At 70.9% G+C, this 56,059-nt stretch carries 52 protein-coding genes (2 of these 52 only partly in view); 19 read left to right on the top strand and 33 right to left on the bottom strand.

Annotated features, from left to right (window positions below; all coding sequences use genetic code 11):
• The 10 genes from AB0H86_RS36005 to AB0H86_RS35960 form a co-directional block, all read right to left on the bottom strand.
• Positions 1 to 769, bottom strand: partial view of an ABC transporter ATP-binding protein gene (locus tag AB0H86_RS36005; RefSeq protein WP_362448824.1) — the 5' portion only. The gene continues 47 nt to the left of window position 1, outside the view; the window shows 769 of its 816 coding nt (coding positions 1-769); its start codon is at positions 767 to 769; its stop codon lies beyond the left edge, outside the window.
• Between the two features lie 20 nt (positions 770 to 789).
• Positions 790 to 1,569 carry an ABC transporter permease gene (locus tag AB0H86_RS36000; protein WP_362448822.1) on the bottom strand — a complete coding sequence of 260 codons (780 nt, stop codon included), beginning with the start codon at positions 1,567 to 1,569 and terminating at the stop codon, positions 790 to 792.
• Positions 1,566 to 2,339 carry an ABC transporter permease gene (locus AB0H86_RS35995; RefSeq protein WP_362448820.1) on the bottom strand — a complete coding sequence of 258 codons (774 nt, stop codon included), beginning with the start codon at positions 2,337 to 2,339 and terminating at the stop codon, positions 1,566 to 1,568. The genes AB0H86_RS36000 and AB0H86_RS35995 overlap by 4 nt, the downstream gene beginning before the upstream one ends.
• Positions 2,336 to 3,307 carry an ABC transporter substrate-binding protein gene (locus AB0H86_RS35990; RefSeq protein WP_362448818.1) on the bottom strand — a complete coding sequence of 324 codons (972 nt, stop codon included), beginning with the start codon at positions 3,305 to 3,307 and terminating at the stop codon, positions 2,336 to 2,338. Before AB0H86_RS35990 ends, AB0H86_RS35995 begins: the two co-directional genes overlap by 4 nt.
• 166 nt (positions 3,308 to 3,473) lie before the next feature.
• Positions 3,474 to 4,409 carry a PDR/VanB family oxidoreductase gene (locus AB0H86_RS35985; protein WP_362448815.1) on the bottom strand — a complete coding sequence of 312 codons (936 nt, stop codon included), beginning with the start codon at positions 4,407 to 4,409 and terminating at the stop codon, positions 3,474 to 3,476.
• The gene (locus AB0H86_RS35980) at positions 4,406 to 4,576 is read right to left on the bottom strand and encodes a hypothetical protein (protein ID WP_362448813.1); all 171 of its coding nucleotides are present in this window, start codon (positions 4,574 to 4,576) and stop codon (positions 4,406 to 4,408) included. Before AB0H86_RS35980 ends, AB0H86_RS35985 begins: the two co-directional genes overlap by 4 nt.
• A complete protein-coding gene (locus AB0H86_RS35975; protein WP_362448810.1) occupies positions 4,573 to 5,640 on the bottom strand; it encodes an aromatic ring-hydroxylating dioxygenase subunit alpha in 1,068 nt (355 codons plus the stop codon). The genes AB0H86_RS35980 and AB0H86_RS35975 overlap by 4 nt, the downstream gene beginning before the upstream one ends.
• A gap of 167 nt (positions 5,641 to 5,807) precedes the next feature.
• The gene (gene dmpG, locus AB0H86_RS35970; protein WP_362448807.1) at positions 5,808 to 6,827 is read right to left on the bottom strand and encodes a 4-hydroxy-2-oxovalerate aldolase; all 1,020 of its coding nucleotides are present in this window, start codon (positions 6,825 to 6,827) and stop codon (positions 5,808 to 5,810) included.
• Complete coding sequence (locus tag AB0H86_RS35965) at positions 6,824 to 7,840, bottom strand: acetaldehyde dehydrogenase (acetylating) (protein WP_362448910.1); 1,017 nt, start codon at positions 7,838 to 7,840, stop codon at positions 6,824 to 6,826. Before AB0H86_RS35965 ends, dmpG begins: the two co-directional genes overlap by 4 nt.
• 38 nt (positions 7,841 to 7,878) lie before the next feature.
• Positions 7,879 to 8,721 (bottom strand): fumarylacetoacetate hydrolase family protein, encoded by an 843-nt coding sequence (locus tag AB0H86_RS35960; RefSeq protein WP_362448805.1) that lies wholly within the window; start codon positions 8,719 to 8,721, stop codon positions 7,879 to 7,881.
• A 106-nt stretch (positions 8,722 to 8,827) separates the two neighbouring features.
• Here AB0H86_RS35960 and AB0H86_RS35955 point away from each other — a divergent pair, with 106 nt between their 5' ends.
• Positions 8,828 to 9,550 (top strand): IclR family transcriptional regulator, encoded by a 723-nt coding sequence (locus AB0H86_RS35955; protein ID WP_362448908.1) that lies wholly within the window; start codon positions 8,828 to 8,830, stop codon positions 9,548 to 9,550.
• 116 nt (positions 9,551 to 9,666) lie between these two features.
• On the opposite strand, the gene AB0H86_RS35950 is transcribed toward AB0H86_RS35955, so the two are convergent.
• On the bottom strand, positions 9,667 to 10,362 hold the full coding sequence (locus AB0H86_RS35950; protein WP_362448802.1) for a TetR family transcriptional regulator: 696 nt from the start codon (positions 10,360 to 10,362) through the stop codon (positions 9,667 to 9,669).
• Between the two features lie 141 nt (positions 10,363 to 10,503).
• On the opposite strand from AB0H86_RS35950, the gene AB0H86_RS35945 reads away from it, so the two are divergent.
• Positions 10,504 to 11,628: an NAD(P)/FAD-dependent oxidoreductase gene (locus AB0H86_RS35945; RefSeq protein WP_362448799.1), complete on the top strand. Its 1,125-nt coding sequence runs from the start codon at positions 10,504 to 10,506 to the stop codon at positions 11,626 to 11,628.
• Between the two features lie 178 nt (positions 11,629 to 11,806).
• Here AB0H86_RS35945 and AB0H86_RS35940 read toward each other — a convergent pair whose 3' ends face one another.
• Complete coding sequence (locus AB0H86_RS35940; RefSeq protein WP_362448796.1) at positions 11,807 to 13,105, bottom strand: MFS transporter; 1,299 nt, start codon at positions 13,103 to 13,105, stop codon at positions 11,807 to 11,809.
• A 156-nt stretch (positions 13,106 to 13,261) separates the two neighbouring features.
• Here AB0H86_RS35940 and AB0H86_RS35935 point away from each other — a divergent pair, with 156 nt between their 5' ends.
• Both AB0H86_RS35935 and AB0H86_RS35930 read left to right on the top strand, forming a co-directional pair.
• A complete protein-coding gene (locus AB0H86_RS35935) occupies positions 13,262 to 15,313 on the top strand; it encodes a phosphocholine-specific phospholipase C (RefSeq protein ID WP_362448793.1) in 2,052 nt (683 codons plus the stop codon).
• Between the two features lie 64 nt (positions 15,314 to 15,377).
• Entirely contained in the window at positions 15,378 to 16,196 is an 819-nt protein-coding gene (locus AB0H86_RS35930) for a phospholipid scramblase-related protein (protein ID WP_362448790.1), read from the top strand.
• Positions 16,197 to 16,351: 155 nt separating this feature from the next.
• Here AB0H86_RS35930 and AB0H86_RS35925 read toward each other — a convergent pair whose 3' ends face one another.
• Positions 16,352 to 17,317 (bottom strand): hypothetical protein, encoded by a 966-nt coding sequence (locus AB0H86_RS35925; protein ID WP_362448787.1) that lies wholly within the window; start codon positions 17,315 to 17,317, stop codon positions 16,352 to 16,354.
• Positions 17,314 to 18,111, bottom strand: a complete 798-nt coding sequence (locus AB0H86_RS35920; RefSeq protein WP_362448784.1) for a phosphatase PAP2 family protein — start codon at positions 18,109 to 18,111, stop codon at positions 17,314 to 17,316. Before AB0H86_RS35920 ends, AB0H86_RS35925 begins: the two co-directional genes overlap by 4 nt.
• Before the next feature lie 240 nt (positions 18,112 to 18,351).
• Here AB0H86_RS35920 and AB0H86_RS35915 point away from each other — a divergent pair, with 240 nt between their 5' ends.
• On the top strand, positions 18,352 to 19,032 hold the full coding sequence (locus AB0H86_RS35915; RefSeq protein ID WP_362448780.1) for a TetR/AcrR family transcriptional regulator C-terminal ligand-binding domain-containing protein: 681 nt from the start codon (positions 18,352 to 18,354) through the stop codon (positions 19,030 to 19,032).
• Positions 19,033 to 19,228: 196 nt separating this feature from the next.
• Here AB0H86_RS35915 and AB0H86_RS35910 read toward each other — a convergent pair whose 3' ends face one another.
• Both AB0H86_RS35910 and AB0H86_RS35905 read right to left on the bottom strand, forming a co-directional pair.
• On the bottom strand, positions 19,229 to 20,233 hold the full coding sequence (locus AB0H86_RS35910) for a DUF2510 domain-containing protein (protein WP_362448777.1): 1,005 nt from the start codon (positions 20,231 to 20,233) through the stop codon (positions 19,229 to 19,231).
• Between the two features lie 215 nt (positions 20,234 to 20,448).
• A complete protein-coding gene (locus tag AB0H86_RS35905; protein WP_362448774.1) occupies positions 20,449 to 20,964 on the bottom strand; it encodes an NUDIX hydrolase in 516 nt (171 codons plus the stop codon).
• A gap of 628 nt (positions 20,965 to 21,592) precedes the next feature.
• Between AB0H86_RS35905 and AB0H86_RS35900 the strand changes: the two genes are divergently transcribed.
• Positions 21,593 to 24,277, top strand: coding sequence for an AAA family ATPase (locus AB0H86_RS35900; RefSeq protein ID WP_362448771.1), 2,685 nt, complete (start codon positions 21,593 to 21,595; stop codon positions 24,275 to 24,277).
• A 309-nt stretch (positions 24,278 to 24,586) separates the two neighbouring features.
• Here the strand turns inward: AB0H86_RS35900 and pcaD are convergent, their stop codons facing one another.
• The 7 genes from pcaD to AB0H86_RS35865 form a co-directional block, all read right to left on the bottom strand.
• Complete coding sequence (pcaD, locus tag AB0H86_RS35895) at positions 24,587 to 25,714, bottom strand: 3-oxoadipate enol-lactonase (RefSeq protein ID WP_362448768.1); 1,128 nt, start codon at positions 25,712 to 25,714, stop codon at positions 24,587 to 24,589.
• Positions 25,711 to 27,042: a 3-carboxy-cis,cis-muconate cycloisomerase gene (gene pcaB, locus AB0H86_RS35890; protein WP_362448765.1), complete on the bottom strand. Its 1,332-nt coding sequence runs from the start codon at positions 27,040 to 27,042 to the stop codon at positions 25,711 to 25,713. Before pcaB ends, pcaD begins: the two co-directional genes overlap by 4 nt.
• Positions 27,039 to 27,644 (bottom strand): protocatechuate 3,4-dioxygenase subunit alpha, encoded by a 606-nt coding sequence (gene pcaG, locus AB0H86_RS35885; protein ID WP_362448762.1) that lies wholly within the window; start codon positions 27,642 to 27,644, stop codon positions 27,039 to 27,041. The genes pcaB and pcaG overlap by 4 nt, the downstream gene beginning before the upstream one ends.
• Before the next feature lie 6 nt (positions 27,645 to 27,650).
• Entirely contained in the window at positions 27,651 to 28,424 is a 774-nt protein-coding gene (gene pcaH / locus AB0H86_RS35880; RefSeq protein ID WP_362448759.1) for a protocatechuate 3,4-dioxygenase subunit beta, read from the bottom strand.
• Between the two features lie 137 nt (positions 28,425 to 28,561).
• Positions 28,562 to 29,764: a thiolase family protein gene (locus AB0H86_RS35875; protein ID WP_362448906.1), complete on the bottom strand. Its 1,203-nt coding sequence runs from the start codon at positions 29,762 to 29,764 to the stop codon at positions 28,562 to 28,564.
• Between the two features lie 2 nt (positions 29,765 to 29,766).
• The gene (locus tag AB0H86_RS35870) at positions 29,767 to 30,414 is read right to left on the bottom strand and encodes a CoA transferase subunit B (RefSeq protein ID WP_362448756.1); all 648 of its coding nucleotides are present in this window, start codon (positions 30,412 to 30,414) and stop codon (positions 29,767 to 29,769) included.
• Complete coding sequence (locus AB0H86_RS35865; protein WP_362448753.1) at positions 30,414 to 31,196, bottom strand: CoA transferase subunit A; 783 nt, start codon at positions 31,194 to 31,196, stop codon at positions 30,414 to 30,416. Before AB0H86_RS35865 ends, AB0H86_RS35870 begins: the two co-directional genes overlap by 1 nt.
• A 239-nt stretch (positions 31,197 to 31,435) precedes the next feature.
• Here AB0H86_RS35865 and AB0H86_RS35860 point away from each other — a divergent pair, with 239 nt between their 5' ends.
• Positions 31,436 to 31,900 carry a MarR family transcriptional regulator gene (locus tag AB0H86_RS35860; RefSeq protein ID WP_362448750.1) on the top strand — a complete coding sequence of 155 codons (465 nt, stop codon included), beginning with the start codon at positions 31,436 to 31,438 and terminating at the stop codon, positions 31,898 to 31,900.
• 16 nt (positions 31,901 to 31,916) lie between these two features.
• Here the strand turns inward: AB0H86_RS35860 and AB0H86_RS35855 are convergent, their stop codons facing one another.
• Positions 31,917 to 32,909 carry a DUF3048 domain-containing protein gene (locus AB0H86_RS35855; protein WP_362448904.1) on the bottom strand — a complete coding sequence of 331 codons (993 nt, stop codon included), beginning with the start codon at positions 32,907 to 32,909 and terminating at the stop codon, positions 31,917 to 31,919.
• A 201-nt stretch (positions 32,910 to 33,110) separates the two neighbouring features.
• Here AB0H86_RS35855 and AB0H86_RS35850 point away from each other — a divergent pair, with 201 nt between their 5' ends.
• Positions 33,111 to 34,301, top strand: coding sequence for a zinc-dependent alcohol dehydrogenase (locus AB0H86_RS35850; protein ID WP_362448747.1), 1,191 nt, complete (start codon positions 33,111 to 33,113; stop codon positions 34,299 to 34,301).
• A gap of 70 nt (positions 34,302 to 34,371) precedes the next feature.
• Here AB0H86_RS35850 and AB0H86_RS35845 read toward each other — a convergent pair whose 3' ends face one another.
• Positions 34,372 to 35,439 (bottom strand): ATP-dependent DNA ligase, encoded by a 1,068-nt coding sequence (locus AB0H86_RS35845; RefSeq protein WP_362448744.1) that lies wholly within the window; start codon positions 35,437 to 35,439, stop codon positions 34,372 to 34,374.
• 74 nt (positions 35,440 to 35,513) lie between these two features.
• Between AB0H86_RS35845 and ligD the strand changes: the two genes are divergently transcribed.
• Positions 35,514 to 36,575, top strand: coding sequence for a non-homologous end-joining DNA ligase (gene ligD / locus AB0H86_RS35840; protein ID WP_362448741.1), 1,062 nt, complete (start codon positions 35,514 to 35,516; stop codon positions 36,573 to 36,575).
• Here ligD and AB0H86_RS35835 read toward each other — a convergent pair.
• Positions 36,562 to 38,715, bottom strand: a complete 2,154-nt coding sequence (locus AB0H86_RS35835; protein ID WP_362448902.1) for a family 16 glycoside hydrolase — start codon at positions 38,713 to 38,715, stop codon at positions 36,562 to 36,564. The two genes, ligD and AB0H86_RS35835, sit on opposite strands and share 14 nt — an antisense overlap.
• Before the next feature lie 56 nt (positions 38,716 to 38,771).
• Entirely contained in the window at positions 38,772 to 41,267 is a 2,496-nt protein-coding gene (locus tag AB0H86_RS35830) for a ThuA domain-containing protein (RefSeq protein WP_362448738.1), read from the bottom strand.
• A 189-nt stretch (positions 41,268 to 41,456) separates the two neighbouring features.
• On the opposite strand from AB0H86_RS35830, the gene AB0H86_RS35825 reads away from it, so the two are divergent.
• Together AB0H86_RS35825 and AB0H86_RS35820 are read left to right on the top strand one after the other, a co-directional pair.
• Positions 41,457 to 42,404 (top strand): multicopper oxidase domain-containing protein, encoded by a 948-nt coding sequence (locus AB0H86_RS35825; protein ID WP_362448735.1) that lies wholly within the window; start codon positions 41,457 to 41,459, stop codon positions 42,402 to 42,404.
• Between the two features lie 117 nt (positions 42,405 to 42,521).
• Entirely contained in the window at positions 42,522 to 43,565 is a 1,044-nt protein-coding gene (locus AB0H86_RS35820; protein ID WP_362448732.1) for a LacI family DNA-binding transcriptional regulator, read from the top strand.
• Positions 43,566 to 43,589: 24 nt separating this feature from the next.
• Here AB0H86_RS35820 and AB0H86_RS35815 read toward each other — a convergent pair whose 3' ends face one another.
• Positions 43,590 to 44,381, bottom strand: coding sequence for a VOC family protein (locus AB0H86_RS35815; protein ID WP_362448729.1), 792 nt, complete (start codon positions 44,379 to 44,381; stop codon positions 43,590 to 43,592).
• Between the two features lie 254 nt (positions 44,382 to 44,635).
• On the opposite strand from AB0H86_RS35815, the gene AB0H86_RS35810 reads away from it, so the two are divergent.
• Entirely contained in the window at positions 44,636 to 44,884 is a 249-nt protein-coding gene (locus AB0H86_RS35810; protein WP_362448726.1) for a WhiB family transcriptional regulator, read from the top strand.
• A 167-nt stretch (positions 44,885 to 45,051) separates the two neighbouring features.
• Here the strand turns inward: AB0H86_RS35810 and AB0H86_RS35805 are convergent, their stop codons facing one another.
• The 3 genes from AB0H86_RS35805 to AB0H86_RS35795 all read right to left on the bottom strand — a co-directional run bounded on the left by AB0H86_RS35805 (position 45,052) and on the right by AB0H86_RS35795 (position 48,884).
• The gene (locus AB0H86_RS35805; protein WP_362448723.1) at positions 45,052 to 46,029 is read right to left on the bottom strand and encodes an acyl-ACP desaturase; all 978 of its coding nucleotides are present in this window, start codon (positions 46,027 to 46,029) and stop codon (positions 45,052 to 45,054) included.
• 211 nt (positions 46,030 to 46,240) lie between these two features.
• Positions 46,241 to 47,017 (bottom strand): dimethylargininase, encoded by a 777-nt coding sequence (gene ddaH, locus AB0H86_RS35800; protein ID WP_362448720.1) that lies wholly within the window; start codon positions 47,015 to 47,017, stop codon positions 46,241 to 46,243.
• Between the two features lie 241 nt (positions 47,018 to 47,258).
• Positions 47,259 to 48,884, bottom strand: a complete 1,626-nt coding sequence (locus AB0H86_RS35795) for an ABC-F family ATP-binding cassette domain-containing protein (protein ID WP_362448717.1) — start codon at positions 48,882 to 48,884, stop codon at positions 47,259 to 47,261.
• 305 nt (positions 48,885 to 49,189) lie between these two features.
• Here AB0H86_RS35795 and AB0H86_RS35790 point away from each other — a divergent pair, with 305 nt between their 5' ends.
• Positions 49,190 to 49,828, top strand: coding sequence for a GPP34 family phosphoprotein (locus AB0H86_RS35790; protein ID WP_362448714.1), 639 nt, complete (start codon positions 49,190 to 49,192; stop codon positions 49,826 to 49,828).
• Between the two features lie 237 nt (positions 49,829 to 50,065).
• Here the strand turns inward: AB0H86_RS35790 and AB0H86_RS35785 are convergent, their stop codons facing one another.
• Positions 50,066 to 50,482, bottom strand: coding sequence for an SsgA family sporulation/cell division regulator (locus tag AB0H86_RS35785; protein WP_362448711.1), 417 nt, complete (start codon positions 50,480 to 50,482; stop codon positions 50,066 to 50,068).
• Between the two features lie 256 nt (positions 50,483 to 50,738).
• On the opposite strand from AB0H86_RS35785, the gene AB0H86_RS35780 reads away from it, so the two are divergent.
• From AB0H86_RS35780 to AB0H86_RS35765, 4 genes are all read left to right on the top strand, one after another.
• A complete protein-coding gene (locus tag AB0H86_RS35780) occupies positions 50,739 to 51,875 on the top strand; it encodes an oxidoreductase (protein WP_362448900.1) in 1,137 nt (378 codons plus the stop codon).
• Between the two features lie 69 nt (positions 51,876 to 51,944).
• Complete coding sequence (locus AB0H86_RS35775) at positions 51,945 to 52,274, top strand: plasmid stabilization protein (RefSeq protein ID WP_362448708.1); 330 nt, start codon at positions 51,945 to 51,947, stop codon at positions 52,272 to 52,274.
• A 63-nt stretch (positions 52,275 to 52,337) separates the two neighbouring features.
• Positions 52,338 to 53,042, top strand: a complete 705-nt coding sequence (locus AB0H86_RS35770) for an endonuclease V (RefSeq protein WP_362448705.1) — start codon at positions 52,338 to 52,340, stop codon at positions 53,040 to 53,042.
• An 84-nt stretch (positions 53,043 to 53,126) separates the two neighbouring features.
• On the top strand, positions 53,127 to 53,273 hold the full coding sequence (locus AB0H86_RS35765; protein WP_362448702.1) for a hypothetical protein: 147 nt from the start codon (positions 53,127 to 53,129) through the stop codon (positions 53,271 to 53,273).
• Positions 53,274 to 53,327: 54 nt separating this feature from the next.
• Here the strand turns inward: AB0H86_RS35765 and AB0H86_RS35760 are convergent, their stop codons facing one another.
• On the bottom strand, positions 53,328 to 54,506 hold the full coding sequence (locus AB0H86_RS35760; protein WP_362448699.1) for a saccharopine dehydrogenase NADP-binding domain-containing protein: 1,179 nt from the start codon (positions 54,504 to 54,506) through the stop codon (positions 53,328 to 53,330).
• A gap of 183 nt (positions 54,507 to 54,689) precedes the next feature.
• Between AB0H86_RS35760 and AB0H86_RS35755 the strand changes: the two genes are divergently transcribed.
• Together AB0H86_RS35755 and AB0H86_RS35750 are read left to right on the top strand one after the other, a co-directional pair.
• Complete coding sequence (locus AB0H86_RS35755; RefSeq protein WP_362448696.1) at positions 54,690 to 55,895, top strand: CaiB/BaiF CoA-transferase family protein; 1,206 nt, start codon at positions 54,690 to 54,692, stop codon at positions 55,893 to 55,895.
• On the top strand, positions 55,892 to 56,059 hold the 5' end (the start) of the coding sequence (locus tag AB0H86_RS35750; protein WP_362448693.1) for an acyl-CoA dehydrogenase family protein. It continues 972 nt past the right edge of the window; the window shows 168 of its 1,140 coding nt (coding positions 1-168); its start codon is at positions 55,892 to 55,894; its stop codon lies beyond the right edge, outside the window. The genes AB0H86_RS35755 and AB0H86_RS35750 overlap by 4 nt, the downstream gene beginning before the upstream one ends.

The raw sequence follows: 56,059 nt of genomic DNA, 5'->3' as shown, positions 1-56,059 counted from the left end.
GCGCCCCGCGCTTGGCCGCCTGGATCTGCTCGTACACATGGGTCCGCAGCTCGGCGAAGCGTGGGGCCACCCGGGTGTGCAACTGGTCGCGCTCGTCCGGCAGATCGACCTTGAGCTGTTCCCGTACGACCGTGGGCGAGGCGGACAGCACGACCACCCGCTCGCCCAAATAGACGGCCTCGTCGATGTCGTGGGTGACGAACAGGATCGTGATGCCGCGCTCCCGCCACAACCGCCGTACCAGATCCTCCAGATCGGCGCGGGTCTGGGCGTCCACCGCCGCGAACGGCTCGTCCATCAGCAGCACCCGGGGCTGGTACGCCAGCGCTCGGGCGATGGCGACCCGCTGCTGCATACCGCCCGAAAGCTGCCAGGGATATGCTCCGGCGGCGTCCGCGAGACCCACCGAGTGCAGTGCGTCCGCCACCAGTTCCCGACGGTCCGCCTTGCTGAAGTCCTTCTGTTTCAGGGGGAGTTCGACGTTCTGGCCGACCCGCATCCAGGGGAACAGGCTGCGGCCGTACTCCTGGAACACGAAGGCCATCCCGGGCGGCGGCCCGTTCACCTCGCGCCCTTCCAGGAGGACCTGGCCCGCCGTCGGCGCGAGCAGGCCGCCCATACACTTCAGCAGAGTCGTCTTGCCGCAGCCCGACGGGCCCACGAGACAGACGAGTTCGCCCGCTTCGACGGTGAAGGTGAGATCGCGCACCGCCTCCACCCGCCGCCCGGATCCCTCGTAGACCTTCTTCAGGCCGCGTACGTCGAGCATGCCCTGCCCTTTCGCAGACGTCACCGGGACCGCCGGGTGGAGTCGCGCAGACCGTGGTACCAGCCCAGCGCCCGCCGCTCGACCAGCTGGAACAGCACCGACAGAACAAAGCCCAGCAGACCCAGCACCAGGATCCCGGTCCACATGTCGGGGATCGCGAAACCGCGCTGGAACTGGACGACGGTGAAGCCGAGCCCGCTGCTGGCCGCGAACATCTCGCTGATGACCATGAGGATGATCCCGATGGACAGCGCCTGGCGCAGACCCGCGAAGATCTGCGGGCTCGCCGAGCGCAGCACCACGTGCCTGAGGCGCGCCGCGCCCGTGATGCCGTACGAGCGGGCCGTCTCCGCCATCACGGAGTCCACCGCCCGTACGCCCTCGACGGTGTTGAGCAGGACCGGCCACACACAGCCGCTCGCGATCACGACGACCTTCATGGTGTCGCCGATGCCCGCGAACAGCATGATGACCGGGATCAGCACGGGCGGCGGCACCGCCCGCAGGAACTCAAGGACCGGTTCGCACACCGCCCGCACCCGCCGGTAGGAGCCGATGACCGTGCCGAGGGTGACGCCGGCCACGGCCGCCGTCGCGTAACCCCCCGCCAGTCTGAGCACGCTGGGCAGTGCGTCCGTGCGCAGTCGCTCGGCCGTCCAGACGTCCGGGAAGGTCTTCAGGATCGTGCGCAGCGGCGGCCAGTACACGTCGGTGTTGCTGTCGGACGCCGCCCACCACACGGCGAGCAGGACGGCGGGCAGCGCGACCGTGAACGCCAGGCGCAGCAGGAACCGCCTCACACTGCCACCTCCCCGCGCACCGACTGGTGCCAGGCCAGGGCCCGCCGTTCCACGGACCGAGCGCCCACGTTGATCAACAGACCCAGCAGTCCGGTCACCACGATCAACGCGTACATGTCGGGCACCGCCTGGGAGTTCTGCGCGATCGCGATCCGGGCACCCAACCCCGGGGAACCGATGACGAGTTCGGCGGTGATGGTCAGGATCAGGGCGACGGCCGCCGCCAGCCTGAGGCCCGTCATGACGTAGGGAAGCGCCGTCGGCCAGAGCACGTACCGGATCCGCGCCCAGGTGCCCAGGCCGTACGACCGTGCCGTCTCGTCGGCGACCGGGTCGACGTCCTGGACGCCGTACATGGTCTGGATCAGCACCTGCCAGAACGAGGCGTACACCACCAGCAGGAGCACCGAGCGCAGTTCGTTCCCGTACAGCAGGACCGCCAGCGGGATCAGCGCGACCGACGGGATCGGGCGCAGGAACTCGATCGTCGAGGCGGTCGCCTCCCGCAGATACGGCACGACCGAGACGACGACCCCCACGACGATCCCCGCGCATGCCGCGACCGCCAGGCCCACCGCCCAGCCGGTGAGCGTGTCGCCGAGCGCCGTCCAGAAGGCGGCGTCGGCGATTTCGTCGCCGAGGGCCTCGGCGATACGGCTGGTGGGCGGGAAGTAGGCCTCCTTGACCAGGCCGAGCCGCGGCACGGCCTCGCCCAGGGCGAGGAAGACCGCGAGTCCGGCCGCACCGAGTGCGCTGTTCACACCCCTCACGGCAGCAGCTTGTCCAGGTCCGGCGCCGTCTTGAAGAGACCGTCCTCCTGGCCCAGCTTCGCCAGCGCCTCGATGGAGGGGCGGTTGGCCTCGGCCGGCCACTTCGGCAGCGTCACCCGCTCCAGTACCGCGGCCGGGATCTTCGTGTACGTCGTGACGATCGCGCGGACCTCGTCCGGATGCGCGTCGGCGTAGGCGAGGGACTCCGCGGTGGCCTCCTGGAACCGCTTCACCACGTCCGGGTTCTTCTGCAGGTACTGCTGCGAGGTGAAGTACAGGGCGACCGTGAGGTCCGGGGCGATGTCGATCAGGGGCGAGGCGATCTGCACGCCGCCCTGGCTCCGGACGGTGGCCGCCGCCGGTTCGACCACACACACGGCGTCGACCTGCCCCTGGTCGAGGGCCGCCGGCATCTGGTCGAAGGCGAGCTCGACGAACTTCACCTTGTCGGGATCGCCGCCCGCCGTGCGCACCGCCGCGCGCACCGCGGTCTCGTTGATGTTCTTGAGGGTGTTGATGGCGACCTTCTTGCCCTCAAGCTCCTTCGGCGACTTGATGGTGCTGCCCTTCTTCACCATGAGGGCGTTGAAGTCCTTGCCCCGTACGCCTGTTGAGGCGCTGGCGTTGGTGACCGCTTTGACGGGCACGTTGTTGGTCTGCGCGACCATCAGGGACGTCACGTTGCTCACGCCGAACTGGAACTGGCCGCTGACGACGCCGGGGACGATCGCCGCGCCGCCCTGTGCGGTCGAGATGGCCAGCTTCAGGCCGTGTTTCTCGTAGAAGCCCTTCTTCTGGCCGAGATAGACGGGTGCCACATCCACGATGGGGATGAGTCCCAGCTTGACCGTGGTGATGCCGCCGGACGAGGCGGCCTCGCCCGACGTACCGGAGTCGCCGGACGAGCCACAGGCCGCCGTGGCGAGAAGGAAGGTGCCCACCGCGAGACCGGCGAACAGACGACGCATGGCTCCTCCTGTACAGACAACGGTGTTCCGACAGGTTGTGCGCACACCGCACAGTAGTGCTCTCAGGGCGTGCAGGGAACGTAGAGCGGGCCGTCCGGCACGGTCAATGGCCATGTCTGACAGGGTTGTTGACAGTCGGCCGGCCGCGTGAAGGCCGGCCTGCGGATCACAGGTCCAGCACGAGCCGCTTCCCCCGGCACCGGGACACACAGATGAGCATGGTCTCGCCGGCCTCCCGTTCCTCGTCGCTGAGCACCGAGTCCCGGTGGTCCGGGGTGCCTTCGAGGACGTCCGTCTCGCAGGTTCCGCAGGTCCCCTCGGTGCAGGAGAACAGCACCTCGACACCGGCCAGGCGTACGGCGTCCAGTACCGACACGTCCGCGGGGACGCTGAGGGTACGGCCGCTGCGGGCCAGCTCGACCTCGAACTCGGTGTTCTGGACCAGCACTTGGGCCTTCGGCTGGAAACGCTCGACGTGCAGCGACCCGGCCGGGCACCGCTCCTCCACCGCGTCCAACAGCGCCTCGGGGCCACAGCAGTAGACGAGGGTTCCCTCGGACACGTCGGCGAGCACCGACGCGAGGTCCAGCAGTCCCGACTCGTCCTGAGGGGCGATCGTGACGCGGTCGCCGTACCGGCCCAACTCCTCGGTGAACGCCATGGACCGGCGCGTGCGCCCGCCGTAGAGCAGGCTCCACTCGGCGCCCGCCGCCTCGGCCGCGGCCAGCATCGGCAGGATGGGGGTGATGCCGATGCCGCCCGCGACGAAGCGGTAGCGCGGGGCGGGCCGCAGCGCGAAGTGGTTGCGCGGACCGCGCACCCGCACCTTGTCGCCCTGCCCCAACTGCTCGTGCACATACGAGGATCCACCGCGCCCGTCCGGCTCGCGCAGCACCGCGACCCGCCAGGCGGTCCGGTCCGCGGGATCGCCGCACAACGAGTACTGGCGTTCCAGGTCCGGCCCGAGGACCACGTCGACATGGGCGCCCGGTTCCCAGTCCGGAAGTTCCTCGCCCAGTGGGTGCCGCAGGGTCAGGGCGAGCACGCCGTCGGCGGCGAACTCCCTGCTCTCGACGACGAGTTCGGCTTCGTACACGCTCATGAGTCGTCTCCTCGCGGCTGGTGGCCTTCCGGGTGGCCGAGCATCCACTCCCACATCTCGACCGGGTCCTGGGCGGTGTGCTCGGCCCCGCAGTGGCAGGTGCCCTGCAGGACGTCGGTGCCCGGCAGCCAGTCGATGCGGTAGACCTCACCCGTAGGGCTCGTCACTGGACCTTCTCCATGGGCTTGTCGCCCTCCTCGACCAGCCGGGCGAGTATACGGCGGGCGGCCAGGCCACCGGTGTCGATGTTGATGCTCAGCTCCTGGTAGCCGGTGCGTTCCGAACCGAGCGTCCGCTGAAGGAGGTTGAGCGCGTCGACGTCCTGCATGACCACCGTGTGGTTGTTGCCTCGTATGAACTCGGTGACCTCGGTGTCCTCGGTCGCCCAGTCCCGCGAGACCATCCAGAAGTCGTACACCTTGCCGTCGGCGGACGGCGTGATGGCGTACGTGATCTCGGTGTGGAAGCCGTTCGGGTCGCTGCCGTCCGCCTCCGGCAGCACACCGACCGGCGCGATCCGGCTGTGCAGCAGATACAGGCAGGGCGCGTGGTACTCGATGTCCTGCCACCGTGTGATCCGGCCCTCGATCCCGGTCGAACGGGCGTAGAACGGCGGGCACTCGGCGTCGTCCATGTGCCGGCTCACCCGTACGATCCCCGCGCCCTCGTCCACCTCGGTGGTGATCGGCGTCTCCGCGACCTCGGGGGTGCCGATGTAACCACCGTGCAGATAGGTCTCGTGGGACAGGTCGAGGAGGTTGTCGACGAGGAGCCCGTAGTCGGCGTCGATGGGCTCCATGCCCCGGACGGTCGTCCAGCCGGGGGAGTCGAGGTGAGAGGCCCGCGGAATCTTCTGCGGGTCGGCGAGCGTCGGGTCGCCGATCCACACCCACACCAGGGAGTCCTGCTCGACGACCGGGTAGGAGGTGACCCGGGCGGTGCGCGGGATCCGCTTCTGCCCCGGCACGTACACGCACGCGCCGGTCGTGTCGTACGTGAAGCCGTGATAGCCGCACACGATCCGGTCGCCGTCGAGCCGGCTCTCGGACAACGGGTAGCGGCGGTGCACACAACGGTCGTGCAGGACGACGGGCGTTCCGTCCTCCTCGGTCCGGTAGAACACCAGCGGCTCACCCAGAATCGTCCGACCGAGCAACTCCTCGCGCCCGATCTCGTGACTGTAGGCGGCTACGTACCACTGGTTCCTGGCGAAGGCGGTCGTGTGCGGCATGGCGGTCCCGTCCCTGTCGGCGGGGCGCCCTCGCCCCGCGTGCCGTGGTTGCACTCAGGGTCGTGACGTCGGTGGTTGCTCGGCAAGACGGCTTCTGTCAGGCGGAAGACCTTCCGTGAAAGGGCTGGTCAGTGCATTCGTCCGGCCGATCGTGCCCGCGTGAGGGATCAGACCGCGCTCTCCCCGCGGGCCACCAGGTCCAGGGCGATGTCGGTGATCATGTCCTCCTGGCCGCCGACCATGCCGCGTCGGCCGACCTCGACGAGGATGCCGCGGGTGTCGAGGCCGTAGCGGGCGGCCGCCGTCTCGGCGTGGCGCAGGAAGCTGGAATACACCCCGGCGTATCCGAGGCTGAGGGTCTCGCGGTCCACCCGGACCTCGCGGTCCTGCAGCGGACGTACGAGATCGTCGGCGGCGTCCATGAGCGGGAACAGGTCGCACGCGTGCTCCCACCCCATGAGGTCGGCGACCGCGATGAACGCCTCCAGCGGGCAGTTTCCCGCTCCCGCGCCCTGGCCCGCGAGCGAGGCGTCCACCCGTACGGCGCCGCTCTCGACGGCGACGACGCTGTTGGCGACGCCGAGGGCGAGGTTGTGGTGGGCGTGGATGCCCAGCTCGGTGGCCGGGTCGAGGGTGTCGCGGTAGGCGCGGAAGCGGTCGCGGACGCCGTCCATGGTGAGGCGGCCGCCGGAGTCGGTGACGTAGACGCAGTGGGCGCCGTAGGACTCCATCAGCTTGGCCTGGCGGGCGAGTTCGGCCGGTTCGGCCATGTGCGACATCATCAGGAACCCGGCGACGTCCATGCCCAGGTCGCGTGCGGCGGCGATGTGCTGGGCGGAGATGTCGGCCTCGGTGCAGTGGGTGGCGACGCGCACCGAGCGGATGCCCAGGGCGTGCGCCTGCCTGAGGTCGTGCAGGGTGCCGATGCCGGGGAGCAGCAGTGTGGTGGGCACGGCGTGCCGGGTGACGTCGGTGACGGCCTCGATCCACTCCCAGTCGGTGTGCGCTCCGACGCCGTAGTTGATGCTGGAGCCGGCCAGTCCGTCGCCGTGCGCGATCTCGATGGCGGCGACTCCGGCGGCGTCCAGGACGGCGGCGATGGCGCGGGCCTGGTCGACGGTGTAGCGGTGCCGGACGGCGTGCATGCCGTCCCGCAGGGTCACGTCCTGGATGTACAGACGGCTCATCGGGATGCCACCTCCGCGGCGATGGGGGTCCCCGCGCTCATGGGGGTCCCCCCGCTCGAGCGAAGTCGAGAGTGGGGGAGAAGCCGAGAGTGGGGGAGGGCGGCCATGCGCTCGGCGGTGCGCAGCGCGGCCGAGGTCATGATGTCGAGGTTTCCGGCGTAGGCCGGCAGGTAGTGGGCGGCGCCCTCGACCTCCAGGAAGACCGAGACCTTCAGGGCGTCGCCCGCCCCCGGGGCGAGGGCGCGCAGCGGGTCGTCGCTCGCCACGCGGTCGAACTGCACCTTCTGCTTGAGCCGGTAGCCGGGCACGTACGCCTGGACGCGGCCGACCATCTCCTCCACGGACGCCGTGACGGCCTCGGTGGCGCAGTCGGAGACCAGGCAGTGCACGGTGTCCCGCATGATCAGCGGGGGTTCGGCCGGGTTGAGGACGATGATCGCCTTGCCGCGGGCGGCGCCGCCGACCTTCTCGATGGCGGAGGAGGTGGTCTCGGTGAACTCGTCGATGTTCGCCCGGGTGCCGGGTCCTGCGGAGCGGGAGGCGATGGAGGCGACGATCTCGCCGTAGTGGACGGGCGTGACGGCGCCCACCGCGGCGACGATCGGGATGGTGGCCTGGCCGCCGCAGGTGACCATGTTGACGTTGGCGGCGCCGAGATGGGCGTCGCCGTTGACGGGCGGGACGACGTACGGGCCGACGGCCGCCGGGGTGAGGTCGACGAGGGTGCGGCCCAGCGGGCGCAGGACCTCGTCGTGGTGACGGTGGGCGCCGGCCGAGGTCGCGTCGAAGACGAACTCGACGTCGGCGAACTCGTCCAGTGCGACGAGCCCCTCGACGCCCTCGTGGGTGGTGGCCACTTTGAAGCGTCGGGCGCGGGCCAGGCCGTCGGAGTCCGGGTCGATGCCGGCCATCGCGGCGATCTCCATGCTCTCCGACAGCCGCAGGATCTTGATCATCAGGTCGGTGCCGATGTTGCCCGACCCGATGACGGCGACTTTGGTCTTGTTGCTCACTGGTTCGGTCCTGTTGCTCGCTGGTTCGGTCTTGTCGCTCACTCGGCGTCTCCTTCGGCTTCGGCGGCGAACCCGGCCCGTACGGAGCCGAGGTCCGAGATACGGGCCTCGAACACGTCGCCCGGGGCGGCCGGGACCATCGGGCCGAGGGCGCCGGTCAGTACGAGGTCGCCCGCGCGCAGCGGATCGCCCCGTTCGGCGAGCGCGGAGGCCAGCCATACCGCCGCGTTGAGGGGGCTGCCGAGGCAGTCGGCGCCGGTGCCCTCGGAGACGGTCTCGCCGCCCCGGGTCATGGTCATCGTCACGGCACGCAGGTCCACGGCGGTGAGCGGTACGGGCGTGGCGCCCAGGACGTACAGACCGCAGGAGGCGTTGTCGGCGACCGTGTCGACGAGGGAGATGTCCCAGCCCCGCACCCGGCTGTCGACGATCTCCAGCGCGGGCAGCGCGAAGTCGACCGCGCGCAGCAGGTCGACGACCGTGCACTCCCGGTGCGGCAGGTCAGCGCCGAGGACCAGCGCGACCTCGGCCTCCACCTTGGGCTGGATCAGCCGCCCGGCCGGTACCTGGCCGCCGTCGGGTACGGCCATGTCCGCGAACAGGGCACCGAAGTCGGGCCGGTCCACGCCGAGTTGCTTCTGCACGGCCACGGAGGTCAGGCCGATCTTGCGGCCGACGATCCGGCGGCCGGCGTCCAGAGCGCGCCGGACGTTCAACTGCTGCACGGCGTACGCGTTCTCCAGATCGCCGCCGTCGTCGAACAGGTCACGCACCGGCGGGCAGGCGGCCCCGGTACGGGCGGCGTCCGCCAGCAGGTCGGCGGCCTTGACCACGGCCGGTGGGGCGGCGTCCGGACGGACGCCGTCGAGCACGGTCGACACGGGATACCTCCAGGAGCGGGAGAAGCGGGGCTAGGACTCGATATAGACATCGCCTCCGGGAAGGCACAAACTCTGTTCCGTGACACGGAACAATGTGGGCGCCAGCATGCTGGAAAAGGCCACACTCATCCTCGAAAGCTTCAGTCCGAGCGGTGGACTGTACCGTCTGTCGGAACTTTCGGAGCGCACTGGCCTGCCCAAGCCGACGGTGCACCGGTTGGCGGCGGACCTCGTGCGGCTGGGCTGGCTGGAGCGCTCGGGGCCGCGGTACCGGCTCGGCGCGAAGCTTTTCGAGCTGGGTTCGCTGGTCCCGCACCGGCTCGATCTGCGGGAGACGGCCCTGCCCTTCCTGCAGGACCTGTTCGAGGCCACCCGTGAGACGGTCCACCTCGGTGTACGGGAGGGCCTGGAGGTGGTCTACCTCGAGCGCATCCACGGCCACGCGGCCCTGCGGCTGCCCTCCCGCATCGGGGGCAGCCTGCCGCTGAACTGCACCGGCGTCGGCAAGGCCCTGCTCGCCTTCTCGGGTGCGGAGCTGACCGAGGAGGTGCTGTCCCGGCCGCTGCCGAGCCTCACGCCCCACTCGATCACCGACCCGGATCGCCTGCGCATGGCCCTGGAGAAGATCCGGGTCTCGGGTCTCGCCTACGAGGAGCAGGAGGCCGCCCTCGGCGTGAGTTGCATCGCGGCTCCCGTCTTCGCCGGCGGCACCACGGTCGCCGCCCTCTCGGTGGCCGTACCGCGCGCCCGCTTCAGCCCGGCCCAACTCGCCCCCGCCGTACGCACCGCGGCCCTGGGGCTGTCGCGTGTGCTGCGTGGGGGCGGCTGAGGAGAGGGGGCGTCGCCGGAGTCGCGGGGACCCAGACGGGCGCCGCCCCGAGACCCGGTCAGGCGGCCGTCAGGGCTATCGGCTCTGAGCCACCCGTGACGGCTGTGCGAGGCCGGCTACGACGGCGCCGGGTCGGTCGGCCATCGACGGGCGGTGATGCCGGTGACGATGAGGTCGATGCCGGCGAGGAACTCTACTCGGTCGTCGTGATCGCGTAGTTGGTCCGCGACGTTTCGGGTGAACGCGTATTCGTCGGGATCGAGGTCGGCCCATGTGGCGGAGACGGTGCTGAGGAACTCGGTCCGGTCCGTGTCCAGTTGGTGACCGCGGGCGTTGGCCGCGTTCTGTCCGCCCACTCCGAGGACGTAGTTCAGTAGCGCGGACGCGGCCGTGAACTGGGCGGCGTGGGGCACTCCGAGCGCTTGGACCTGGCGTCCGATGTGTTCGAAGACGCGCAGCAGCGGTGACTGAGACGGAGCGCGGGCGAGTTGTGTGCCGGCCCACGGGTGGGCGTCGATCGCGTCGAACACGCCGAGTGCGAGGGCGCGGATCGCCTCCTGTGGCGTCGCATCGGAGGTGTCGGCGGTCACCGCGCCGGCGACGACGGCGTCGGTGGCGGCACTGAGGAGTTCCTCCTTGCCCGTGACATGCCAGTAGATCGCACCGGGCCCGGTGGCGAGGCGCTCGGCCAGTGCGCGGAACGTGAGTCCGCCCTCGCCCGCCGTGTCGAGAAGCCCGATCGCGGCCTCGACGATGCGCTCGCGGGAGAGCGGTTCCTCTCGTCGCTCCGGACGACGCGTCCTGGTTGCCATGCGTACATCCTGACACACGCCTGGAACGCTGTTCCAGCTTGACATCTCTGGAACGCTGTTCCAGGCTCGTACTGGAACGGCATTCCAGAGATGTCCTGTCGGGTGCCCACCCGGCGGAGGTGCGACAAGCAAGGACCCACCATGACCACTGAAGTCACGATCATCGGCGCCGGACTCGGAGGACTGACCCTCGCCCGCGTCCTCCATGTCCACGGCATCCCGGCCACGGTCTACGAGGCCGAGTCCTCGTCGACCGCCCGCACGCAGGGCGGGTTGCTCGACATCCACGACCACAACGGCCAACCGGCTCTCCAGGCGGCAGGCCTGACCGACGAGTTCCGCGGCCTCGTCCTGGAGGGTCGCGAGGCGACCCGGGTCCTCGACCGGGACGGGACCGTTCTGCTCGACGAGACCGACGACGGCACGGGTGGACGCCCCGAGGTGCAGCGCGGCGAGCTGCGGCAGATCCTGCTCGACTCCCTACCCGCCGGCACCGTCCGGTGGGGCCACAAGGTCAGCGGTGTCCGTGCCCTCGGCGACAGCCGTCACGAGGTGACCTTCGCCGACGGCACCACCGTCGTCACGAGTCTGCTGGTCGGCGCGGACGGCGCGTGGTCACGAGTCCGACCGCTGCTCTCCGACGCCATGCCCGAGTACCTCGGCAGATCCCTCATCGAGACCTACCTGCTCGACGGCGACACCCGGCACCCCGTCAGCGCCCGGGTGGTCGGTGGCGGGGCGCTCTTCGCGCTCGCGCCGGGGAAGGGGATCCTGGCACACCGGGAGAGCGGCGGGACCCTCCACACCTACGCGGCGCTCTCGAAGCCGCAGGACTGGTTCGCCGGTGTCGACTTCACCGATTCCGCCACGGCGACCGCGCGGATCGCGCGGGAGTTCCACGGCTGGGCGCCGGAGCTCACCGCACTGATCACCGACGGTGACACCGCGCCGGTCCTGCGCCCCCTCAACTCCCTGCCGATCGGGCACCGGTGGGACCGGGTGCCGGGAGTGACCCTGCTCGGCGACGCCGCCCACCTCTCGGCCCCGTCCGGTGAAGGCGCCAACCTGGCCATGTACGACGGCGCCGAACTCGGCAAGGCCCTCGCCGCGCACCCCGATGACGTCGAGGCCGCGCTCACCGAGTACGAGCAGGCCATGTTCCCCCGCAGCGCCGAGGCCGCCACCGAGGGCGCCCACATCCAGGAGCTCCTCTACGACGACAACGCACCCCACAGCCTGATCAACATGTTCACCGGACACGAGTAGCCCGACACAGCACACGCCGTCGTGTGTGAGGCGCGGAGTGAATGCGGGGGAGGGGCTGCGCGTCGCCATGGCCGAGGAGCGGCAGCCGACGTGCTCGGCCCGGTCATCACGGCGCCGGGGGTGGTCCGGTCCATGAGTCGGCAGTCGTCGCGACACCCTCTCGCGCAGCTCACCTACCTCAGCGCCGCAACTCCCCGTGCGCCGTCTCCGGCAGTCGCAGATACACCAGTGAGGACACCAGGCACAGGGCGGCGACGTACCAGGGGAAGAGGCTCGTGTGGCCGGTCTCCTTGAAGAGGGTGCCGACGTACGGGGCCGTGCCGCCGAACAGCGCGACCGTCAGGGAGTAGGGGAAGCCGATGCCGGCCGCCCGCACCCGGGGCGGGAAGATCTCGGCGTTGACCGCCGCGCTGATCGACGTGAAGCCGGTCAGCAGGATCATGCCCGCGCACTGTACGAGCAGCAGGACGACGAAGGAGTCGCGCAGGGAGTGCAGCAGGGGGACGCTCAGGAGGGCGAAGCCGAGGCCGAAGAAGAGGAGCAGGGGGCGGCGGCCGAAGCGGTCGGAGAGCAGTCCGCCGAGCGGCTGGAGCAGGCCGAAGAAGGCGAGCGAGATCGTGCCCGCGAGCAGCGCGTCCGACTTGTCGACGCCCGCGTTGAGTTCGGCGTACGTCGGCAGGTACGACGTCCACGTGTAGTAGGCGATGGTGCCGCCCGCCGTGATGCCGCAGATCAGGAGGGACTCGCGGGGGTGGCGGCGCAGTGCCTCCAACAGGCCCGGGCGCGGCGCCTGTTGCTGCTCGGTGCTGCGGGTCTCCTGCGCGCCCTGCCGGATCCAGAAGCCGACCAGGCTGAGTACGGCCCCGAGGACGAACGGGATCCGCCAGCCCCAGCCGTTCATCTGCCCGTCGCTCAACGTGTTCACGAGCAGGGTGGCGATCCCGGACGCGACGAGCTGACCGGCCGTGGTCGACACATACTGGAAACTGGAGAACAGCCCGCGCCGGCCGGGCCCCGCCGACTCGACCAGGAAGGTCGTCGAGGCCGCGAACTCGCCGCCCACGGACAGGCCCTGGAGCAGCCGCGCGAGCACCAGGACCACCGGGGCGAGGACACCCACCGCCGCGTACGTCGGCGTCAGCCCGACCAGCAGACTGCTGCCGCCCATCAGCAGGATGGTGACGGTGAGCGCGGCGCGCCGGCCGTGCCGGTCCGCGACGGCGCCCATCAGCAGCCCGCCGACCGGCCGCATGAAGAAGCCCACCGCGAACACCGCGAACGTCGACAGCAGCGGCACCAGCGAGTTGTCCGCGCTCTTCGGGAAGACCTCGGCGGCGATGTAGGTGGCCAGGAAGGTGTAGGCGTACCAGTCGTACCACTCCACGGCGTTGCCCACGGAGGCCGCGAGGAGCTGACGTACGGGCCGTTTCGTCGGGGTGGACGGCGACGTGTGTGTCTCTGTCATGATCGCGACCATCCCCCGGCCCCGGTACCGGCACACCTCACGTACCGACGACTTTCACATCAGCGACACCAGACCCTTCCCTGACGTTTGGTGGGCTTGGGAAGCTCGCACCGCGCGCATTCGCTCACGTTCCGGCCATCCGTACCCCAGGATGAGAGGCACCCACTCATGCCCGAAGTCAATCGGCGCAGATTCCTCCAGCTCGGGGGCGCCACCACGGCGTTCACCGCGTTGTCGAACAGCATTCAGCGCGCGGCCGCCCTCCCGGCGAACGACCGCACGGGAACTATCGAGGACGTGGAGCACATCGTCGTCCTGATGCAGGAGAACCGGTCCTTCGACCACTACTTCGGCTCGCTGCGGGGCGTCCGGGGCTTCGGAGACCCTCGGCCGGTGACCCGTGCCGACGGCAGGACGGTGTGGCACCAGTCGGACGGCACCAAGGACGTCCTGCCCTTCCACCCCGACGCCGACGACCTGGGCATGGCCTTCGTCCAGGACCTTCCGCACGGCTGGAACGACGGTCACGCCGCCTTCAACGGGGGCGCGTACGACAAGTGGGTGCCCAGCAAGGGGTCCACGACCATGGCGTACCTGAACCGTGACGACATCCCGTTCCACTACGCGCTCGCCGACTCCTTCACCATCTGCGACGCGTACCACTGTTCCTTCATCGGCTCCACCGACCCGAACCGCTACTACATGTGGACGGGTTACACGGGCAACGACGGCCAGGGCGGCGGCCCCGTCCTGGGCAACGACGAGGTCGGCTACGGCTGGACCACCTACCCCGAGCGCCTGGAGAAGGCCGGAGTCTCCTGGAAGATCTACCAGGACGTCGGTGACGGCCTCGACGCGAACGGCTCCTGGGGCTGGATCCAGGACGCCTACCGCGGCAACTACGGCGACAACTCGCTCCTCTACTTCAACCAGTACCGGAACGCGAAGCCCGGCGACCCGCTGTACGACAAGGCCCGCACCGGCACCGACTACACCAAGGGCGAGGGCTACTTCGACCAGCTCAAGGCCGACGTCAAGGGCGGGAAGCTGCCGAAGATCTCCTGGATCGTCGCCCCCGAGGCCTTCACCGAGCACCCCAACTGGCCCGTGAACTACGGCGCCTGGTACATCGCCCAGGTCCTGGACGCGCTGACGGCCGACCCGAAGGTGTGGGCGAAGACGGCCCTGTTCGTCACGTACGACGAGAACGACGGCTTCTTCGACCACCTGATCCCGCCGTTCCCGCCCGCCTCCGCCGCACAGGGCAAGTCCACGGTCGACGCTGGTCTCGATGTCTTCAAGGGCGACAGCGAGCATGTCGCCGGTCCTTACGGTCTCGGCCAGCGGGTGCCGATGCTCGTGGTCTCGCCCTGGAGCAAGGGCGGTTACGTCTGCTCCGAGACACTCGACCACACCTCGATCATCCGGTTCATGGAACGCCGCTTCGGTGTGCACGAGCCGAACATCTCGCCCTGGCGACGGGCCGTCTGCGGCGATCTGAGCGCCGCGTTCGACTTCTCCCGCAAGGACACCCGTCCGGTCGCCCTCCCGGACACCGACGGCTACGAGCCGCCGGACCGCGAGCGCCACCCCGACTACGTGCCGACCCCGCCCGCCCACCCGGTGCTGCCCCGGCAGGAGCGTGGCCTGCGCCTGGCCCGTCCGCTCAGGTACGCGCCGCGCGTGGACGGTTCGGCGGACACGGTGAACGGGAAGTTCACCCTCACCTTCGCCTCCGGAGCGAAGGCGGGCGCCGCGTTCCTGGTCACCTCCGGCAACCGCACCGACGGTCCGTGGAGTTACACCACCGAGGCCGGCAAGAGCGTTTCGGACACCTGGAACTCGGCGTACTCGACGGGGTCGTACGACCTGACCGTGCACGGTCCGAACGGCTTCCTGCGTGTCTTCAAGGGCGCGAACAAGACGGCAGGACCCGAGGTCACCGCGCGCCACACCGGCGACGACATCGAGCTGACCCTCACCAACAAGGGCTCCGGCACGGCCCGGTTGAAGGTCGCCGACGGCTACGGCGGCCGGGCCAGGACCTTCACGGTGCGGGCCGGGGTCACCGTGCGCCACACCTTCGACCTCGCGGCGAGCAGGCGCTGGTACGACCTGACCGTCACGTCCGAGGCCGAGCCGGCCTTTGTGCGGCGATTCGCCGGACATGTCGAGAACGGGCGCCCCGGGGTCAGCGACCCGGCTGTCACAACGGAGTAAAGCCTCCGTGGGGCGGCCCATCAAGGCTGGCCGGAAATGGATGGTCCCGGGGTACTGTGCCCCGGTGACAACGCAATCGAACACTCCTGCAGGTTGGTACCCCGATCCGCACGGGGCGCCCCAGACGCTCCGTTACTGGGACGGTGTGCAGTGGACCCAGCACACCAACCCGGACCAGCAGCAGGCGGCCCCGCAGATGCCGCAGCAGCAGGCCGGACCGGATGCGGGTGTGCAGCGTCAGGTGCAGCAGCAGGCCGGGGTCGCCGCGGGCGGCCCCGGCGGCGGCAGCCTGTTCAGCGAGCCGGTGCTCGTGGTGAACCAGAAGGCCAAGCTGATCGAGCTGACCAACGAGTACAAGGTCATGGATCAGAACGGCAACCAGCTCGGCTCGGTCGTCCAGGTCGGGCAGAGCGCGCTCAAGAAGATCCTTCGCTTCGTCGCCAGCATCGACCAGTTCCTCACCCACAAGCTGGAGATCCGCGACGCCTACGGACAGCCCGTGCTGCTGCTGACCCGGCCCGCGAAGTTCCTCAAGTCGCGGGTGATCGTGCAGCGTCCGGACGGCTCGCCGGTCGGTGAGATCGTTCAGCAGAACATGATCGGCAAGATCAACTTCGCGATGAACGTGAACGGCCAACAGGTCGGCGCGATCAAGGCGGAGAACTGGCGGGCCTGGAACTTCGTGATCGTCGACCACACCGAGAGCGAGGTCGCACGGATCACCAAGACCTGGGAAGGCCTCGCCAAGACGATGTTCACGACCGCGGACAACTACGTCCTGCAGATCCACCACCAGCTGCCCGAGCCGCTGCTGAGCCTGGTCGTGGCGACGGCGCTGACCGTCGACACAGCGCTCAAGCAGGACTCGCGCGGACTCGGCTGAACCTGCCGCTCGGTCGAGCTCGGTGCTCGGCCGGGCCGGTGCTCGTCCGGTCCCGGTGCCCGGCTGGGCCGCCCGGTGCCCGGTCGAGCACGATCCCGATCCCGGTCAGCGGGCCCGTTTCCGGTCAGCGGGCCCGTTTGCGCTCAGAACGACGGTCACAGTGATGTGAGGTGTCCTGGCGTCGCCGGCCGGGGCATCAGCGCCGGTTCGGCCGTCGCCGTTGCCGGCTCCAGCGCCAGCACCACCGCCACGGGGTGGTCGTCCACAGCGGGGCCGTCCACGGGGAGGGCGTCCTGCGCGGTGTGCGGTGTCGCCCGGGTGAGCAGCAGCACGCCCCAGGACGCCAGTCCCGCTCCCGCCAGCGCGAGGAGCACGCCCGCCGCGCCGCCCTGCAGTCGCTCGCCGAGCAGGGCCAGCCCGATCACCGCGGCGGCCGTCGGATTGGCCAGGGTCACCATCGCGAGCGGGGCGCCGAGGCCACCTCGGTAGGCGGTCTGGGACAGCAGGAGTCCGGTTGTCGCGAAGGCGGCGACGAGCAGCGCGACTCCGATCACCTGCACGCCGAACAGCGACTCCGTGCGGTCCGTCGCGGCCACCGTCACCGTCTGGGTGAGCGCCGAGGCGACTCCGGAGGCGAAGCCGGACGCGCTCGCGTGCCTGAGGCCGGGCCGGGCTCCCGGCCGTGCCAGCACACCGATCAGGGTCGCCGTCACTCCCGCGACCGTCAGCGCCTCGGGCACGCTCAGCACGTCCTCCGGGGCGGGCCCGGACGCCGTGACCAGGATCGCGGACAGACCGACCAGGGTGAGCGCGGTTCCTCGCCACTCCACCGCGGCGACCCGGCGTCCGGCGACCCGCGCGCCCAGCGGCACCGCCGCGACCAGGGTGAGTGCGCCGAGCGGCTGGACCACGGTCAGCGGACCGTACTTGAGGGCGACGACGTGCAGCAGCGCGGCCGCCGCGTTGAGTCCGACCGACCACCACCAGGCGCCCGAGCCCAGCAGCCGCAGCAGGCCCGAGCCGGGGTTGCGGGAAGCGAGCCGTTCCTGGGCGACGGCCGCGGCGGCGTAGGCGACGGCGGAGAACAGGGACAGTGCGACGGCGAGCAGGGTGGCGTTCATCGGCCCGCTCCGACCAGGACGATCTCGTCGGCCGGTACGAGTTTCTCCTGGGCGCGTCCGGCGGTCGTGGCCGTCCGGTGCGGCAGGTGGATCACCGCGAGCGCGAGAGCCAGCAGGACACCGGCCGCGAGCGCGTCGAGCCAGTAGTGGTTCGCCGTACCGACGATCACCAGCAGGGTCAGCAGCGGGTGCAGCAGCCACAGCCACCGCAGGCGCGACCGGGTCGCCACGATCAGGCCGATCGCCACCATCAGCGCCCACCCGAAGTGCAGCGACGGCATCGCGGCGAACTGGTTCGACAGGTGGTCGGTCTGCGGCGGGCCGTACACCGAGGGGCCGTACATCCGGGCGGTGTCCACCAGGCCGGTCGCGGCCAGCATGCGCGGCGGGGCGAGCGGGAACACCAGGTGCGTGACCAGGGCCGCGGTGGTGAGCGCGGCCAGGACGCGGCGGGCCCACACGTAGTGCGCGGGGCGGCGCAGATAGAGCCAGACCAGGAAGGCCACGGTGGCCGGGAAGTGGACGGTCGCGTAGTAGGTGTTCGCGAACTGCGCGAGCGTGTGGCCGTGCAGCAGCAGGGACTGTACCGAGCCCTCGCCGGGCAGCTGGACGGCCCGCTCCAGGTCCCACACGCGGTGGGCGTCGCGGAAGGCCTCGGCGGTGTGGCCCGTCGCCAGTTGCCGGCCGAACTTGTAGACGAGGAAGAGCCCTGCGACGAGCAGGAGCTCACGGACGAGCGGCGGCCGGGCTATAGCGCCAGGCTTGGCTGTTGCAGGCTCGGTGCGGGCATTCATCCCCCGGCCCTTTCGCTGACGGTGGTGCGAGTGCCGTGCTGTACGAGCTGATGACTCGTCGAGCACGTGGAACTCATCGATACGGGTGCGTACCGATACGACAGTGTACCGATACGACAGTGTACCGATACGCCAGTGTACCGATACGGCGGCGTACCGGTACACTGGCGTATCGATTGACGTACGACACACTGGAACGCGAGCCTTGAGGTCGCCGGACCCGAGCGAGGAGACGAGCAGATGACGTCGCAGGCCGCGGAAGAAGCGGAGGGGCCGGAGACGGCCGCCGCCTCGCGCCGCTCCAAGATCACGCCCGAGCGTGAGAGGGAGTTCTTCGACGCTGTCCTCGAGCAGATCCGCGAGTGCGGGTACGACTCGCTGAGCATGGAGGGCGTCGCCACCAGCACGCGCTGCAGCAAGTCGACGCTGTACCGGCAGTGGCGGACCAAGCCCCAGTTCGTGGCGGCGGCCCTGCGTGCCAACCGGCGGGTGCGTTTCATCGGCATCGACACCGGTTCGCTCGCCGAGGATCTGCGCGCGGCGGCCCGGGCCGCGGGCGCCTGGTCGACGAACGACACCAAGCTGGTGCAGGCACTCGGCCACGCCGTCACCCAGGACCAGGAGCTGGCTCAGGCGCTGCGTGAGGCGCTCGTGGAGCCGGAGATCGTCGCGCTGGGGGAGATCCTCCGGCGGGGCGTCGAGCGGGGTGAGGTCGCCGGGGACCATCCGGCGCTGGAGTACGTCCCCGCACAGATGTTCGGCGTCCTGCGCGCCCGGCCAGTCCTGGAGGGAAAGTACGCGGACCCGGACTATCTGGTCCGCTTCGTGGACGCCGCGGTGCTCCCCGCGCTGGGCCTGACCGGCGGATCGGGCTGCAGTGCGGCCACGTCGACCGAGCAACCCACGTCGTCCGGGGCCTGATCCGCCGGACAGGCCCGCCTGAGGCCCAGTCGGCTGAGACCCAGGCATCACCTGAGACCCAGGCCGCCGTCCATGAGATGACTGGACGGTGACCTGTTCGCGCCGCACCGTGGGGACGGGGGCGGCGCGCACCCCGGCCGGGTGGAGCTCCTCTTGAGCGGAGGGGTGCTCCACCCGGCCGTTCGTGTTGGAACGGTCAGACGTCCTGGCCGCTGCCGCCGCCCTTCGACACCTTGATGCCCTTGGTGATGTCGTCGAGCACGGACTGCTTCTCCTCGACGTCGACGCCGAAGCGGACGACGACCAGCTGCTTGGCGTTGGCGGGGGACGGGAAGACCAGCGACTGGACGTACCCGTCGGAGCCCTTGCTCGTGACCGCCTTCCAGCGGACCAGGTACCCCTTCTGCCCGGCCACGGTCACCGCCTCGGAGGCCAGCACGTCATGCGAGGTGATCTCGCCGTAGCCCGCCCCGTAGGACTCCTTGGCATTGGCCGAGATGTCCGCCTTCGCCACCTCCTCGGCCGTGCTCCCCTTGGTGCCGAGCGCCAGCGCCGGTGCCGAGTACGCGCCGCCCTTGGTGCACTTCTGGGAGGTGTCGCCGGGGCAGTTGTAGGAGTCGTTCGACGTGAGCTGCGCGCCGACCGAGGCCTCCCGGCCGTACCAGCCGTCCGGGATCGGCAGACTGATCCCGTCGATCGCGTCGGTCACCGAGCCGCTCTCGATCTTCGGTGCCTCGGACTCGTCGGGGCCGGGCGACTGGTCCGGCTCGGGCGACTGGCCGCCGGAGCCGCCGGACCCCCCGGAGCCGCCCGAGCCGCCGAAGGGGCCGCCCTGGCCGCCCTGCCCCGGCTGCGAGTTGGCGGTGTCGTCGGCCCCGCTGTCACCGCTGGACAGGGCAAACACGCCCACGCCTATGCAGGCCAGGACCACGGCGGCGGCGCCCACGGCGATGCCGGTGCGCAGCCCGCGCCGCGAGCCGCTCGGCGGCTGGGCCGGGGACCCCGGGTACTCCGGGTAGCCGGGATGCGCCGGGTACGGTCCCACGGCCGGCGCCTGCGGCGGGGGACCCCATGCGGCGGCCGATCCCGAGGGGCGGGTCTGGTCCGTCCACGCCGTACCGTCCCACCAGCGTTCGGTGGCGGGAACGTCATCTGTCTGCCCGGGGTCGGGATACCAGCCGGGAGGAGTCGCCTGCGTCATGCCCCCACCGTATGAGTACTCGGTGAAAGAGGGATGAGAGGGATCCCGTTCCGGCCGGTATCAGTCCAGTACGAGCCGCACCGGCCCTTCCCGCGTCGGCGCCGGCGGCGGCAAGGGGACCCCCCTCTCGGCCACCGGTTCCGAGTCCGTCGGCCGGACGGACTCAGCCTGACTCCTGGTGCACCGGGTGCTGCCGACCCGGGCCAGGCGCGCGTTCAACCGCGTTGCCTGAGCCATCCGGCGCACTGCTCCATGTGAAGGCGATCTTCGGAGAACCAGCTCTGCCACGGCTCATCCAGCCGTTGCCAGGCAGCGGGCTGGCCCTCTTCGGGGACCAACTGCGTGCTCCGATCGACGACCGTCATGAAAGACACACCCATGGTGGCCGACGAGCCGGGACGATAGGAGCGCACGGTGACAGCCGCCGGCGTCCTGAGAAGTTCCGTCTGCACTCCGGTCTCCTCGAACAACTCGCGACGGGCCGACTCTCGTGGCGTCTCTCCGGGATCCACCCTGCCGCCGGGCGGCACCCACCCGCGCCACCGATGCCGCACCAGCAGGACATGCGTCAACGCGCTGTCGAACACCCAGACTTCGGTTGCCAGCGGACCATCACCTGCCGCTTCAGGGCGAAGCAGCCACTCCAACGCGTTGTCGCGCTCAGCAAGAGCCTGACGTGCGTCACCGATCGCAGCGTCGAGGACGCGTTGCGATATCAGATGGTGGGTCACCTGCCGAGGGTACGTCGACCCACTGACAGTTCAGAGAATGCGGGCCCTGCGGCTCGTGTCCAGAAAACAGGTACTGATCTTGCCTTTTGACGCTGCCGTGGGGCGAGAAGCAGCCGATGATTCAGCTCCGCGAGATCGCTGCCGGCACCACTCGGGTCAGCCACCTGCCGCCACCCCGAACCACCGTCATCGGGACGTTCAGCTCATGCCGCACACCCGACTGGGTGCCGGCTCTCGCATAGTAGGAGTTGGACCTCACCAGCGATCAGATCGGGGCGTCGTCGGTCAGCGAAGGCAGCAGCGCCCCCCGTCAGCGTCACCGCCCGCCGCAGCCTCGGCCACAGTGCCGCGCCCGGCAGGACGCACCTAATCATCGCTCCTGGACGTGCTCTTGGGGATTGGGCCTCTCCCCGGTGACGAGGGCCGTCTCCTCGTCGAACCCGTCGAACCGGCACTTCTGACTGATGGTCACGTTTCATGACCGCTGGTCACGGGCAGGGCGCGTCGACCGCCGTACCCGACGTCACCCGTCACGGCAACAGGTACCGGGACCGGCCTCCGCTTCGGCAGCGGGACGGCTACGCTCAAGTTCTGTACGTCGTTCGGGCGACTATGGGGAGGTAGCGGGATGACGGAGGTAGGGCCCACGACGGCCGCCTCGGCCGCCCTGTGGGAACGCGACGCGGAAGTCGACTCCGTCCTGGCGGCGGTTCGGGCCCTGCGTGCGGACAGCGCCTCCTCGGGCAGCCTGCTGGTGGTCCGGGGCGAGGCCGGCTTCGGCAAGACCGCCCTGCTCGCCGAGACCCGCCGTATCGCCGAACGGCTCGGCTGCACGGTGTGGTCGGCCCGCGGCGGCGAGACCCTCAGGTCCGTCCCCTTCAACGTCGTACGGCAGCTGCTGCAGCCCGCCCTGGTGTCGCTGATGCCGCAGGAGATACGCGAGTACCTCGGCGACTGGTACGACATCGCCGGCCCCGCCCTCGGCCTCACCGAGCCCGGCGAACGGCAGGCCGACCCGCAGAACGTGACCGACGGACTGGTCGCCGCGGTGCGTCGGCTGGCCCGGCGCGACTGGCCGCTGGTGCTGCTGATCGACGACGCGCACTGGGCCGACCAGGAGACCCTGCGCTGGCTGGCCGCCTTCACCAAGCGCCTCGACGACCTGTCCGTGCTGGTCGTGATGGCCCGCCGCCCCGGCGAGGTCAGCGGCGAGAGCGCCCGGCTCCTCGACGTGATCGCCGCCAGCGCCGGCGCCCCCGCCACCACCCTGAGCGCCCTCACCCCGCAGGCGACCGCCGGCCTCACCCGCGCCACCCTGGGCGACCACGCCGACGCCCCGTTCTGCCGCGAGGTGTGGGCCGTGACCGACGGCAACCCGTACGAAACCGTCGAACTCCTCGCCAAGGTGCGCGACAGCGGACTGCAACCCTCCGAGGGCGCGGCGGGCGAACTGCGCGCCCTGAACCGCGCGGCCCGCGGCGGCGGTCTCGTCGCCCGCCTGGAGGAACTCGGCATAGACGCCACCCGGTTCGCCTGGGCGGCGGCGATCCTCGGCACCGACATCTCCGTCGACCTGGTGGCCAAGCTCGCCACCCTGGACCGCGCCGAGGCGGGGCACTGCGCCGAACTGCTGCGCAGCGCCCGCATCCTGACCACGTCCGACCCGGCGAACACCCAGTCGGACGACGGCGACCTGGAGTTCGTCCACCCGCTGATCGCCACCGCCGTCTACGACTCCATCCCACCCGCCCTGTGCACCGCGATGCACGGCATCGCCGCCCAGGTCGTCACCGACTCCGGGCGCGGTGCGGCGGCCGCCGCCCGTCACCTCCTCCAGGTCCACCCGGACGACGACGAGGAACTCGTCGAGCAGCTGCGCGAGGCCGCCCGCGACCACCTCGCCGTCGGCGCCCCCGACGCGGCCCGCCGCTGTCTCGAACGGGCCCTGCTGGAACCCCCGTCGCCCGAGGTCCACGCGCGCGTCCTCTACGAACTCGGCTGCGCCACCCTGCTGACCGCGCCCGCCCGGACCATCGACCACCTCCAGACCGCGCTCGCCATGCCGGGCCTGGACGGCGCCGAACGCGTCGACGCCGTCTTCCGCCTCTCCCAGGCACTCCTGCACAACGACCAGCTGGAGGAGGCCGTCCGCACGGTCGAGACGGAGGCCGCCCGGCAGGTGCCCGGGCCCGCCCGGATGCGGCTGCAGGCCGTGCAGTACATGTGGGAGGGCATCCACGCGGGCGAGACGGCCTCCCCGGGACGCTCGCAACGTCTCGCCGAGCTCGCCCGGACCTGCGCCGGCCGGGACAACTCCGAGCGCGCCCTGCTCATCCTGCGCGGCTTCGACGCCATGACCCACGGAGAGAACGCCGAGGAGATAGTCGAACTGTCCGACCGTGCCCTGGTCAACGGCCTGCTCGCCCCCGGACTCGGCTGGACGGACACCGAGTGGGGCGTCGAACTCCCCATGATGCTGGCCTCCTCGTACGCCTACACCGACCGACTCGACCGTGCCGAGAGCCTGTTCACGCAGGCCCTGCGCGCCTACGAGTCGTCCGGCTGGAGCGGCGGCCACCTCGCCTTGGCGCACGCCTACGTCGGTCTCGGACACCGCAGGCGCGGCCGGCTCAGGGAGGCCGAGGCGTCCCTGCGCGAGTCGCTGCGCATCGCCGAACGCGTCGGCCGCGGGCTGCCGTTGTACTGGTCGGCGACCTGCAATCTCGTCGACACGCTGCTCGCCCGCGGCCATGTCGACGAGGCCTGGTCGATAGCCGAGCAGTACGGCTTCGCCCCGCCGTACCCGTCCACCATCGTGCTGCCCGACCCCCGCTCGGTACGCGGCCGTCTCTTGCTCGCGGTCGGCCGCACCAAGGACGGCGTCAACGAACTGGAGGCCGCCGAGAAGGCCGCCGCCGCGCGCGGCCATTACAACCCGGTGCTGGTCCCGTGGGCCGTCGACCTCGCCCGCGCGCTCGCCGTGGAGGACCCGAGCCGCGCCGCGCGGCTGGCCACCGATGCCCGTCGGCACGCCGAGCGCTTCGGCACGGACACCGCCATAGGAGAGGCCCTGCGCTGCGCGGCCGCCCTGGAGACCGGCCAGCGCGCGGTCCGGCTGGCCGGGCAGGCCGTCGCCTATCTGGAGGCCTCGCCCTGCCAGTACGAACACGCGGCGTCCCGGGTCGAGTACGGCATCCTGTCCCGCTCGGTCACCGAACTCAACCGGGGCCTGGCACTGGCGCGTTCCTGCGGGGCGGACGGGCTGGCGGACCGGGCGAGCGCGGCACTGGAGGCTGTACGCGGGCCGCGATAGGCACCCCCGGGCGGGCTCGTCCCCGAGCGGGCTCATCCCCGGGCGGGTTCGTACCGGGCGGGTTCGCCTCCGAGCGGGCTCATCCCCTAGCGGGCTCACCCCGAGGTGCTGAGCGCACGCGCTGCCCGGTCCGCGGCGTCGCGGCAGCGAGCCGCTGTCGGGCTCAGCCTCCCGAGCGCCGCTCGGTCATCTCTGCCGGCTGCCGGCGCACCCCCGAGCTGCCAACGCCGGGCACAGGGATGCGGGCGTCGACGAGGTGCTCCTGGCACCCTGTCGCCAGGACCACCCCGTGGCCCGGCGCCGCCGGGATCACCCCGCGGTGCCGTCCTCCTCCGCCAGTACCCGCTGGGCCGCCGCGAAGGCCGAGTTCGCCGCCGGGACCCCGCAGTACACGGCCGTCTGCAGCAGCACCGCGCCGATCTCGTCCGGTGTGAGCCCGTTGCGCCGGGCCGCCCGCACATGCATGGCCAGCTCGTCGTAGTGGCCGTGCGCGACCAGCGCCGTCAGCGTGATCATGCTGCGCTCGCGGCGGGTGAGGGTCTCGTCGGTCCAGATCTCGCCCCACGCGTAACGCGAGATGAGGTCCTGGAAGCGAGCGGTGAAGGGCGTCTGCCGGGCCTGCGCCCGGTCCACGTGGGCGTCGCCCAGCACCTCGCGCCGCACCTCCATGCCCCGAGGGGCGGGCCCCCCGAGGTGGGCCCGCAGCGCCGTCAGCACCGCCTCCGGACACTGCGCGGGCGCCAGGTGCGAGGCACCCGGAAGCTCGACGAGCGTGGCACCCTGGACCGCGTCCGCGATCTCCCGCAGATGCGCCGGCGGGGTCGCCGGGTCCTGCCGGCCGGCGACCAGCAGGGTCGGCATGGAGATGTCGTCCAGCCGGTCCCGCACGTCGAACGCGGCCAGCGCGTCGCAGCAGGCGGCGTACGCCTCCGGGTCGGCGTCCCGGTGGTCGCGGACCAGCTCCGGCACGGTGAACCCGGGCGTGAACCAGCGGGCGTCGGCGCCCTCCGCGAGCCACTCCACGCCCTCGCGCCGGACCCGCTCGGCCCGCTCCTGCCACGGCTTCGAGCCGTTGAAGTGGGCCGAGGAGCAGATCACCGCGAGGGACGCCACCCGCTCGGGATGGTGCACCGCCAGATGCAGCCCGACCGCGCCGCCCAGGGACACGCCCGCGTACGCGAACCGGTCGACGCCGAGGGAGTCGGCGAGCGCCAGCACCAGGTCGGCGAGGTCACCGACGGTCGCGCCCGGCCCGATCAGGTCGGCCGCGGAGCCCCCGTGCCCGGGCAGGTCCCAGCGGACCACCCGGTGGGTGACGGACAGCTCGGGGGCGACCTTGTCCCACAGCGCGTACGACGTGCCCAGCGAGGGCCCGAGCAGCAGTGGGGGAGCGGTGACGGGCCCCTCGGCACGGTGGTTGAGCAGCTTGTCGGTCAACGTCGCTCCAGAGCACGGTCGGTGAGGGCTGCGGCAGCGCCCGTGTAGCGGGTGGGGTCGGTGAGCCCGTCGAGGTCGAGGTCCTTCAACTCCGGCTCCTCGGCGAGGAGTTCACGCAGAGTCCGCTGCTCGCTGAAGGTTCGCCGGGCGAGTTCGGTGAGCAGCTCCTTGGCGCGGGCCCGGCCGAGCACCGGCGACAGCTCGGCGGACAGTCGCTCGGAGACGACCAACCCGTGGGTGAGGTCCAGGTGTTCGCGCATGACGTCGGCGTGGACGCGTAGGTGCTCGGTCAGTTCGGCGGTGTCGCGGGCCGCGCCGCCGACCAGCCGGAGCAGGTCCCGCAGCGGCTCCCACTCGGCGTGCCAGGCTCCGGCCGGCCGTTCGTCCTCCGCCGCCAGCGACCCGTACAGCGTGGCGGCGAGCTGTGGAGCGCGCCGGGCCGCGGCGGCGACCAGCGTGGACCGTACCGGGTTCGCCTTGTGCGGCATGGCCGACGAGCCGCCGCCGCTGCCCTCCGTCACCTCGGCGATCTCGGTGCGGGAGAGGGTGAGCACATCCGCGGCGATCTTGCCCAGCGCCCCGGCCGCGAAGGCCAGACAGCCCGCGAGGTCGGCGATCGGAGTGCGCAGGGTGTGCCAGGGGAGCGCGGGCGATCGGAGGCCGAGTTCACGGGCGTAGGCCCCCGGCAGCGCGGCCGGGTCTGCCGCGCCGTACGCCTGGAAGGCGGCCAACGTACCGGCGGCGCCGCCGAGTTGGGCGGGCAGGGCGTCCCGTGCGGCCGTCACCCGGTCCCGCGCGTCCAGCACCAGGGACCGCCACCCGGCCGCCTTCAGCCCGAACGTCGTCGGGACGGCGTGCTGGGTCAGCGTCCGGCCCGGCATCGCCGTGTCCCGGTGGTCGGCGGCGAGGCGGGCCAGTGCCCGCTCGGTGCGGCCGAGTTCGCCGAGGACGAGGGCCAGCGTGCGCGCGGCCACCAGCATCGTGGCAGTGTCCATGATGTCCTGGCTGGTGGCGCCCCGGTGGACGTACGGGCCGTACTCCTCGCCGACCGCCTTCGTCAGATCGGCCACCAGCGGGATGACGGGATTCCCGCCGGCTCGTGCGCGATCCGCGAGCGAGAGCACGTCGAAGCGGCCGGCGTCGGCCGCCTCGGTCACCGCCGTCGCGGCCTCGGCGGGGGCGAGCCCCAGCGCGGCCTGGACGCGGGTCAGCGCGGCCTCCGCGTCGAGCAGCGCCTGGAGGAACGCGTTGTCGCTGGTCGTGGCCGCGGCGGGGGAGCCCGCCCACCCGGGGGCGAGCAGGCCGGCGTCCGGTGGGGCAGATGTCACTGGAACTCCAGGAAGACCGTCTCGCCTTCGCCCTGAAGGCGGATGTCGAAACGGTACGTGCCGTCGCCCTGCCGGGCGGCGATCAGCGTGTCGCGCCGCTCCGCGTCCAGCCGCGCGAGCAGCGGGTCCACGGCGAGCGCCGCCTCGTCGCCCGGCAGGTAGATCCGGGTGTACAGGTGCACCAGCAGCCCGCGCGCGAAGACGCACACGCTGAGGTACGGGGCGCTCTGCCCGCGGGCGCCGGGCCTGAGGGTCCGCGCGGACCAGTGACCGTTCGCGTCGGTCTGGACGCGGCCCCAGCCGGTGAACTCCACGCCGTTGCGGCCGAGGAAGCCGCCGCTCGCCGGGTCCCGACGCATCGAGCCGTCGACCGTCGGCAGATTGCCGTCCGGGTCCGGGCCCCACAGCTCCAGGAACGCGTCCGGCAGCGGATCGCCCTCGCCGTCGTACACATACCCCTGCACGGCGATCGTGTCCGGGTGGCCGACGGGGGCGATGTTGCCGCCGCCGGGAAACGGCAGGGCATGGCCGTAGAACGGGCCGACCGTGTGCGACGGGGTGGGCAGTACGGTCTCCGGACGACTTGTGTCGATCTTCGTCATGGCAGGTCAGCGCCCTTCTTCGAGCCAGGTGGCGTGCGGCCCGTCGAGCACGATGTCCCAGTGGTAGCCCATCGAGAACTCCGGCACCGACAGGCTGTGGTCGTACGTCGCCACCAGCCGCTGCCGGGCCGCGTCGTCGGTCACCGACTGGATGATCGGGTCGTAGGGGAAGAGTGGGTCGCTCGGGAAGTACATCTGCGTCACGAGCCGCTGTGTGAACGCCGAACCGAACAGCGAGAAATGGATGTGGGCCGGCCGCCAGGCGTTGACGTGCTGGCGCCACGGGTACGGGCCCGGCTGCACGGTCGTGAACCGGTAGTGGCCGCTGTCGTCGGTGAGCGTGCGGCCGACGCCGGTGAAGTTGGGGTCCAGCGGGGCGTCGTGCTGCTCGCGCTGGTGCGCGTAGCGGCCGGCCGAGTTCGCCTGCCAGATCTCGACCAGCTGGCCCCGGATCGGGCGCCCGCCGCGGTCCAGCAGCCGGCCGGAGACGGTGATGCGCTCGCCGATCGGCTCGCCGTGGTGCTGCCGGGTGAGGTCGTTGTCGATCTCGGTGATGTCCCGCTCCCCGAAGGCGGGGGAGGACAGCTCCACCAGCTCCGGGTCCTTGCTGACGTCGATCGCGATCGGCGGCTGCTTCGGGTGCCGCAGCACCGAGGAGCGGTAGGGGGCGTAGCCGCGGCGCGGCTGGTGCTCGACGGGGCCGCCGTCGGCGATGCGCTTCTCGTACGCGGCGCGCTCGGCCGCGATCTCCAGGTCGATGTCGTGTTGGGTCAGAGGCATGGGGTTTCCTGGGGGTTCGGACGGTCTCGTCGAAGTCGGGGGCCGTATCGCGTCCTTGGGGCGCGGGGCGGTCTCGATATGCGGCTCCGCCGCGGGCGCGACCGCCACGGACGGCCGGCCGTTTCCGAACGGCGCTTTCAGCGTTCGAGGACGAGGGCGAGGCCCTGGCCCACGCCGATGCAGAGGGTGGCGACGCCGGTTCCGCCGCCCTGGCGGGCGAGTTGGTGGGCGACCGTGCCCGCGAGGCGGGCGCCGGAGGCACCGAGCGGGTGGCCGAGTGCGATGGCGCCGCCCTGCGGGTTGAGGATCGCCGGGTCGAACTCGGGCCACTCGGCCACGCAGCCGAGGACCTGGGCGGCGAACGCCTCGTTGAGTTCGAGCACGGACACGTCGTCGAAGGTCCTGCCCGCCTTGGTGAGTGCGCGGTTGACGGCTTCGACGGGGGCGAGGCCGAAGTAGTGCGGGTCGACGGCGTTGACGCCGGTGGCGGAGATCCGGGCGAGGGGTTCACGGCCGGTGGCCTTGAGGCCCTCCGCGTCGACGAGGAGCAGGGCGGCGGCCCCGTCGTTGAGGGGCGAGGCGTTGCCGGCGGTGACCGTCCCCTCGGAGGTGCGGAAGGAGGGCTTGAGCCTGGCCATCGCCGCCAAGGACGCGTCCTGGCGTACGCATTCGTCGGCGCCGAAGGTGAGCGGCTCGCCCTTGCGCTGCGGGATGCCCACGGGGACGAGTTCGGCGTCGAACAGGCCGGCCTCCTGGGCGGCGGCGGCCTTGCGGTGACTGTTCAGCGCGAACTCGTCCTGCTGTGCACGGCTGATCTTGTGCTTGTCGGCGATGAGTTCGGCGGACTCGCCGAGCGGGATCGTCCACTGCGGCTCCATCCTCGGGTTGACCATGCGCCAGCCCAGGGTGGTGGAGTACATCTCGGTGTGGCCGGCCGGGAAGGGCCTGTCGGACTTGGGCAGCACATACGGCGCCCGGGTCATCGACTCCACCCCGCCGGCCACGGCGACGGAGGCGTCCCCGGCCGCGATGGCGCGGGCGGCCTGGATGACCGCCTCCAGACCGGACGCGCACAGCCGGTTGACGGTCACCCCCGGCACGGACGTCGGCAGGCCCGCCAGCAGCGCGGCCATCCGCCCGACGTTGCGGTTCTCCTCGCCGGCGCCGTTGGCGTTGCCGAAGTACACGTCCTCGATCCGGGACGGGTCCAAGTCCGGGGTACGGGCCACGAGTTCACGGATGGCATGCGCGGCCAGGTCGTCCGGGCGTACCGACGCCAGAGCGCCGCTGTAGCGACCGATCGGGGTGCGGACCGCGTCGACGATGTAGACGTCCTTCAGGCTCACGGCTGGATCTCCTCGGGGATGCGGACCTTCGCGGCGGTCTTCGCCACGATCTCCTCGACCATGACACCGGGCGCGGTCTCCACCAGCACCAGCCCGTCCCCGGTGACGTCCAGGACGCCGAGGTCGGTGATGACCCGGTTCACACACGCCTTGCCGGTGAGCGGCAGCGCGCACTCCTCCAGGATCTTCGGGGAGCCGTCCTTGGCGGTGTGGGTCATCACCACGATGACCGTCCGGGCGCCGTGCACGAGATCCATCGCCCCGCCGATCCCGGTGATCATCTTCCCCGGGATGGCCCAGTTCGCCAGATCGCCCGCCGCGGAGACCTGCATGGCCCCCAGTACGGCGACATCGATGTGCCCGCCGCGGATCATCCCGAAGGACAGCGCCGAGTCGAAGAAGGAGGCCCCCGGCAATACCGTGACGGTCTCCTTCCCGGCGTTGATCAGATCCGGGTCCACCTGGTCGTCGGTGGGGTAGGGACCGGTGCCCAGGATCCCGTTCTCCGATTCCAGGATCACCTCGACGCCCGGCGGGAGGTAGTTCGGGATCAGCGTCGGCAGGCCGATGCCGAGGTTGACGTACTGGCCGTCCTCCAGCTCGCGCGCCGCCCGCGCGGCCATCTCCTCGCGTGTCCAGGCCATCAGCCGCTCACCGTGCCTCGTGCCTCGGGCGCGGAGATCGTGCGCCGTTCGATGCCCTTGTCCGCGGCCTGCTCCGGGGTGAGCGCGACGACCCGCCGCACGAAGATCCCCGGCAGATGGACCGCGTCCGGGTCGATCTCACCCGGCTCGACCAGTTCCTCCACCTCGGCGATGGTGATCCGGCCCGCCATCGCCGCGAGGGGGTTGAAGTTGCGGGAGGACTTGTTGAACACCAGGTTCCCGTGCCGGTCGCCCTTCCAGGCCCTGACCAGCGCGAAGTCGGTACGGATCCCGTGTTCCAGCACGTATTCCGTACCGTCGAACTCCCGTACCTCCTTCGGCGGGGACGCCAGCGCGACGCCACCGGAGCCGTCGTAGCGCCAGGGCAGTCCGCCGTCGGCGACCTGTGTGCCCACGCCCGCCGGGGTGTAGAAGGCGGGGATCCCGGCGCCGCCGGCCCGCAGCCGTTCGGCCAGCGTGCCCTGCGGGATCATCTCCACCTCCAGCTCCCCGCCCAGGTACTGGCGGGCGAACTCCTTGTTCGCGCCGATGTAGGAGCCGGTCACCCGGGCGATCCGCCCCGCCGACAGCAGTACCGCGAGGCCCGAGTCCATCGCCCCGCAGTTGTTGGAGACCACGCGGAGACCGCCGACCCCGCGCTCGTACAGTGCCTGGATCAGTACGTTCGGCACACCGCTCAGCCCGAACCCGCCCACCGCGAGCGACGCGCCGTCCGGCACGTCGGCCACCGCCTCCAGGGCCGTGGCGACCACCTTGTCCATCCGTGAAGCCCCATCCCGTCCGAGCGCCCGTCGAGCCAATTAGTCAGGGCACTGATTAATTCAGTGAGGTGTGCTTCACGCTGCCATTGGAGCGGCGAGGCGTCAAGAGCCAGGAGAAATGCGAGCTCATCTCATGTGTGCGCACCGCAGACAGCGGAGTCACCGCCCCGGTATTGTTCAGCCCACCAACGAAATACGCCCATGAAGTGGCAGCAACGAATACGACCTCGGGAGCGCACATGGCCGCGGTGGACCTCTCCACCCACCCCGGGCACCTGGCCCGGCGGCTCCAGCAGGCGCACTACCTGTTGTGGAACACGATGGTCTCCGAGGAGATCACCTCTCCGCAGTTCGCGGTCCTGAACGCGCTCGTGGCCGAGCCCGGCCTCGACCAGCGCACGGTGGGGGAGCGGGTGGGTCTCGACCGCTCCACCATCGCCGAGGTGATCAGCCGCCTCGGCCGGCGCGGACTGCTCGACAAGGTGCGCGACGCCCAGGACGGACGGCGCTTCCTGCTGCGCCCGACCGACGACGGGCTGCGCACCCACCGCAAGCTCGCGGTGCGCACGGCCCGGATGAACCAGGTGTTCCTGGCCCCGCTCTCGGCCGAGGAACAGACCGTCTTCTTCGACCTCATCCGCCGGGTCTCGGACGCGGCCGAGGGGCTACGCAATCCCGCGGAACCCCTCGCCGCCCGGCCCTGAGGCCTCACAGGACCGCTCAGTCCTTGAGGAACACCACCCACACCTGCCCCTCGGCGAAGTTCACCGGCGCACCGTCCGCCGTCGTGAACTCCGTTCCGTCGGCGGCCGAGGCGCGCTTCCAGTTCACGTCGTAGGACCGTCCGTCGCGCAGCACCTCCGCCTTCCCCGAGCCGACGGTCTCGGTGTACGGCGTGTTGTTGCCGAGGAAGTCGTGGAAGGCGGACTCGCGCACCTTCACGTGCTGCACGACGACCGTCGCCGGCGCCATTCGCTGCCCGTCGGTCGTCACGGCAGGTGTGCCGTCCATCGAGACCAGCCAGCGGTCACGGCCCCCGGACCAGGTGAAGGTGAAGCGGGCCGAGGGGTAGCGCACGGTCCGCGACTTCTCGGGCCGTCCGCCCACGGGTGCGGCGCCGTGGTGGAAGCCGGTCGTCAGCGCGTCGGCGCCCGGTGCGGAGGGAAGCAGCTTGTTCGGACGCACGTAGAGATTGTGCGGGGCCGGCTTGTCGGTGCCGCGGTAGTAGGCGTCGGCCACCTTCTCGGGGGTCTGCCCGTCCAGCGGGGCCTTGTTGATCAGTGGTAGCAGCTTGCCCTGCGCCCCGGAGAAGGCGAGCGTCGGCCGCTCGAACTGGCGCAGCAGCTCCAGGTCAGACTCGCGTGCGCTGCGCACCGGTCCGACGGCCTTCGGCAGCTTGGTCGCGTAGATCGCCATCAGCCGGCTCAGACCGCCCTCGACCTGCTCGGCGTACACGATGTCCGCGGAGTCCAGGCCGGTCTGGGGTCTGGCCGCCCGCACGTTGTCGATCTTCACGGCGAGTACGGCGCCGCCGCCGCTCTCGGCCGGGCTGGGGCTCGGGCTGTGGCTCCGTTGGGGCGTCTGCGCCTGTCCGCGGCTGTCGTCGACCGGGCCGCGCGCCCCTGTGCAGCCCGCCGTCAGCGACGCCGTCACCGCGGCGGTCAGCAGCGCCGCTGCCGTGGCGGCGCGGCGCTTGCGCGCCTTCTCTCCCATGCTCACCCGTGGCCACCTGTCTCGTGTCATTTATTGTGCGCTTATAAGTTCATTGGCGCATATACCCGCTCGATTCTGATCGCGCGCGTTCTGTAGGCCGTTCGGCCCAGGGGTGGCGGTTCGCGGTGAGGGGCCCCGGGTACCCGGGCGGCACCGCAGGCCGGAGATTCCCGACACGTCGACGTGACCCAGGGAGTGGCGATGAGGGCAGTGACCTGGCAGGGCAAGCGGGACGTACAGGTGGAGAACGTGCCCGATCCGAAGATCCAGGAGCCGACGGACGCCGTCATCCGCGTCACCTCCACCGGGCTGTGCGGCTCCGACCTGCACCTCTACGAGGTGCTTACCCCGTTCATGACACCCGGCGACATCCTTGGTCACGAGCCCATGGGCATCGTCGAGGCGGTCGGCGCCGGGGTCCCCGACCTCGCGGCGGGCGACCGGGTGGTCGTCCCGTTCCAGATAGCGTGCGGCAACTGCTGGATGTGCCTGACCGGCCTGCCCAGCCAGTGCGAGACCACCCAGGTCACCAGCGAGGGCATGGGCGCCGCCCTGTTCGGCTACACCCGTCTGTACGGCGCCGTACCGGGTGCCCAGGCGGAGTACCTGCGGGTGCCGCAGGCGCAGTACGGCCCGATCAAGGTGCCGGAGGGTCCGCCCGACGACCGGTTCGTCTATCTCTCCGATGTGCTGCCCACCGCCTGGCAGGCGGTCGCCTACGCCGACATCCCGCAGGGTGGCAGCGTCGCCGTACTCGGCCTCGGGCCGATCGGCGACATGGCCTGCCGGGTCGCCCAGGTGCGCGGCGCCGGGCGGGTGTTCGGGGTGGACCTGGTGAGCGAGCGGCTGCGCCGGGCACGGGCGCGGGGCGTGGAGACGTTCGACATCAGGAGCTTCGACAGCGAGAAGGAGCTGGTCCAGGCGATCCGCGACGAGACGGACGGACGCGGACCGGACGCGGTGATCGACGCCGTCGGCACCGAGGCCCACGGCAGCGCGGCGGCCAGGCTCGCGCAGCAGGCCTCGGCCCTGCTGCCGCGCCGGATCAGCGGGCCGTTCGCGGAACGCTTCAGCGTCGACCGGCTCGCCGCCCTCCACACCGCCGTCGAGCTGGTGCGCCGGGGCGGCACGGTCTCGCTGTCCGGCATGTACGGCGGCACTTCCGACCCGCTGCCGATGGGCACCATGTTCGACAAGCAGATCCAGATCCGGATGGGCCAGGCCAACGTCCGCCGCTGGAGCGACGAGATCATCCCGTACCTCACCGACGAGGACCCGCTCGGTGTCGACGACTTCGCCACCCACCGGCTGCCGCTGACGGACGCCCCGCACGCGTACGAGATGTTCCAGCGCAAGCGGGACGGCGCGGTCAAGGTGCTGATGACGCCTTGAGCCGGGTCAGGCCTTTGGCCGGGTCAGGCCTTGAGCCGGATCACGCCCTGAACCAGGGCCCCGCCCTCGCTCAGGAGCCGCCGAGGATCTCCGTCAGGTCATACCGCACCGGTTCCTCCAGCTGCGCGTACGTGCAGCTCTCGGGGGTCCGGTCCGGGCGCCAGCGGCGGAAACGGGCCGTGTGCCGGAAGCGTGCGCCGTTCTCCATGTGGTCGTACGCCACCTCGGCCACCCGGTCCGGCCGCAGCGCCACCCAGGACAGGTCCTTCTTGCCCGACCAGCGGCTGGGCGCCCCGGGCAGCCGGGCGCTCTCGTGCGCCGCCTCGTCGGACCAGGCCGCCCAGGGGTGCCCCGCGGCATCGTCCATCCGCAGGGGCTCCAGCTCATCGATCAGTTCGGCGCGCCGCTTCATGGGGAAGGCCGCGGACACGCCCACGTGCTGGAGGGCGCCCCGCTCGTCGTACAGACCGAGCAGCAGCGAACCGACGACCGGGCCGCTCTTGTGGAGGCGGTAGCCGGCGACGACCACGTCCGCCGTCCGTTCGTGCTTGACCTTGAACATGGCGCGCGCGTCCTGGAGGTAGCGCACGGACAGCGGCTTGGCGATGACCCCGTCCAGACCGGCCCCCTCGTACTGCTCGAACCACTGCCGGGCCACCTCGATGTCGGTCGTGGACGGCGCCAGGTGCACGGGCGCCGTGACCCCGGACAGGGCGCCGGCCAGCAGCCGTCGGCGGTCGCTCAGAGGTACCTCCAGCAGCGACTCGTCCGCCAGTGCCAGCAGGTCGAAGGCCACGAACGACGCCGGTGTCCGCTCGGCCAGCATCCGCACCCGGGAGTCCGCCGGGTGGATCCGCTCGGTCAGCGCGTCGAAGTCCAGCCGCCCGCCCCGGGCGATGACGATCTCCCCGTCCAGTACACAGCGCTGCGGCAACCGTTCCTTGAGTGCCACCACCAGCTCGGGAAAATACCTGGTCAGCGGCTTTCCGGTACGGCTGCCCAGTTCGACCTCGGCCCCGTCGCGGAACACGATCGCCCGGAACCCGTCCCACTTCGCCTCGTACTGCATGTCCGGCGGGATGGTCGCCACCGACTTGGCGAGCATCGGCTTCACAGGCGGCATCACCGGCAGGTCCATGCTCCGATTCTGCCCCCGCGTGTCGCGAAATGCCCGGTGTGCGGGCCTTGCGAGGTGCGCCTACCGTGTCTCGCATGGGTGCAGCGGTGGAACTGGAGGCGGGCGGCCGGACCGTACGGCTGTCCAGCCCGGACAAGGTCTTCTTTCCCGAGCGCGGTTTCACCAAGCTGGACCTCGCCCGCTACTACCAGGCCGTCGGTCCCGGCATCCTGCGCGCCCTGCGCGACCGCCCCACCACCCTGGAGCGCTACCCGGACGGTATGGCCGGCGAGTCCTTCTTCCAGAAGCGGGCGCCCAAGAACATGCCCGACTGGATCCCCACCGCCCACATCACCTTCCCCAGCGGACGCAGCGCCGACGAGATGTGCCCGACCGAGGAGGCCGCCGTGCTGTGGGCCGCCCAGTTCGGCACGCTCACCTTCCACCCCTGGCCGGTGCGCCGCGACGACGTCGACCACCCGGACGAACTGCGCCTCGACCTCGACCCGCAGCCCGGTACCGACTACGACGACGCCGTCCGCGCCGCCCATGAACTGCGCGCCGTCCTCAACGAGTTCGGCGGTCTGCGCGGCTGGCCCAAGACCTCCGGGGGGCGTGGCCTGCACGTCTTCGTCCCCATCGAGCCGCGCTGGACCTTCACCCAGGTGCGGCGCGCCGCGATCGCGGTCGGGCGGGAGATGGAACGGCGGATGCCGGACCACGTGACCATCAAATGGTGGAAGGAGGAGCGGGGCGCCCGCATCTTCGTCGACTACAACCAGACGGCCCGGGACCGCACCATCGCCTCCGCGTACTCCGTACGGCCGCGCCCGCACGCCCCGGTGTCGGCGCCCCTGCGCTGGGAGGAGGTCGGCACCGCGCGCCCCCAGGACTTCGACATCGCGACCATGCCCGCGCGGTTCGCCGAACTCGGCGACGTGCACGCGGACATGGACGACCACCGCTTCTCCCTGGACGCCCTGCTCGACCTCGCCCGCCGCGACGAGCAGGACCACGGGCTGGGCGACCTGCCGTACCCGCCCGAGTATCCGAAGATGCCGGGGGAGCCCACGCGGGTGCAGCCGAGCAGGGCGAAGAAGGGGGTGTCTCCGGCGGCCCCGCCGGAGACACCCCCTTCGGGGCCTACAGCCCCTTGACGCGGATGTCCCGGTACGAGACCACGTCCGTGGTTCCGTGCACCTGGAGTCCGATGTAGCCGGAGGCGAACCGCCGCCCGTCCGTGCCCGGGTCGTCCGAGCGGGGCGGGGTGAAGTCCTGGCCGCCGATGTTGTCGAACTCGTTGATCAGCACACCGTTGCGGTAGACCGAGTAGTGCTGGTCGACCACCCGGATCTCGTAGTCGTTCCAGGTGCCCTTCTGGGTGACGCCGGCACCGGCGAGCCCCACCCGGTCGAAGCCGTAGACCGAACCCGTCTTGTACATGTCGCCGTCGGGACGGTCGAGCACCTGCACCTCGTGCCCGTACTTGATGGCGACCCACTCCGGCCGCGACTCCTCCGGGTGGTCGAGCACCCACGGGAACCGCACGAACACACCGGAGTTGGCGTTCCCGGTGCCCGGCGCGTCGTCACGCCACTGGAGCTTGAGCGAGAAGTCGCCGTACTTGCGCTCGGGGAACCACAGCATGCCGAGGCCGGCCTTCGTGGTGCCCGAGGTGATCGAGCCGTCCGGGTTCAGCCCGAACGAACCACCGCCCACCTGCTGCCACTTGGCGAAGGAATCCGCGGTGCCGTCCATGATGGTGCGGTACCCCTCGGTCTGTCCGGGCGTGCCGAGCCCGGAGTCCCGGGCCGCCTGCTGGATCGCGGAGTACTCGCGCTGGTCGAGGACCCCCTCCTTGAGCAGCTTGTCCAGGACCGTCTTCACATGCTTGAGGAACAGCGCGTGGGAGGTCCACTCCTTCTCGTCCTCGATCAACTCGTTGATCCGGCACCGGTTGTTGGTCACCCGGTTGGGCACACCCGAGTCGACCGTGCCGACGATCACCGTCAACCGCTCGTCGTACTCAGGGCAGTTGGGCGCGGGCACCCCGCCACCGGCCACCACCGTGAAGCTCACCGTGCGGGCCGCGGCGGTGTTGCCCGCCTTGTCGCTCGCCCGGTACGCGACGGTGTGCGCACCTGCGCGGTCGACCACCACGGGGGCGGTGTACGCGAGGTACGGGCCGCCGTCGAGCGAGTACTCGATCCGGTCGACACCCGAGCCACCCTCGTCCGTGGCGCTCACGGTCACCCTGGCACTGCGCACATACGCCCCGTCGGAGTTCCGGGTGCCGTCCACGGTCACGCCCGTCACCGGAGGGGTGGTGTCCTGCGGAGCCGCCGCCACTACCGTGAACGTGACGCTCTTGTCGGCGGACACATTGCCCGCCTTGTCGGTGGCCCGATACCGCACGGTGTGCGTGCCGGTCTGGTGCACCATCACGGGCGCGGTGTACGGCTGCCAGGCACCCGAACCCACCGCGTACTCGACGGTGTTGACCCCGGAGCCGGTGTCGGAGGCGCTGACGGTGACCGTGGCCATGTCGACGTAGGTCCCGTCGGCGTTCTGTTCGCCGCTGACCGTCGCCGAGGTCTGTGGCGCTGTCGTGTCGTCCGAGGGCGGCGCGACCACCGTGAACGAGACGCTCTTGTCGGCGGACACATTGCCCGCCTTGTCGAGCGCCCGGTAACGGATCCGGTGGCCGCCGACCTGATCGACGACGACCGGCGCGGTGTACGGCAGCCACTCACCGGTGTCGCCCACCGCGTACTGGACGGCGTCGACACCCGAGCCGCCCTCGTCCGTCGCGCTGATCGCGACGCTCGCCGAACCGACGTACTCGCCCTGGGCGTTCTGCGTCCCGGTCACCCGCGCGGCCGTCTCGGGCGGTGTGGTGTCCTCGCCACTGCCCTCGGTCACCACGAGGATGCCCTGCATCTGGCCGTGGCCGGGAATCGCGCAGTGGTAGAAGTACCGGCCCGGGGTGAGCGTGACCTCGGCGGTGTAGCGGCCGCCCTGGTCGTCGTTGGGATTGGCGAGGATGTTCAGTGCGACATCGTTGTTGAACTCGGGATCCGACGTCACGAACGTCAACGTGTGCGGCATGCCCATGGTGTTGCCGGTCGCCGCGCTGTTCTCGAAGACGATCGTCGCCGCGCCCGCCGTAGCCGTCAGCGGCGCCGAGGTGTACTTGGTGATGTCGTCACCGGCCGTCCAGGTGAGGACCTGGGCCGCGGCCTTCTCCTGGGGCTGCCGGGTCTGCCCGGCCGCGGGCAGCGCCTGCAGCCCGAGCATGACCAGCACGGCGGCCAGCAGGGCCGTCCAGATTCTTCGTCGGCCTCGTCGGTGTGTCACTGCGTCCCCCTCGCCAGCTGGTCGGCGGCCGGCGTGGGCCCGCCGCCCCTGTAAGTGACCCGCCACAGCGCCGACTTGGGGTCCGAGGTGAAGAAGCCGCGGCCGTAGTCGAGGACGTACAGGGCGCCGTCCGGGCCGAACTTCCAGTCCATGAGGTTCTTGATGCCGTCGTTGCCGATCGGCACGATCTTCTTCAGGGACTCCGAGTGGATCGGCAGACCGCCGTCACCGTGCGTCTTCGGGTCGGTGAGCACCGCGTTGCGCGGCTGGTCGGCGTCGTAGAAGTCGCCGACGAACCACTTGCCGTCCCAGTAGGACGGCCACTTCGTCCCGCTGCTGCTCGCCGCGTCGTAGCGGTAGACCGGGCCGTTCATCGCGGCCTGGCCGCCGCCCTTGAGCCACGGCAGCAGATAGCCGGACTCCTCCTGCTTGTACGAGGGGATGCCGTTCGCGTCGCGCGGGAAGTCGGGTGCGCCGCCCTGGGGCGAGTACCAGATGTTGTTCCCGGTGACCGGTGGCAGGTTGACCAGGCCGTCGTTGTTCGGGGACTCGTTCTTCGGGTGGTCGCAGTCGTACCAGCCGAGCGGCTGGGTCGGATCAGGCAGGTTGCGGTCCCGGTAGGGCTGCTTGTTGCCCATGCAGTACGGCCAGCCCCGGTTGCTCGCCTTGGTGATCACGGCGAAGGTGTCGTACTTGGCGGGGCCCCAGGTCGTCGACGGCGCGCTCGCGTCCGGGCCGACCCAGCCCGCGTACAGGACGTCGGTCCGCTGGTCGACGAAGATCCGGGCCGGGTTGCGGACGCCCATCGCGTAGATCTCGCCGCGCGTCTTGCCGCCGCCCTCGTCGGTCTCCCTGCCGGTGAACAGGTTCCCGTCGGGCAGCGTGTACGTGCCGTCGGACTCCGGGTGGACGCGCAGGATCTTGCCGTTGAGGTTGTTGGTGTTGCCCGCGGTGCGGCGCGCGTCGGCGAAGGAGACGCCCTTGTAGTTGGGCTTCGGGTTGTTGCCGGAGTAACCGTCGCTGAAACCACTGGAGTTGTTGTCGCCGGTGGCGATGTACAGGTTGCCCTTGGAGTCCCAGGCCATCCCGCCGCCCGCATGGCAGCAACTGTGGATCTGCACCGGCCACTTGAGCAGCACCTTCTCGCTGCCCAGGTCCAGCTTGTCGGTGACCGGGTCCAGGGTGAAGCGGGAGACGCGCCGCTCGGCCATCCGGGTGTCGCGGTTGATCCCCGAGTGGGGTGTGTAGTGCAGGTACACCCAGCCGTTCTGCCCGAAGCGCGGGTCGAGTTCGATGCCGAGCAGCCCCTCCTCGACCTTGACCAGCTCGTCGCCGCCGCCCTTGTTGCCGAAGACCGTCAACTCACCCGCCAGGGTGACCTTCCTGGTCGCGGGATCGTAGACGTGGATCTGGCCCTTGCCCTTGCCGATGTCCGGGTTGTTCCAGTCGGTGATGACGGGCCGGGAGGAGTCGGTGCCGCCCCGGCCGATGTAGAACACCCGGCCGTCGGGCGCGGTGACCAGGCCGTGCGGCTCGCCGATCTGGTCGTTCTGCCCGGGCTGGTTGGACGGGGTGAGCCGCTCCGCCTTGTAGTTGCCGTTGATCGTCGCCTTGCAGTCGGCCTGCGCCAGCCGGGTGGTCCACAGCAGCGCGCCGCGCAGGTGGGCACGGAAGTCCGTCTCGTCGTACGACGACACCGTGCCGCCCATGCCGGTGTAGAAGGAACGCCCGCCGTCGTAGTCACGGCACCAACTCACCGGATGATCCCAGCCGTTGGCGCTCGCACCCGGTCGGTACGTCGACTCGCGTACCCGGGCCACGGTGTGCACGTCGCCCGAGGGGTTCTTCGCCCAGTTGAACCACTGGTCGGGGCGCTTCCACTGGACCGGCAGGTCCTTGGTGGCCGGGTGCTGCCGGTCTCCCACCTCAACCGTCGCCCGCTGTACGGCTGTTGGGCTGGAGGTGGCAGGGCGGGCGCCGACCAGCCCGGTGAACCAGTCCGAGTACGGCTCCGCGCGGGCCGCGTCATGGATGCCGACGAAACCGCCGCCGGCCTCCATATACGCTTCCAGGCCCGCCTCCTGCTCCGGGTCGAGGACGTCTCCGCCGCCGGTCAGGAACACGATCGAGTTGAAGCGGCCCAGTTTCGTCTCGTCGGTGAAGACCGAGGCGTCGCTCGTCGCCTCCACCTTGTAGCGCTGGTTCTCCGGGCCGGTCAGCCCGATCTTCTCGATCGCCTCGATCCCGGCGTTCACGACGGGGGACTCGTCCCCGGCCGCCGCGGATCCGTGGAAGATCAGCACACGTACGTTCGAGCCGCCCGGCGGCGACTTCACGGACATCGTTGTCAGGGGCGGCTCCGGATCCGGACGCGCGATGGCGGTCGGTCCCGACAGCAGTCCGGCGGCGACGGCCCCGGTGGCCACGGTGGCCACCCAGGCCCGTCTTCTGGTGTTTCTCGCGCCTGCGGTACTCAACCCTCGTAAGTGCATGGACGCCTCCTCGGTCACGGCGACAGCGCCAAGGAAGCTAGACCTCTTTGCGCGGCTCGCCAATACCTATGACCGGAAAAACACGAACTTTGTCCTGGGTGTGGATAAACTGCCGCGAGGCCGCTACGGTCTCACAGGTTCATCACAGGTACTGCTCCGCAAGTTCCGTCTCACGGTGGGGAGTTCTGCATGGACAGACGCCGATTCAACCAGCGGTTGCTGCTGGGCGGCGCGGTCGCCGCGACATCGTTGTCCGTCGCGCCCGAGGCGTCGAGCGTCAACACGCCCGCGCCGACCGCCCCGGCCGGGGGCGAGGTCAGGCACCTCAAGCTGTACGCCGAGAAGCTGGCCGACGGGCAGTTGGGCTACGGCCTGGAGAAGGGGAAGGCGACGATCCCCGGACCGCTCATCGAACTCAACGAGGGCGACACGCTGCACATCGAGTTCGAGAACACCATGGACGTGGCGGTGAGCCTGCATGTGCACGGCCTGGACTACGAGATCACCAGTGACGGCACGAAGCTGAACAAGAGTCACGTCGAGCCGGGCGGCACCCGCACCTACACCTGGCGCACCCACGTGCCGGGCCGGCGCGACGACGGCACCTGGCGGGAGGGGAGCGCGGGCTACTGGCACTACCACGACCACGTCGTGGGGACGGAGCACGGGACCGGCGGTATCCGCAAGGGCCTCTACGGGGCGATGATCGTTCGCCGGCAGGGAGACGTGCTGCCGGACCGGACCCACACGATCGTCTTCAACGACATGCTGATCAACAACAAGTTCTCGCACTCCGGCCCCAACTTCGAGGCCACGGTGGGTGATCGGGTCGAGTTCGTGATGATCACGCACGGCGAGTTCTACCACACCTTCCATATGCACGGTCATCGCTGGGCGGACAACCGCACGGGCATGCTCACCGGACCCGACGACCCCAGCCAAGTCCTCGACAACAAGATCGTGGGACCCGCCGACTCCTTCGGCTTCCAGGTGATCGCGGGGGAGGGCGTCGGAGCGGGCGCGTGGATGTACCACTGCCATGTCCAGAGCCACGCCGACATGGGGATGGCGGGGCTGTTCCTGGTGAAGAAGAAGGACGGGACGATTCCGGGGTACGAGCCGCACGACCATCACTGACGGCTGAGTGCTCGGGTCGGCGTACGCGCAAGGCCCTTCCGGTGGTGCCGAGAGCGCTCTCACCTCGGTGCTCCGGCCGGACTATCCTGAGCGGCACCCAGCGACGAGGAGCCGCAAGTGTCCGAGACAGTGCCGCGTCCCACGCTGGAGGCCGTGGCCGCGCTGGCCGGGGTCTCGAGGGCCACCGCTTCCCGTGTGGTCAACGGCGGTGACGGGGTGCGGGAACCACTCGTGGAGCGGGTCCGGCAGGCGGTCGAGGAACTCGGGTACGTGCCCAACCAGGCCGCCCGCAGCCTGGTGACGAGACGGCACGACGCGATCGCCGTGGTCGTCGCCGAACCGGAGACCCGGGTCTTCGCCGACCCCTTCTTCGCCCGGCACCTGCGCGGCATCAGCAAGGAGTTGACGACTCACGACAACCAGCTGGTACTGCTGCTCATCGAGGGCCGCGACGACCACGCCCGGGTCGGCCGCTATCTCGCCGGCGGTCATGTCGACGGGGCGCTGGTGTTCTCGCTGCACCTCGACGACCCGCTGCCCGGACTGATCCGCCGGGCCGGTGTCCCGACCGTCTTCGGTGGCCGCCCCGGCTGGGACGACGACGGCGGCGGCGACGGCGCGGTGTACGTCGACAGCGACAACCGCGGCGGCGCCCGCGAGGCGGTACGTCATCTGGTCGGCCTCGGCCGCACCCGCGTCGCCCACATCACCGGCCCCCTCGACCAGACATCGGCGGCGGACCGGCTCGACGGCTTCCGCGACGTCCTGCCCGACACCGACCCCCGGCTCGTCGTGGGCAGCGACTTCACACCGGCCGGCGGTGAGCGGGCGATGCGGGAACTCCTCGACCGCTGCCCCGACGTGGACGCCGTGTTCGCCGCCAACGACCTCACCGCCGCCGGGGCTCTGCGGGTGCTGCGCGACCAGGGGCGGCGGGTGCCCGACGACGTGGCCGTGATCGGCTTCGACGACATGCTGCCGCTCGCCGAACAGACCGATCCGCCGCTCACGACGGTCCGTCAGGACATCGAGGAGATGGGCCGGTTGATGGCCCGCTTGCTGCTGCGCGGCCTCGACCACCGCAACACCGCGCAGGAGGCGGCAGACCCACCGTCCGGTGTCGTCCTGCCGACGACACTGGTCCGCCGCGCCTCGGCGTGACCCCCGGCCGCCACCCCCCGACCCCTACTGCGGCGGGGGCGGCGAACTCTTGATCACCGCGAAGCGGGCACCGTACGGGTCGGCGAGTTCGGCAATCCGGCCGACGTCCTCCAGATCGGTCGCCGGTAGACGCACCGTGCCGCCCCCGTGCTGCGCCGTGCTGACCGCCGCGTCCGTGTCCGGGACCTCGAAGTACGGCAGCCAGGCCCCGGACGTCTCCCCGGCCGGGGCGTCCTCCAGCGGGACGATGCCGCCGAACATGGCCTCCGACTCGGTCCCCTTTGGGTGGACGGTGGTGTAGGTGCCCCCGGCGAAGGTGAGGGCGGAGGTCTCCCAGCCGAACAACGCGTGGTAGAAACCGGCAGCCGCGGGCAGATCCCGCGTGTACAGCTCCAGCCAGCACAGCGAGCCAGGCTCCCGTACGGCGTCCAGGCCCTTGTTGGCCGCGGGCTGCCAGATACCGAAGGCGACTCCCGCCTGGTCGGCGAGGATCGCCACGCGGCCCTGGTCCATGACATCCGTCGGCTGCATGAGCACCGAGCCGTGCGCCTGCTCGGCCGCCTTCGCGGTGGCGTCCGCGTCCGGAGTCTGGAAGTAGACGGTCCAGGAGGGCGGGCCCTGCTCCGGGGTGGTCTGCATGCCGCCCGCGGCTGTTCTGCCGTCGAGCTGGAAGAAGCCGTAACCGCCGGCCTCGGGTCCGCCCGACCGGAACCGCCAGCCGAACAGGCTGCCGTAGAAGGAGGAGGCGCCGTCGATGTCGGGTGTGCCGAGATCGAGCCAGTTCGGAGCGCCGGTGACATAACGGGTGGTGAGCATCGCTGCCCTCCTTTGAAGGGTCCCGTTGCCTGCACTGCCGAGTCTGGCACCGCCCACTGACAATCGCTCGGGATTCCGTCGACGCGGCCGGGCACCCTGGGTGACCGACCGATCTCGGTTTGTCGTACCGCGTTCCGCGCGCCGCCGTGCGCCGGGGTGCCCGGCGGGGTCATCATCGGTCGGCCGGAGGTCGTGGACGCGGCGTTGATCCCGCGTTGATGGAATGTTTTTCGCCGCCCGGCACCATCTCGCCCATGCACATCGACACCATCACCCCGGCGGATTCCGCCTGGCAGACCCAGCAGGCCCTGTGCGCGCAGACCGGCGCGGAGTTCTTCTTCCCCGAGCCGGGCAGTTCGGTACGGGAGGCGAAGCGCATCTGCGGCATGTGCGAGATGCGCTCCGAGTGCTTGGACTACGCGCTCGCCAACGACGAGCGCTTCGGCGTGTGGGGCGGCCTGTCGGAGAAGGAACGACTGCACCTGAGGCGCGCCCGACCGTGACACGACGTCGTCGCGTGGGCCCGCGGGTTCCCGCGACGATCCCCACCTGGCTCCCGTACGACCCCGCACGCGGCGGGACGTCGCGCTGAGGCGGCCTTGCCCCACGTCCGGCAAACCGAAGGGCCCTCGTACGGTAATGCCGTGAGGGCCCTGCCGGGCAGAGGTCGTCAGGCGCTCGCGCGGGCCGCCATCCGCGCCTTGCGCGCCGCCAGCTTCTCGTCGAACTTCGAGGCCTCGGAGTCCAGGCCGCCCATGTACAGACCGAGTTCCTCCTGCGCCTTGAGGCCCTCCGGGCCGAGCCCGTCGATCTCCAGGACCTTCAGGAAGCGCAGAACGGGCTGGAGCACGTCGTCGTGGTGGATGCGCATGTTGTAGATCTCGCCGATCGCCATCTGCGCGGCGGCCCGCTCGAAGCCGGGCATGCCGTGGCCGGGCATGCGGAAGTTCACGACCACGTCGCGCACCGCCTGCATCGTCAGGTCGGGCGCGAGGTCGAAGGCCGCCTTCAGCAGGTTCCGGTAGAAGACCATGTGCAGGTTCTCGTCGGTCGCGATGCGCGCCAGCATGCGGTCGCAGACCGGGTCCCCGGACTGGTGGCCGGTGTTGCGGTGCGAGACGCGGGTCGCCAGCTCCTGGAAGGCGACGTAGGCCACCGAGTGCAGCATCGAGTGCCGGTTGTCCGACTCGAAGCCCTCGGCCATGTGGGCCATGCGGAACTGCTCCAGCTGGTCCGGGTCGACCGCGCGCGAGGTGAGCAGGTAGTCGCGCATCACGATGCCGTGCCGGCCCTCCTCCGCGGTCCAGCGGTGCACCCAGGTGCCCCAGGCGCCGTCACGGCCGAAGAGCGAGGCGATCTCGTGGTGGTAGCTGGGGAGGTTGTCCTCGGTGAGCAGGTTCACGACCAGCGCGATGCGGCCGATCTCGGTCACCTTGGACTGCTCCTTCTCCCAGGCCTGGCCGTCCTCGAAGAGGCCCGGGAAGTTGCGGCCGTCGCTGAACGGCACGTACTCGTGGGGCATCCAGTCCTTGGCGACCTTCAGGTGCCGGTTGAGCTCCTGCTCGACGACTTCCTCCAGCGCGTACAGCAGCCGGGCGTCGGTCCAGGCGGAGGACGGGCTGCCGAGGTGGGGGGAAGTGATCGTCACGGGTACTCCAGGGGACGTGGAACAAGATCGGAAGCGTCCGGCGAGCGGTGCCGGTGTGGTACCTACGGAATCGTAGGCTACGTATCCGTAGGTTACGTGACCGTAGGTTAAGACCAGTGTAAAGAGCCCTGATCAGCCCGGTTCCCCGGGCATGACAAGCGACCGCGGGAGTCGCAGGTCCGGGGCCGAATGAGGAAGCGGAATCGCCCGTTCAGGTATACAGCTCGCGCATGCGCACCGAGAGGCATGTCACACAGCCTTCGAGCTTCTCGAACTCGCTGATGTCGACCAGGACGGGCTCGTGGCCGAGATCGGCGAGCAGTTCCGCCGTCTTCGGCGCGCTCGCCGCCATCAGCAGTTTCTCGCTGCCCAGCAGTACGACGTGCGCCCCGGACTCCTCGGGCACGGACAGGAAGCGCGGGAACAGCGACGGTTTGTCGACCTTCGGGATGTGCCCGATCACCGTTCCGTCGGGCAGCGCCGTCACGGACGACTTCAGATGCAGCACCTTGCTCACCGGCACCGCGACGACCCGCGCCCCGAGCGGCTCGAAGGCGGCCCGCACCTGCTGGACACCGGCCGCGTTGGTGCGCCCGCCCCGGCCGACGTAGATCGTGTCGCCGATCTTCAGCACGTCACCGCCGTCCAGCGTGCCCGGCTCCCAGATCCAGTTCACCGAGCACCCGAGACGTGCCACGGCCTCCTCGACGCCCATCGTCTCGTCCCGCCGGGAGTCCGCGCCGGGCCGCGTGATCAGCGCGACGTTCCGGTACATGACGACCGTGTCCTCGACGAAGGCCGAGTCCGGGCAGTCGTCGGCGGGGTCCACCTCGATGGTCTCCCAGCCGTGCGCGTCCAGGGCCTCGACGTACGCCTCCCACTGTTCCAGCGCGAGGTCGAGGTCCACCTTCTCCCGCTCGATGTGCGTCACCAGACCTTCGGCGAGGCGCGGGCCGGGGCGGCGGACGAGGGCCTTCTTGCTGGGCACGAGGGGATCTCCGTATCGGCGGCTGTCGGCGCCCGTGGGGCGGCGCCGATCAGTCATCATGCAGCGCCCGCGCGCACGGGCAAAACCCTCGGCGTCAGGCTGTTGCCCTCCTGAGATGCTCCACCGTGATCGACTTCCGGTCGTCGAGGAGCCGGCGGGGGCCCCTCGACGCTCACCCGGCCGTTGTCCCGGCTGCCGTCCCCGCTCCGGCAAGGGGGATGAATCGGGCAACTGTCCGACGTCAGGAGGGATACCAGTCGTCCTCCGTCGTGATTTCCCTCAGTTCTCCGTCCTCCATCAGCAGTCGGCGGGTGATGCCGATCGACTCCAGGAACGGCAGGTCGTGACTGGCCACGACCAGCGCTCCCTCGTACGACTCCAGAGCGGTCGTCAGCTGCCGCACGCTCGCCATGTCCAGGTTGTTGGTCGGCTCGTCCAGCATCAGCAACTGCGGCGCGGGCTCCGCCAGCATCAGCGCGGCCAGCGCGGCCCGGAAGCGTTCGCCGCCGGAGAGCGTCGCCGCCTTCTGGTCGGCGCGGGCGCCCCGGAACAGGAAGCGGGCCAGCCGGGCCCGGACCCGGTTGTTGGTGGCGCCCGGCGCGAACCGGGCCACGTTCTCGGCGACGGTCAGCCCGCCGTCGAGCACGTCCAGCCGCTGCGGCAGGAAGCGGAGCGGAACATGGGCCCTCGCCTCGCCGGAGACCGGCTCCAGCTCCCCGGCGATCGTCCGCAGCAGCGTCGTCTTGCCCGCGCCGTTGCGCCCGATCAGCGCGATCCGCTCCGGGCCGCGCACATCGAAGCCACCCGCCACCCGTGCGCCGTACGCCAGTTCCAGATCCAGGAGAGTGAGAACGGTACGGCCCGGCGGTACGGCCGTGTACGGCAGCTCGACGCGGATCTCGTCGTCGTCCCGCACGGCCTCCACCGCCTCGTCGAGCCGCCCCTTCGCGTCGGCGAGCCTCTCCTCGTGCATGATGCGGTGCTTGCCCGCGGACTCCTGCGCCGCGCGCTTGCGTGCCCCCATGACGATCTTCGGCTCGCGCTTCTGGTCCGCCATCTTCTGGCCGTAGCGCCTGCGCCGGGCCAACTTGACCTGGGCGTCGACCAGTTCACGCTTCTGCTTCTTCAGGTCGCTCTCCGCGACCCGCACCATCCGCTCGGCGGCCTCCTGTTCGGTGGCGAGCGCCTCCTCGTACCCCGAGAAGTTGCCCCCGTACCAGGTGATCTCCCCGGCACGCAGATCGGCGATCTGGTCGACCAGATCAAGGAGTTCGCGATCGTGGCTGACCACGACCATGACGCCCGGCCAGGACGCGACGGCCGCGTACAACCGCCGACGCGCGTACAGGTCCAGGTTGTTGGTGGGTTCGTCGAGCAGCAGGACGTCCGGTCGGCGCAGCAGCAGGGCGGCCAGCCGCAGCAGCACCGACTCGCCGCCCGACACCTCGCCGACGGTGCGGTCCAACTCGATGTGGCCGAGCCCGAGTTCGCCGAGGGTGGCGAGGGCTCGCTCCTCCACGTCCCAGTCGTCGCCGACCGTCTCGAAGTGCTCCCCGGCCACGTCACCGGCCTCGATCGCGTGCAGCGCGGCCCGCCGCGCGGCGATGCCGAGGGCCTCGTCGACCTTCAGCGTGGTGTCGAGCGTGACGTTCTGCGGGAGGTAGCCGACCTCGCCCGCGACGCGGACGGTGCCGTCGGCCGGGGCCAGGTCTCCGGCGATCAGCTTCAACAGGGTTGATTTTCCCGAGCCGTTGACACCGACGAGGCCGGTGCGGCCGGGGCCGAAGGCGACATCGAGGCCGTCGAAGACGGTGGTGCCGTCGGGCCAGGAGAAGGTGAGGGAGGTACAGGTGATGGAACTTGGCATACGGGGTCTCCGCGGTTGCTCGAAGCGATCAGGGGCAAGCGCGTATCGAGACACCTGCGACCGACGCGGGAGAGAGTCCCGGGGCATGAGAGAGGCCCTGTTCCGGAGGACCGGAGGACGGCTCGAACGCCGAGGTCGCACACAGCGCACACACCTCAGGTGTGTGACGTGGTGTCTCAGAACCTCAGACGAGCAACGTCCTTCTCCTATCGACGGCAACAGAACCGCTGAACACCGTATGAACAGCCCTGTCGGCTGTCAACGGATTAACGTGAGCCCCGACCTCACCGCCCCAAGGAGGCCCCGTGTCCCACGGCTCGCTCTCGCTGCCGGCCCGGCTCTGCCTGCTGGCCTGGGACACCGGGACGGCGGAGGTCTCCGGCGCCGCCCAGCTGCCCCCTCTGGTCCGGGCCGGCGCCCTCACCGAACTGGCCCAACGCGGCCTGCTCACGGACGAGGACGGCATCGCCACGCCGGTCGACCTGGACACCGACACCGGCGACCCGGTCCTCGACGGGCTCCTGGAACTGGTCCGGGAGTCCCTGCCGCACCGCTGGCGGACCTGGGTGACCCTGCGGGCGCGGATCACCCTGGACGCCGTACGGGAGCAGTTGACCGCCGATGGCTGTCTGCGCGCGGAGAAGCGACGGGTCCTCGGGGTCTTCCCGACCGTGGAGTACGTCCTGGACCGCCCCGCCGTGGTGGAGTCACTGCGCGCTCAGACGCGGACGGTGCTACTGGGGCCGGTTCCGGTGGCGGAGGTCTCCGAACGGGACGCGGCCCTCGCCGCCCTCGCGGCCGCCTCCGGGCTGCTGTCCGGCGGCGAGTACCCGCCTGGGCGTCTCGAGGAACTCACGGAACGCGGCGGGGCGGCGGCACCGGTGCTGCGGACGGTCGTCCGGGAGGTGCGTACGACGCGGGTGGCGGCGTCCGTCGCTCACTGAGCCTCATGCCGCGCGCGCCGACGGGGTCTTCTTCCCCGGGGCCGTCGACCCGGGGGTGGTGAAGCTCCTCGTCGACGGAATTGATGAAATCGATGAAATCGGCGGAATCGGCTGAATCGACGGGACGCATGAACACATGCCGGCCCACGTGGGCACGGGTATCGACCAGGCCGCGCGATCGACGCGCAGTCGGGACGGTGAAACCGTGGAGCCGGGCGTGCGCCGCGACCGGAGGGCTCAGCAGGCGTCCCGCATCAGCTCCGCCAGGTCGTGGTCCAGGTCCAGCTGCAGATGCTCCAGACCGACCGGCACCAGCTCGGCGGTCGCCTCGAGGAAGGTCCGCAGTTCGCCCGAGCGGACATGGACGACGGCGGTGCCCTCGGGAGCGTGGAACTCCAGGACGGTGCGGTCGTAGCCGTACGGCCGCACCCGTACGTCACCGTGGCCCTCGGGGCCCTGGAGCCCGGCCGCCAGCAGCTCGCGGCTGAAGGTCCAGCAGACCTCCACGCCCTCCAGGGTGGCCGGGGCCGGGAAGGTCATCCGGACGGCGAACGGGTCGCGCCGGTCGTAGTGCAGCGTGGCGGGGATGCTCGGCATCCGTGGCGCGGCGGCGACGAGACGGGCCTCGACGGGCTGATCGATGACGATAAACAACGCCTTGCTCCCTTATGACGGCGGGAAGGACTTCCGGGGATTAGGCCGGGCACTGGAAGAGACGCCGGAATGACTCAATCCGTGCACACGAATATCGAGTGACCTCTGTCACCGTGTTCATTCACGGAAGTGATCCAGCTCATCTCGTGGGCCCTTAGGGGCACTTGTGGCGTGTGCGGCAAAACCGGCACAGGGTGGACACGGTCCTCTGGACCGGCACCTGGGGGGTGGGCTAGCTTCGCCCGCCATGAGGCGCTTGGGGAACACGCGACGCACGCGACGCACGAGACGCACGAGACGTACGAGCTGGGCGAGTCGGGCGACTGCGGCGGGGGCGGCCTGCGCGGCGGCACTGGCCGTCCTGACGGCGGTACCCGCACAGGCGCAGGCACCGGACAGCGGCACGCCGAAGGGCCGGACCCCGCACTGGGAGCTCAAGGACACCGGCAGCCCCCAGGTCCGTTTCCGGGGCCTCGCGGCCGTCGGCCGGAGCACCGCGTGGGTCGCCGGAACGCAGGGCACCGTGCTGCGTACCACCGACGGCGGGGCGAGCTGGCGGAACGTCTCGCCGCCGGGCGCCGCGGAGCTGCAGTTCCGGGACATCGAGGCGTTCGACGCGCGAAGGGCCGTGGTGCTGGCCATCGGTGAGGGCGAGGCGTCCCGCGTGTACCGCACCGAGGATGGCGGCGCGACCTGGACCGAGTCCTTCCGCAACACCGACGCGAAAGCCTTCTACGACTGCCTCACCTTCTTCGACCGACGCCACGGCCTCGCCATGAGCGACCCGGTGGACGGGAAGTTCCGCATCCTGTCGACCGGTGACGGCGGCCGTACCTGGAAGGTTCTGCCGAGCGCCGGGATGCCGGCCGCGCAGGAAGGGGAGGCCGGTTTCGCGGCGAGCGGCCAGTGCCTGGTCTCCTCCGGCCCCCGGGACGTGTGGCTGGCCACCGGCGGGGCGGCACGCGCGCGCGTGCTGCACTCCGCCGACCGTGGGCTGACCTGGACGGCCTCCGACACACCGATCCCGGCGGGCGACCCGGCCCGTGGTGTGTTCGCGCTCGCCTTCCGCGACCGCGCGCACGGTCTCGCCGTCGGCGGCGACTTCACCGCGGACCAACCCTCCCCGCAGGCCGCGGCCCGCACGGTCGACGGCGGCCGTGCCTGGCGGCCCGCCGCCGAGCCGCCGCCCGCCTACCGCTCCGGCGTCACCTGGCTCCCGCACAGCCACACCGCCGCCCTCGCCGTCGGCCCGACCGGCACGGACCTGACGACGGACGGCGGCCGCACCTGGCGGACGGTCGACACGGGCTCGTACGACACCGTCGACTGCGCCCCCGACCTGGGCTGCTGGGCGGCCGGCGAGAAGGGACGGGTGGCCCGCCTGGAAAACTGAGCGCCGGCGCTGCGCCGTGGGGGCGGAATCCGGGTACCCGTGCACCGAACGTGAGAGGAGTGAGCGGACATGCCCAGTGGTTCCAGTCCCAAGCGGGAACGCCAGTACGAGCACATCAAGGAGAGCGCTCAGGACCGGGGTGAGAGCACCGGGCGCGCCGAGGAGATCGCCGCGCGAACGGTGAACAAGGAACGCGCCCGGTCCGGCGAGTCGAAGACCGCCAGCCGCACCTCGACCGAGGACATGTCGTCCGGCAGGCGCGGCGGCCGGCGGTCGGGCAAGGGCTCCCAGGGCCCCACGTACGACCAGCTCTACCAAGAGGCCAAGCAGCGTGGCGTCAAAGGCCGTTCGGACATGAACAAGAGCCAGCTCGAGCGGGCGCTGGGCGGCAAGAGCTGACCTGGCGACCCCGGTGACCCCGCCGCCCGCAGAGCCCGCGGGAGCCGTACGCTCGTCACCACCATGACGACCGTATCCATTCCCGCGGGCTGGCCCGCGACCGAGGACGAGGCCCGCGCGGTCCAGGACGAGCTGCGGGGGCGGGTGGTGCTCGACGAGCCGGGCCCGCCGCCCGGCACCGGCCGGGTGACCGGTGTCGACGTGGCGTACGACGACGAGCGCGACCTGGTCGTGGCCACGGCCGTCGTCCTGGACGCGGCGAGCCTCACGGTCGTCGCGCAGGCCACGGCCGTCGGCCGGGTGTCCTTTCCGTACGTGCCCGGCCTGCTCGCCTTCCGCGAGATCCCCACGGTCCTGGCCGCCCTCGACAGGCTGCCGTGCCCGCCCGGCCTTGTCGTCTGCGACGGCTACGGCCTCGCCCACCCGCGCCGCTTCGGCCTCGCCAGCCACCTCGGCGTCCTGACCGGACTCCCCACGCTCGGCGTCGCCAAGAACCCCTTCACCTTCACGTACGACGATCCCGGCGCCCGGCGCGGCAGTACGTCCCCCCTGCTCGCCGACAGCGAGGGAACCGGTCGCGAGGAGGTCGGCCGCGCACTGCGCACCCGGGACGCCGTCAAACCGGTCTTCGTCTCCGTCGGCCACCGCATGAGCCTCGACAACGCCTGCGCCCACACCCTCGCGCTGGCCCCGAAGTACCGCCTGCCCGAGACGACCCGCAGGGCGGACGCGCTGTGCCGCGCGGCGCTCCGGGACGCCACACCCTGACGGCAGCCCCATCATCATCTGAGTACCTCGTCTGAGTATCCGTACGGATGTGGGGCCGCCGTCCCGGTCGGCAGGCTGTCCCGCATGACGACGCACCGAGCTCACAAGCCCCTTTCCGACCCGACCCGGCCCGTCGAGCGTGCGGTGACGGGCGCGCTGGTCCTCGCCGTGGCGGTGGGGGTCGCCTGGATCGGCGGGATGATCTACACCGTGCTCGGGTGGTCGCTGTAGGCCGGGGCGGGGTCCCGTCGGACCCCGGCGCCGACGCACGGCCCAGGGCCTGTCCTACCGGCTCGCCGCCACCCGGAACGTGATCCCCGCCCGCCGCAGCCGCTCCGTCAGCGCGTCGCCCATCGCGACCGTCGTGGTGACCTGACCGGCACTCGGCGGCAGTTCGTCGAAGGCCAGGGAGAGCGCCGCCTCGGCGAAGATCTTCGCCGTCTCGCCGTACCCGGGGTCTCCGCCCGCGACCTCGGTGAACACGCGGCGGCCGCCGCCCTCACCGACGAAGCGGATCCTGAACCAGCTCTTCGCTCGCTTCTCCGGGCCGGGCCCTTCCCCCGGCTTGACCCGGTCGGACAACCAGCGCCGGGTGGGCGGCAGTTGGGCCGCCGCCAGCAGCGCGCCGACCGCCGCGACCCCGCCCACCGCGACCGGCAGACGCCGGACCGCGGCGTACTGCCGGTACCGGAAGTCGGGCCCGTAGCGCTCCAGCGCCGTCGCGGACCGACGCACGATCTGCGGGTCGATCGTCGGCAGCGGCAGCGCCCACGCGTCGACCTCCGGCGCGAACCGGGGCGCGCCGGCCGGGGCGCAGGCCCGCCGGCCGACCAGACGGGGCTCGTGCCGCCCCCGGTCCCGCGCGGCGGCCAGTACCTGCCGCCCGCGCGCGAACTGGTTGAGCGCCGAGGCGAACGTACCGCCCGAGAAGGCCGCGTCCACGCTCACGAACCCGTCCACCGTGAGGGGCACTCCCTCCGGCAACTGCCGGACCGTGAAGTACACGCCCAGATCGTGGGGCACCGAGTCGAAACCGCACGCGTGCACCAGCCGCGCGCCCGTCTCACGCGCGCGTGCGTCATGACGGACGTACGTCAGGTCCACGAACTCCGGCTCACCCGTGAGGTCGAGATAGTCCGCGCCGGTGTCCGCGCACGCGGCGACAAGGTCCTCGCCGTACGTCACATAGGGGCCCACCGTCGTGGCCACCACGCGCGCCTGCTCGGCGAGCGCGCGCAGCGAGGCCGGGTCGGACACGTCCGCCCGCAGCACCCCGATCTCCGCGCCGCCCGGCAGCCGCTCACACAGCTCCCGGAGCTTCGCCTCGCCGCGTCCGGCGACCGCCCAGCGCAGCCCCTCGGGCGCGTGTGCGGCGAGATACTCCGCCGTCAGCGTCCCCACGAAGCCGGTGGCTCCGAAGAGGACGATGTCGTACGGACGGTCTGTCCCGTTCAGCCTGCTCATGACACCCCTTGGTCTGGCCTGCGCGCCGTTGTCGGTGGCCGAGGCTAGCGTGAGGAGTGTGGCGGTCCGACCAGGAGGCCGCCACACTGGACTAAGCGCTTGCTCGCCAGGTCTTGTGCCCGGTGCGACGTCTTCTTAGCATCACTGGTGTTACAGCAGTTGTGTCACGACCGTGGGGGCTGAATGGCAAAGACGCCAGGACAGGGTCCGCTCAGCGGCGTACGCGTGGTCGAACTGGCCGGCATCGGGCCCGGCCCGTTCGCCGCCATGCTCCTCGCCGACCTGGGCGCCGATGTGGTCTGCGTGGACCGGCCCGAGGGCTCCGGACTCGCGATCGACCCGGCATACGACCTCACCCACCGCAACAAACGCTCGGTGATCGTCGACCTGAAGGCGGCTGACGGCCCGGCCCGCGTGCTCGACCTGGCCGAACACGCCGACATCTTCATCGAGGGCTATCGCCCCGGAGTCGCCGAACGTCTCGGCGTCTGCCCCGAGGCCTGCCACACCCGCAACCCGCGGCTCGTCTACGGCCGTATGACCGGCTGGGGCCAGGACGGCCCCCTCGCCCCGCGCGCCGGCCACGACATCGCGTACATCGCCGTCACCGGCACCCTCGGCATGATCGGCGCCCCGGACGGGCCACCGGCCGTCCCCGCCAACCTGCTCGGGGACTTCGCGGGCGGTTCCCTCTACCTCGTCGTCGGCGTCCTCGCCGCCCTCCACCACGCGCGCGCCACCGGCACCGGCCAGGTCGTCGACGCCGCCATCGTCGACGGCACCGCCCATCTCTCCGCGATGATCCACGGCATGCTCGCCGCCGGCGGCTGGCAGGACCGGCGCGGCGCCAACCTCCTCGACGGCGGCTGTCCGTACTACGGGACCTACGAGACCGCCGACGGCGGACACATGGCGGTCGGCGCCCTGGAACCCCAGTTCTACGACCTGTTCCTGCGGCTGCTCGACCTCACGGACTTCGCCAAGGCCCGCAAGGACTGGACCCGCTGGAGCGAACTGCGCGAGGCGGTCGCGGCCCGGTTCAGATCCCGTACCCGAGACGAGTGGACAGCCGTCTTCGAGGGCACCGACGCGTGCGTGTCGCCCGTCCTGTCGCTGCGCGAGGCCCCGCACCATCCGCACCTCGCCGCGCGCGGCACCTTCGTCGACCACGGCGGCATCACGCAGCCCGCACCCGCGCCCCGCTTCTCGGCGACGCCGACCACCATCCGTACGGGCCCCGCGCGGCCGGGCGCCGACACCGCGGACGTGGCGCGCGACTGGGACGTACCCGACCTTTTGAAAGGCCTCGAAGCGAAGGGCCCTGGAGCCACGGCGCCCGAAGCGAAGGCGCCCGAAGCGAAGGCTCTCGAAGTGAAGGGTCCCGAATGAAACGGCAGATCTTCGCCCCCGAGCACGAGGTGTTCCGCGAGACCGTGCGCAGCTTCCTGGCCAGGGAGGTGCTGCCGTACTACGAGCAGTGGGAGAAGGACGGCATCGTCTCCCGTGACGCCTGGCGGGCGGCCGGCAAGCAGGGCCTGCTGGGGCTCGCCGTG

This window comes from Streptomyces sp. NPDC050997, from assembly GCF_040660135.1.
Lineage (GTDB): Bacteria > Actinomycetota > Actinomycetes > Streptomycetales > Streptomycetaceae > Streptomyces.
This window is presented reverse-complemented; position numbering and strand designations above follow the sequence as displayed.

Bases quoted from the DNA above. Each gene is read 5' to 3' on its own strand.
- AB0H86_RS35990 (WP_362448818.1), bottom strand. From the start codon at position 3,307: ATGCGTCGTCTGTTCGCCGGTCTCGCGGTGGGCACCTTCCTTCTCGCC.
- AB0H86_RS35985 (WP_362448815.1), bottom strand. From the start codon at position 4,409: ATGAGCGTGTACGAAGCCGAACTCGTCGTCGAGAGCAGGGAGTTCGCC.
- AB0H86_RS35975 (WP_362448810.1), bottom strand. From the start codon at position 5,640: ATGCCGCACACGACCGCCTTCGCCAGGAACCAGTGGTACGTAGCCGCC.
- dmpG (WP_362448807.1), bottom strand. From the start codon at position 6,827: ATGAGCCGTCTGTACATCCAGGACGTGACCCTGCGGGACGGCATGCAC.
- AB0H86_RS35955 (WP_362448908.1), top strand. From the start codon at position 8,828: ATGCTGGAAAAGGCCACACTCATCCTCGAAAGCTTCAGTCCGAGCGGT.
- AB0H86_RS35950 (WP_362448802.1), bottom strand. From the start codon at position 10,362: ATGGCAACCAGGACGCGTCGTCCGGAGCGACGAGAGGAACCGCTCTCC.
- AB0H86_RS35945 (WP_362448799.1), top strand. From the start codon at position 10,504: ATGACCACTGAAGTCACGATCATCGGCGCCGGACTCGGAGGACTGACC.
- AB0H86_RS35940 (WP_362448796.1), bottom strand. From the start codon at position 13,105: ATGGTCGCGATCATGACAGAGACACACACGTCGCCGTCCACCCCGACG.
- AB0H86_RS35935 (WP_362448793.1), top strand. From the start codon at position 13,262: ATGCCCGAAGTCAATCGGCGCAGATTCCTCCAGCTCGGGGGCGCCACC.
- AB0H86_RS35925 (WP_362448787.1), bottom strand. From the start codon at position 17,317: ATGAACGCCACCCTGCTCGCCGTCGCACTGTCCCTGTTCTCCGCCGTC.
- AB0H86_RS35920 (WP_362448784.1), bottom strand. From the start codon at position 18,111: ATGAATGCCCGCACCGAGCCTGCAACAGCCAAGCCTGGCGCTATAGCC.
- AB0H86_RS35915 (WP_362448780.1), top strand. From the start codon at position 18,352: ATGACGTCGCAGGCCGCGGAAGAAGCGGAGGGGCCGGAGACGGCCGCC.
- AB0H86_RS35910 (WP_362448777.1), bottom strand. From the start codon at position 20,233: ATGACGCAGGCGACTCCTCCCGGCTGGTATCCCGACCCCGGGCAGACA.
- AB0H86_RS35900 (WP_362448771.1), top strand. From the start codon at position 21,593: ATGACGGAGGTAGGGCCCACGACGGCCGCCTCGGCCGCCCTGTGGGAA.
- pcaG (WP_362448762.1), bottom strand. From the start codon at position 27,644: ATGACGAAGATCGACACAAGTCGTCCGGAGACCGTACTGCCCACCCCG.
- pcaH (WP_362448759.1), bottom strand. From the start codon at position 28,424: ATGCCTCTGACCCAACACGACATCGACCTGGAGATCGCGGCCGAGCGC.
- AB0H86_RS35870 (WP_362448756.1), bottom strand. From the start codon at position 30,414: ATGGCCTGGACACGCGAGGAGATGGCCGCGCGGGCGGCGCGCGAGCTG.
- AB0H86_RS35865 (WP_362448753.1), bottom strand. From the start codon at position 31,196: ATGGACAAGGTGGTCGCCACGGCCCTGGAGGCGGTGGCCGACGTGCCG.
- AB0H86_RS35860 (WP_362448750.1), top strand. From the start codon at position 31,436: ATGGCCGCGGTGGACCTCTCCACCCACCCCGGGCACCTGGCCCGGCGG.
- AB0H86_RS35855 (WP_362448904.1), bottom strand. From the start codon at position 32,909: ATGGGAGAGAAGGCGCGCAAGCGCCGCGCCGCCACGGCAGCGGCGCTG.
- AB0H86_RS35850 (WP_362448747.1), top strand. From the start codon at position 33,111: ATGAGGGCAGTGACCTGGCAGGGCAAGCGGGACGTACAGGTGGAGAAC.
- AB0H86_RS35845 (WP_362448744.1), bottom strand. From the start codon at position 35,439: ATGGACCTGCCGGTGATGCCGCCTGTGAAGCCGATGCTCGCCAAGTCG.
- ligD (WP_362448741.1), top strand. From the start codon at position 35,514: ATGGGTGCAGCGGTGGAACTGGAGGCGGGCGGCCGGACCGTACGGCTG.
- AB0H86_RS35835 (WP_362448902.1), bottom strand. From the start codon at position 38,715: ATGCTCGGGCTGCAGGCGCTGCCCGCGGCCGGGCAGACCCGGCAGCCC.
- AB0H86_RS35830 (WP_362448738.1), bottom strand. From the start codon at position 41,267: ATGCACTTACGAGGGTTGAGTACCGCAGGCGCGAGAAACACCAGAAGA.
- AB0H86_RS35825 (WP_362448735.1), top strand. From the start codon at position 41,457: ATGGACAGACGCCGATTCAACCAGCGGTTGCTGCTGGGCGGCGCGGTC.
- AB0H86_RS35815 (WP_362448729.1), bottom strand. From the start codon at position 44,381: ATGCTCACCACCCGTTATGTCACCGGCGCTCCGAACTGGCTCGATCTC.
- AB0H86_RS35810 (WP_362448726.1), top strand. From the start codon at position 44,636: ATGCACATCGACACCATCACCCCGGCGGATTCCGCCTGGCAGACCCAG.
- AB0H86_RS35795 (WP_362448717.1), bottom strand. From the start codon at position 48,884: ATGCCAAGTTCCATCACCTGTACCTCCCTCACCTTCTCCTGGCCCGAC.
- AB0H86_RS35775 (WP_362448708.1), top strand. From the start codon at position 51,945: ATGCCCAGTGGTTCCAGTCCCAAGCGGGAACGCCAGTACGAGCACATC.
- AB0H86_RS35770 (WP_362448705.1), top strand. From the start codon at position 52,338: ATGACGACCGTATCCATTCCCGCGGGCTGGCCCGCGACCGAGGACGAG.
- AB0H86_RS35765 (WP_362448702.1), top strand. From the start codon at position 53,127: ATGACGACGCACCGAGCTCACAAGCCCCTTTCCGACCCGACCCGGCCC.
- AB0H86_RS35760 (WP_362448699.1), bottom strand. From the start codon at position 54,506: ATGAGCAGGCTGAACGGGACAGACCGTCCGTACGACATCGTCCTCTTC.
- AB0H86_RS35755 (WP_362448696.1), top strand. From the start codon at position 54,690: ATGGCAAAGACGCCAGGACAGGGTCCGCTCAGCGGCGTACGCGTGGTC.